Consider the following 54,502-nt stretch of genomic DNA (forward strand, 5'->3'; position numbering starts at 1 on the left):
GTACACGAGCGACAGGTACACCGAGTAGATCGCCGTCGCCGTGGCCGCGCTCATGTGCAGGCCGCCGGGAGCGACCAGGTACAGCGGGAGCAGGGCCTTCATGCCGTAGTAGGAGAACCGCTCCCACATCTCGGTCATGAAGAGGGTGGCCAGTCCGCGGGGGTGGCCGAAGAAGGTCTTCTCGGAACCGGGGGTGCCCGGTCGGACCGAGTCCTTCGTCAGGCTGGACGCCATGGTCGTTCCTTGCTGGTCGGAGCGCGCGGTGGGGCTCTGCGCACCCGTGGGGGGATCGGCCGGCACCGGCGGGTCTGCCCGTCCACCCCACGCCCAGGGGGAGTCCGCTCCGGGTCGCGGGGCGGCGGACGGCGACCACCGGGATCCACGCCCCGCGACGCCGTGTCGCGTCCGGGGCCCGGCCAGAGGTCATTCCTTTCGAGGCTGACGGAGGTCAGCCCGCACACAAAAGAGACCTTCAGGGCGAGATGCCCACCAAAGGTCCCCGGGTGTACTACAGGCGTTCACGTCACTGTACGTCAGGACACTGCCGGATATGGAAGGACTTGAGACACGGATCACAGGTGTCGAGGGAACCTCAGGACCGGTTTCGAAGGCCCCTTCTACGATCGCACCCCTCGCCCACAGGTTCGTACCACTGTGCCCCAAGGTAAGAATCCCTCGTGCCGATCACACTCCTGTACTGCGCGTGAGCGGACTACCATCACCTCATGACCCGTGTACTGCTCGCCGAGGACGACGCGTCCATCTCGGAGCCGCTGGCCCGCGCCCTGCGCCGGGAAGGTTACGAGGTCGAGGTGCGCGAGGACGGACCGACCGCACTCGACGCCGGAATGCAGGGCGGCATCGACCTGGTCGTGCTGGACCTCGGGCTGCCCGGCATGGACGGCCTGGAGGTCGCGCGCCGGCTGCGGGCCGAGGGCCACGCCGTGCCGATCCTCATCCTGACCGCGCGGGCCGACGAGGTGGACACCGTCGTCGGTCTCGACGCGGGTGCCGACGACTACGTCACCAAGCCGTTCCGGCTCGCCGAACTGCTCGCCCGGGTACGGGCGCTGCTGCGGCGCGGGGCCGCGGAGCCCGCGCAGCCGCCGGCCACGCACGGGGTGCGGATCGACGTCGAGTCGCACCGGGCGTGGATGGGTGACGAGGAACTCCAGCTCACGGCGAAGGAGTTCGACCTGCTGCGGGTGCTGGTGCGGGACGCCGGACGGGTGGTCACGCGGGACCAGTTGATGCGGGAGGTCTGGGACACGACCTGGTGGTCGTCGACCAAGACGCTCGACATGCACATCTCCTGGCTGCGGAAGAAGCTCGGCGACGACGCGGCGAACCCGCGGTACATCGCCACCGTGCGGGGTGTCGGGTTCCGTTTCGAAAAGAGCTAGGTCGGCTACGCGCGTCGCGCCGTGGGTGGCTGATGCGGTGTGCGCGGCCGGGCGTCGTCGTCGGCCGGTCGCGCAGTTCCTCCCCCGGCCTTCGGCCGGGGGTACCCCCAGCGCCCCTTTTCGGGGCGCTGATGTGGCCGTTTCCCGGAGAGTGCCGTGCGTCGTCGTCTGATCCAGTCCACCCTCGCCGTCGTGCTCGTCGTCATCGCCGTGTTCGGTGTCTCCCTCGTGATCGTCGAGTCGCGGACCATCAGCAACAGCGCCCAGGAACGCGTCGACTCCGAGGCGCTGCGGCTCGCCAGCATCGTGGACAGCCGGATCCTTGAGGACGAGGACGTCACCGCGGAGATACTGCGCAGTCAGGTCTCCAAGGAGCAGTACGCCGTCATCAGGATCCCGAAAAAGCCGCCGATCGAGATCGGGTCGAAGCCCGAGGGCGACGTCATCCACTACACCGCGGACGGTGAGGAGGGCGAGACGGTCACCGTCCAGGAGCCGCGCTCCACGGTGACCCGGGAGGTCGGCCGTACGCTGCTCATCATCGGGGCGGTGGCGCTGCTCGCCGTGATCGCCGCCGTGCTGCTCGCCATCCGGCAGGCCAACCGGCTCGCCTCCCCGCTCACCGACCTCGCGGAGACCGCCGAGCGGCTGGGCTCGGGCGACCCTCGGCCCCGGCACAAGCGGTACGGCGTCCCCGAGCTGGACCGGGTCGCCGACGTCCTGGACTCGTCCGCCGAGCGGATCGGGCGGATGCTCACCGCTGAGCGACGGCTCGCCGCCGACGCCTCCCACCAGCTGCGCACCCCGCTGACCGCGCTGTCCATGCGCCTGGAGGAGATCACCCTCACGGACGACCCGGACATCGTGAAGGAGGAGGCGAACGTGGCGCTCACGCAGGTGGAGCGGCTGACGGACGTCGTCGAGCGGCTGCTCACGAACTCCCGCGACCCGCGCACCGGCTCCGCCGTCTCCTTCGACCTGGACGAGGTCATCCAGCAGCAGCTCGCCGAGTGGCGGCCCGCCTACCGCGGTGTGGGCCGGGCCATCGTCAGCTCCGGCAAGCGGCACCTGCGGGCCGTGGGCACCCCGGGCGCGGTGGCACAGGTGCTGGCCGCGCTGATCGAGAACTCGTTGATGCACGGTGGCGGCACGGTCGCGCTGCGCACCCGGGTCACCGGCAACCAGGCCGTGGTCGAGGTGACCGACGAGGGCGGCGGGGTGCCCGCCGACCTCGGCAACCGGATCTTCGAGCGGACCATCAGCGGCCGCAACTCCACCGGGATCGGGCTGGCCGTCGCCCGCGACCTCGCGGAGGCCGACGGCGGCCGGCTGGAGCTGCTCCAGGCCCAGCCCCCGGTCTTCGGCCTGTTCCTGTCCCGGACCCCGCCGCAGCACAAGCCGGCGGGCGAGGACCACCCCACGGTCCGCTAGGACGCCGCTCAGCGGACCCGCTGCCTCGGCTTCGCCGAGTCGGCGGCCCGCTCCAGGATGGCCTCCGCGTCCGCGACCGTCTCCCGGGCCGGCAGTGCCTTGAACACCCAGGTGCGGTACGACCAGAAGCGGAACAGCGTCGCGACACCGATGCCGACGAACTTGAAGACGTTGCTCTGTAGCGGGCTGTCCCAGCCGAAGCCGTAGGTCGCCAGGTACAGCAGACCGTTCTCGATCACCAGGCCGACCGCGCTGAACAGCAGGAACAAGGTGAGTTCCTTGGTGCGGCCACCCTTGTCACGGTCCCGGTACGTCCAGTAGCGGAACCCCAGGTAGTTGAAGACGATGGCGACGACGGTGGCTATCACGCTCGCGCGCACCACCGGCAGGTCGGTGACGTGCCGGACCAGGTTGAAGACACCGAGATTGACGAGAATCCCGGCCCCGCCGACGGCGCCGAACTTGGCGACCTCTCGTACGAGCCGTTGCAGCCCCGAGGAACCACGTTCCATGGTTGTGCGGGCTCCCGTCCGTAGGTATTGGCGACCCAGCCATGCTAACGACCCCGGGTGTTCCCTGCCTGTGGATGGCGACACAGGTCGGGAACGGCTTGGAAAGAAGACCGGAAAACCGGGGCAAGAGGCAACGAAGCGGCAGGTAAGAGCGCTGGTGGAGGGTGTGGAATCCGGCCACCCCGGCGCGGCCGATACCCTGGGGGCGTGACGTTCCCGGTAGTCGGCATGGTCGGCGGGGGTCAGCTCGCGCGTATGACGCACGAGGCGGGCATCCCGCTGGGCATCAGGTTCAAGCTCCTCAGTGACACTCCTCAGGACTCGGCAGCCCAGGTGGTGAGCGATGTCGTCGTCGGCGACTACCGCGACCTGGACACGCTCCGCGAGTTCGCGCGCGGCTGCGATGTGATCACCTTCGATCACGAGCACGTCCCCACCGAGCATCTGCGGGCCCTGGAGGCGGACGGCATCCCCGTGCGCCCCGGCCCCGACGCGCTGGTGCACGCCCAGGACAAGGGCGTGATGCGGGCGAAGCTCACCGAGATCGGTGTGCCGTGCCCGCGGCACCGCATCGTGACCGACGCGGAGGACGTGGTCCGGTTCGCGGCCGAGGGCGACGGCTTCCCCGTCGTCCTGAAGACCGTGCGCGGCGGCTACGACGGCAAGGGCGTGTGGGTCGTCGAGACCGCCGAGGAGGCCACCGACCCCTTCCGGGCCGGCGTGCCGGTCCTCGCCGAGGAGAAGGTCGACTACGTCCGCGAGCTCGCCGCCAACGTCGTACGCTCCCCGCACGGCCAGGCCGTCGCCTACCCGGTGGTCGAGTCGCAGCAGGTCAACGGCGTCTGTGACACCGTGATCGCGCCCGCGCCCGACCTGGACGAGGACCTCGCCCTGCGGGCCGAGGAGATGGCCCTGCGGATCGCCAAGGAACTCGGCGTCGTCGGTCACCTGGCCGTCGAGCTGTTCCAGACCCGGGACGGCCGCATCCTCGTCAACGAACTGGCGATGCGCCCCCACAACTCCGGCCACTGGACCCAGGACGGCGCGATCACCTCGCAGTTCGCCAACCACGTCCGCGCGGTCCTGGACCTGCCCCTGGGCGACCCGCGCCCGCGCGCGAAGTGGACGGTCATGGTCAACGTCCTGGGCGGCGACTACCCCGACATGTACTCCGCGTACCTGCACTGCATGGCCCGCGACCCCAAACTGAAGATCCACATGTACGGCAAGGACGTGAAGCCCGGACGCAAGGTCGGCCACGTCAACACCTACGGCGACGACCTGGACGACGTTCTCGACCGCGCACGTCACGCTGCCGGCTACCTGAGAGGCACGATCACCGATTGACCTCGGCCTCTCCCCTTGGGGAGGGGCCTGCCGTGGTTCGCACCACGACGCTTCCTGCTTCATCGCCGACTGCCCGCCCGGAGGAACTCCGTTGGGGTCTTACACCGGCTCCACAGGCCGACACCGCCAGCCCGGCGGCCAGAATTGTCTTCGCGGCGTTGTGGTCCCGGTCGTGCTGGGTGCCGCAGCCCGCGCACGTCCATCGTCGGACGCTCAGGGGCAGCTCATCGTGGATCAGGCCGCACGTGGAGCAGGTCCTGCTCGATGGGAAGAAGCGGTCGATCGCGATCAGTTCGCGCCCGTACCAGGCGCATTTGTACTCCAGGAGGGAACGCAACTCCGTCCACGAGGCATCGGAAATCGCACGCGCAAGGGTGCGGTTGCCCGGCAGGCTCCGGACGGTCAGATCCTCGATCACGATCGTTTGGTTCTCACGAACGAGTCGAGTGGTCAGCTTGTGGAGGAAGTCCCGGCGCCGGTCGGTGATGCGCGCATGGATGCGTGTCACTTTGAGGCGAGCCTTCTCCCGGTTCCTCGAGTTCTGGGCCTTACGAGAGAGTTCTCGCTGGGCTTGTCCGAGGCGGGCTCGGTCTTTCCGCTCGAACTTGGGGTTGGTGATCTTCTCACCGGTGGACAGGGTGAGCAGGCTTGTGAGGCCCGCGTCGAGTCCCACCGTCGCGTCGGTGGCCGGCCCGGGGCTGACGGCGCTTTCTACGAGCAGGGAAACGAACCAACGGCCTGCCCTGTCCCGGGAGACCGTGACCGTAGACGGTTCGGTGTCTTCCGGAAGTGGCCGCGACCACACGACGGCCAGCGGTTCACGCATCTTGGCCAACGTGAGCTCACCGTTGTGGAAGCGGAACGCGGACCGTGTGTACTCGGCAGAGTCTCTCGACCTCTTCTTCGACTTGAAGCGAGGGTGTCGAGCCCGCTTGTCGAAAAAGGCCGTGTAGGCGGTCTGAAGATGACGCAGCGACTGCTGCAACGGCACGGAAGAGACTTGTGCCAGAAAGTCCAGCTCTTCGGTCCTCTTCCACTCAGTGAGCATCGCCGACGTTTCCACGTAGGAGACCCGGCGGTGCTCCAGCGTCCACGCCCGGGACCGTGCGTCGAGCGCCATGTTGAAGACCTTGCGCACGCAGCCGAAAGTGCGAGCCAGCTCGGCTGCTTGCTCCGGAGTCGGATAGAAGCGGAACTTGAACCCCCGCTTCACACTCGTGCTCCCCATGTTTCACACGGTAGCTCCTTTGATGTAAGCATGTCTGGCAGTCGGGGAATCCCGTCGTGCGGATCCGGATGAACCGTTACCCGCTCGCGAGCGAGGTGCCTACTCACACCCCTCGGCCCGAGGCCGAGAAGGTACGCAAGGAGATTGAGATGAGCCCCGTTGTTGGCATCGTCATGGGTTCGGACTCCGACTGGCCCGTCATGGAGGCCGCCGCCAAGGCCCTGGACGAGTTCGAGATCGAGTACGAGGTGGACGTCGTCTCGGCGCACCGGATGCCGCGCGAGATGATCACGTACGGTGAGCAGGCCGCCGACCGCGGACTGAAGGCGATCATCGCCGGCGCCGGGGGAGCGGCCCACCTCCCTGGCATGCTCGCCTCGGTCACGCCCCTCCCGGTCATCGGCGTCCCGGTCCCGCTGAAGTACCTCGACGGCATGGACTCCCTGCTCTCCATCGTGCAGATGCCGGCCGGTGTCCCGGTCGCCACGGTCTCCGTCGCCGGCGCCCGCAACGCGGGCCTGCTGGCCGCCCGGATCCTCGCCACGCACGACGAGGACCTCCTCCAGCGGTTGCGCGAGTTCCAGCAGGACCTCAACGACCAGGCCACCGAGAAGGGCAAGCGCCTGCGGTCCAAGGTCGAGGGCCCGACCGGCTTCGGCTTCGGCAAGTAGGACTCCGGGAAGCAATACGCAATGACCTCATCCGACGAAGCCCGGTCCCTGCTGCGCGAGTTCCCGGTCGTCGACGGCCACAACGACCTGCCGTACGCACTGCGCGAGCAGGTCCGCTACGACCTCGACGCCCGCGACATCGCCACCCACCAGAACGCGCACCTGCACACCGACATCCCGCGGCTGCGCGAGGGCGGGGTCGGCGCGCAGTACTGGTCGGTGTACGTCCGCTCGGACCTGCCGGGCGCGGTCCCGGCGACCCTCGAACAGATCGACTGCGTACGACAGTTGATCGCCCGCTACCCGTCCGACCTGCGGGCCGCGCTGACCGCCGCGGACATGGAGGCGGCGCGCGCGGAAGGCCGTATCGCCTCCCTCATGGGCGCGGAGGGCGGCCACTCCATCGACAACTCGCTGGGCACCCTGCGCGGTCTGTACGAACTGGGCGTGCGCTACATGACGCTCACCCACAACGACAACAACGACTGGGCGGACTCGGCGACGGACGAGCCGAACGTCGGCGGTCTGTCCGCCTTCGGCCGCGAGGTCGTCCGGGAGATGAACCGCCTGGGCATGCTGGTGGACCTGTCCCACGTCGCGGCCACGACCATGCGCGCGGCCCTGGACACCACCACCGCCCCGGTGATCTTCTCCCACTCCTCCTCCCGGGCCGTCTGCGACCACCCCCGCAACATCCCGGACGACGTCCTCGAACGCCTGCCCGCCAACGGCGGCATGGCGATGGTGACGTTCGTGCCGAAGTTCGTGCTCCAGGCGGCGGTCGACTGGACGGCGGCGGCCGACGACAACATGCGCGCCCACGGCTTCCACCACCTCGACACCACCGAGGAGGCGATGAAGGTCCACCGGGCCTTCGAGGAGAGCCACCCCCGCCCGGTCGCCACCACCGCCACGGTCGCCGACCACCTCGACCACATGCGCGAGGTCGCCGGCATCGACCACCTCGGCATCGGCGGCGACTACGACGGCACGGCCTTCACCCCCGACGGCCTGAACGACGTCTCCGGCTACCCCAACCTCCTCGCGGAACTCCTCGACCGGGGCTGGTCCAAGCCCGACCTGGCCAAGCTGACCTGGCAGAACGCGGTACGAGTACTCGGCGCGGCGGAAGACGTGTCCCGGGACCTCCGGACCACGAGGGCGGCGTCGAACGCCACGATCCAGGACCTCGACGGCTGACCCCGTCCCGGCGCGGCCTCGGCCGAGCCGGTCAGACGGCCCCGGGCAGGCCCGCGGGATCCGAAGCGGCTCGGTGGGGCCGCGGGGCCGGCAGGGTCGGGTAGTCCGTGTAGCCGAGCGGGCCGCCCACGTACATGAAGTAGCGGTCCCGGACCGGGTTGAGGGGTGCGGCCAGCCGTAGCCGGGTGACCAGGTCGGGGTTGGCGAGGAACGGGCGGCCCAGGGCGACCAGTTCCGCCCCGGCGGTCCGGAGCCGGCGGGCGGCCTCGGTGACCTCCTCCGTGGTGAGGTCGCGCAGGACCGGGTTGGCGATCAGCGTGCCGGTCCAGACGGCGCGCAGGCGGTGGAACAGCGGGGCGTCCGGGTCGGCGTGCACGAGATGGAGGTACGCCGGCCCGACGCCGTCCAGCCGCTCGGCGAGCGCCGGGTACAGGGCATCGGTGTCGGTCTCCGCGATGCCGTTGACCGTGTTGCCGGGGGAGATCCGCACGCCCACCCGGTCCGCTCCGACCTCGGCGGCCACCGCCTCCACCACCTCCGCCGTGAAGCGGACGCGCCCGGCGACCGAGCCGCCGTACCCGTCCGTGCGCCGGTTGGTGTTGCCGGCGAGGAACTGGTGCAGCAGATGGCCGTTGGCCGAGTGCACCTCGACGCCCTCGAAACCGGCGTCGAGCGCCCGGCGGGCGGCGGCCGCGAAGTCGGCGATCGTCGACTCGATCCCCGCCCGGCTCAGCTCCCGCGGCACCACGGCCGGGCGGTGTCCCCCCGGAGTGAAGACCGTCTCCGGCAGCGGGACCGGCGAGGGCGCCACCGGGGTCAGTCCGGTGGTCGCCGGATGGCTCACCCGGCCGCCGTGCTGGAGCTGGAGGAACATCCGTCCGCCGGCCGCCCGGACGGCGTCCGTGACCCGCCGCCAGCCCGCCACGTGCCGGTCGCTGTGGATGGCGGTGATGTTGGGGTACGTCTGCCCGACGGCGTTGGGCGTGGCCGCCTCCGCGATGATCAGACCGGCCGCGGCACGCTGGGCGTAGTAGGTGACCATGAGGTCGGTCGGGGTCCCGTCGGCCTCCGCGCGGTTGCGCGTGAGCGGGGCCATCACGAGACGGTTGGGGAGTTCGAGCCGGCCGAGCCGGGCCGGTGCCAGGAGGTCCGTTGTCCGCGTCATGGCCGTAACGTAGAACCTGACATCAGTGTCAGAATCAAGTCCTTCCGGAGGGCCGGCATGCGGATCGGGGAACTGGCCGGACGCACCGCGGTGAGCGAGCGGTCGCTGCGCTACTACGAGGAGCAGGGGCTGCTGACCGCCGAGCGGACGCCCGGCGGGCACCGGGACTATCCGGAGACGGCCGTCGACCGGGTCGTACGCATCCAGGAGCTGTACGCGGCCGGGCTGCACAGCACCCGGATCAAGGAGCTGCTGCCCTGCATGCGGGACCAGGACGGCGGGCCGTCGGCCGTCGCCACCCCCAGGCTGGTCGACGACCTCACCGCCGAACGCGACCGGATCGACCGTCTCATCGCCGACCTGGTGCGGTCCCGGGACACCCTGGACGAGGTCATCCGGGCCGCCGGGGAGAGCTGACCCGGGATACCCCCGAACGCCCCGTCCACCAGGAACCCTCCCGGCCGGGCGTGCGACCGTGGACTACAGCCCCTTCACGACGTAGCTCACGACGACGTACGGAGCCCCCATGGCCGACCTCCAGAACGACGTCCCCACCACGACCGAGGTCGGTCAGGACGACTGGCTCCCGGACGATCCCTTCCCCGCGGAGCGCGACTTCCCCGCCGAGTCCGGCTTCCCCGCGGACTCCGGCGGCGGGCTTTTGGAGCGGGCCCACGCCCTGCTGGCCGAACACCCGGTGGCGGACGGCTACAGCGGGCTGCCGCGGGCGCTCGGGCCGCTGCCCTGGTACGACCTGGAACTGGGCGAGACCGCCGTGGACACCGACGTCCCCCGGCTGCGCGAAGGGCACGTCGGCGCACTGTTCTGGTCGTTGCAGGTGCCGGCGGGCGACCGGGCCGTCGGCGCCACGCTGGAGCAGCTGGACCTGGCACGCCGGGTGGTCGAGGCACATCCGGAGGGGCTGCGTATGGTGCGCACCGCCGGCCAGATCATCGACGCCCGGCACTGCGGCCGGGTCGCCGTGGTGCTGGGTCCGGCCTCCGCCGCCGCCGTCGACGACTCACTCGGCATCCTGCGCGTCCTGCACTCCCTCGGCCTGCGGGTGCTCTCGCTCGCCGGTGCCGCCTGGGCGGGCGAGGACGGACTGACGAGGTTCGGCGAGGAGGTGGTGCGGGAGATGAACCGGCTCGGCGTGCTCGCCGACCTGTCCGGCGCCCCGGAGGCCACCCTCGCCCGGGTGCTCGCCCTCTCCAAGACACCCGTCCTGTGCACCCGCTCCGCCGCCGCGGCGGTACGCCCGCACCCCGCCAACCTCTCCGACGAGACGCTCGTGCTGCTGGGGGAGCACCGGGGGCTGTGCATGGTGCCGCTGACCGCCGACCAGACCGGGCCGACCGTCCCGGACGTCGCCGACCACCTCGACCACGTCCGCGTGGTCGCCGGCCCCGAGTGCGTCGCCCTGTCCGGCACCTACGACTCCGGCGCCGCCCACCCCCGCGACCTCGCCGACACCTCCTGCTACCCGCGTCTGATCGCCGAACTCCTGCGACGTGGCTGGTCCGAGACCGAGCTGTCCCTGCTGACCTGGGGAAACGTCCAGCGGGCGCTGCGCAGCGCCGACTTCACCGCCCGCGCCACCCAGCACCGCCGCGAACCGAACCAGCCCCGCCCGACCGAGACGGAGTGACCGTCCAGCGGAAAGGCGCCCCGTGGGGCGCCTTTCCAGGAGTCCTGAACGCCCGTGCCGTTACGGCAGGTTGCGCGCCATGACGATGCGCTGGACCTGGTTGGTGCCCTCGTAGATCTGGGTGATCTTCGCGTCCCGCATCATGCGCTCGACCGGGTAGTCGCGGGTGTAGCCGTAGCCGCCGAGGAGCTGGACGGCGTCCGTGGTGACCTCCATGGCGACGTCCGAGGCGAAGCACTTGGCCGCCGCGCCCTGGAAGGTGAGGTCGGCGTCGCCGCGCTCGGAGGCGGCCGCGGCCTGGTAGGTGAGGGCGCGGGCGGCGGCGATCTTCATGGCCATGTCGGCGAGCATGAACTGGATGCCCTGGAAGTCGGCGATCGGCTTGCCGAACTGCTTGCGCTCCTGGACGTAGCCCTTGGCGTAGTCGAGGGCGCCCTGGGCGACACCGAGCGCCTGGGCGGCGATGGTGATCCGGGTGTGGTCCAGGGTCTTCATCGCGGTGGCGAAGCCGGTGCCCTCGTCGCCGATCATGCGGTCGGCGGGGATGCGGACGTTGTCGAAGTAGACCTCGCGGGTCGGCGAGCCCTTGATGCCGAGCTTCTTCTCCGGGGCGCCGAAGGAGACGCCCTCGTCCGCCTTCTCCACGACGAAGGCGGAGATGCCCTTCGAGCGCTTCGAGGGGTCCGTCACGGCCATCACCGTGTAGTAGTCGGAGACGCCCGCGTTGGTGATCCAGCGCTTCACGCCGTTGAGGACGTAGTGGTCGCCGTCGCGGACCGCCTTCGTCTTCATGCCGGCCGCGTCGGAGCCCGCGTCCGGCTCGGAGAGGCAGTAGGAGAACATCCCGTCGCCCTTGGCGAGCGGGGTGAGGTACTTCTTCTTCAGGTCCTCGCCGCCGGACAGGATCACCGGGAGCGAGCCCAGCTTGTTCACGGCGGGGATGAGGGAGGAGGACACGCAGGCGCGGGCCACCTCCTCGATCACGATGACCGTGGCGAGCGCGTCGGCGCCGGAGCCGCCGTACTCCTCGGGGACGTGCACGGCGTGCAGGTCGTTGGCGACCAGGGCGTCCAGTGCCTCCTGCGGGAAGCGTGCCTCCTCGTCCACCGCGGCGGCGTACGGGGCGATCTTCGCCTCGACCAGCGCACGGACGACGTCACGGAGCATGTCGTGCTCCTCGGACGGGCGGTACAGGTCGAAGTCAGCCGATCCGGCCAAGGTCTCTCACTCCAGACGCAGTGGTGCTGACGCTAATTACTGTTAAGTAACTCAAAGTTTAGAACGCGGCCCACGGATAGGTCACGTGAGCTTGGCGACAGCGGGAAAGTTGCCCGGAACACGGCCCGGTTATGCTCGGGCCGCAGCCCGCACCCCCGTCCCCGAGCTGGAGCATTCATGAGCCTCAAGATCACTGTGATCGGCACCGGCTATCTCGGCGCCACCCATGCCGCGGCCATGGCCGAGCTGGGCTTCGAGGTGCTCGGGCTGGACGTGGTGCCCGAGAAGATCGCGATGCTGGAGCGCGGCGAGACCCCGATGTACGAGCCGGGCCTCGACGAGCTGCTGCGCCGGCACGTGGCCGGCTTCGAGGGGTCCAGCGGGCGGCTGCGCTTCACCACCGACTGGGCCGAGGTCGGCGCCTTCGGCGACGTCCACTTCGTCTGCGTGAACACCCCGCAGAAGCACGGCGAGTACGCCTGCGACATGTCGTACGTCGACTCCGCGATCGCGTCGCTGGCCCCGCACCTCACCGGGCCCGCGCTGGTCGTCGGCAAGTCCACGGTGCCGGTCGGTTCGGCGGACCGGCTGGCCGCGTACCTGGCCGAGAACGCGCCCGCGGGCGCCGATGCCGAGCTTGCCTGGAACCCGGAGTTCCTGCGTGAGGGCTTCGCCGTCCAGGACACCCTGCACCCGGACCGGATCGTGGTCGGGACCCGGAGCGAGCGGGCCGAGAAGCTGCTGCGCGAGGTGTACGCGACGCCGGTGGGCGAGGGCACGCCGTTCGTGGTGACCGACTTCCCCACGGCCGAGCTGGTGAAGACCTCGGCCAACTCCTTCCTCGCCACGAAGATCTCCTTCATCAACGCGATGGCGGAGGTCTGCGAGGCCGCGGGCGGTGACGTGGCCAAGCTGGCCGAGGCGATCGGGCACGACGACCGGATCGGCAGGAAGTTCCTGCGCGCCGGGATCGGGTTCGGCGGCGGCTGCCTGCCGAAGGACATCAGGGCGTTCATGGCGCGGGCCGGTGAGCTCGGTGCCGACCAGGCGCTCACCTTCCTGCGCGAGATCGACTCCATCAACATGCGGCGCCGCGGGCAGATGGTCGAGATGGCCCGGGAGGCGCTGGGCGGCGGGTCGTTCCTCGGGAAGCGGGTCGCGGTGCTCGGCGCGACGTTCAAGCCGGACTCGGACGACGTACGGGACTCGCCCGCGCTGAACGTGGCCGGGCAGATCCACCTCCAGGGCGGACAGGTCACGGTGTACGACCCGAAGGGGATGGAGAACGCGCGGAAGCTGTTCCCGACCCTGGGCTACGCCGTCAGCGCCGAGGAGTGCGTGCGGGGGGCCGACGTGGTGCTGCATCTCACCGAGTGGCGGGAGTTCCGGGAGCTGGATCCGGCGGTGCTGGGAGAGGTGGCCGCGGAGCAGGTGATCCTCGACGGGCGTAACGCGCTGGATCCCGAGGTCTGGCGGCGGGCGGGGTGGACGTACCGCGCCATGGGGCGTCCGACCGCCTGAGGCCACGGGCGCTGCACGGATCCGGACGCGTTTCCGGAACCAGGTGACACCGGTTCGGCCGAGGCTCAGTCGGCCGAACCGGTGTCTTGTTGCATTCTGCACCACGCGACTCAGGCGTGAGCGGTGAACGGCCTGTGCGTTACCGGTCCTTGGCACGGTAACGGCGCATCTTCGCGCGTGCCCCGCACACCTGCATCGAGCACCAGCGGCCGCGTCCGGCCGGGCTGCGGTCGTAGTACGCCCAGTGGCAGGTGTCGTCCTCGCAGGCCTTGAGGCGCGTCCAGGTGCCCTCGACCAGGGAGGTGGCGACGGCCGCGGCCACCCGGGAGACAAGGGGGGCCGCGTCCACGGGGGCCAGGGTCGCCGAGCCGTCGGCGGGATCCACGGCGACCTGGAGGGGAGCGTCGGCGAGCAGGTCGCCCAGCGGGGTGACCTCGCGGTGCGGCGGGTGGCCGGCGTGCGCGAGGAGGGTGGCGCGCAGGGACTCGCGCAGGGTGCGGGCGGACGGGAGGCCGGCCTCCGTGACGCCGAGGCGCGTCCGGCCCTCCGGCGTGTCCAGCGCGTCGGCGCCCGACTCCAGGTCCAGCGTGTTCACCAGGGCCTCCACCAGGGCCAGGGCGCCCGGCGCGGGCGATCTCCCGCTCATAGCTGCAAGCCACCTCCGCAATCCGCTTGCGACGTTACCTCCACTGGGGGAGCATGCGGTAACCGTTACTGGTTACCCGGCCTGTACAGGTAACTCGGACCACGAGGAGGAAGTCATGGCACTCGCCAAGCTCGGTGTCGTCGTCCTGGACTGTCCCGACCCGTCCGCGCTCGCCGGTTTCTACGCGGGGGTGCTGGGCGGCACCGTCGAAGGGGACGAGGGCGGCGACTGGGTGGACCTGAAGGTGCCCGGCGGGCAGGCACTGGCGTTCCAGAGGGCGCCCGGGTTCGTACCGCCGAAGTGGCCCACCCCCGACGACTCCCAGCAGTTCCACCTGGACCTGGTGGTCGACGACCTGGACACGGCCGAGAAGGGGATCCTGGAGCTGGGCGCCAGGCCGCTGGACGCCACGGACCGGACCCGCACCTTCCGGGTGTACGCCGATCCGGCGGGGCACCCGTTCTGTCTCTGCGCCTGCTGAGGGAAGACCGCCGAGAGAGGGAGGACCCATGGCGTCCGTCGCCCGTCTGCGCAACGTAGTGATCGACTGTCCCGACCCGAGCGCGCTGGCCGGCTTCTACGCGGCCGTGGCCGGCGGCACCCTGGTCGCCGAGGAGGACGACTGGGTCGTCCTGAGGCTGCCGGACGGACTGCGGCTCGGCTTCCAGCTGGCGGAGGGGTACACACCGCCCCAGTGGCCGCGGGCCGACCGCGACTCCCAGCAGTTCCACCTCGACTTCGACGCGGGGCCGACGTGGGAGGACGTCGACGCGGCCGAGAAGCAGGTGCTGGCGCTGGGGGCCCGGCTGCTGAGGCGGGAGGAGGACCCCGTCGCCGAGGACTTCCGGGTGTACGCCGACCCGGCGGGGCATCCGTTCTGCCTCTGCCGGATCGACTGACAGGCCCCAATGGCACGGTCGGATGGCACTACCGCCCGGTCGGGCTTAGGACGGGAATCACACGGGGACCGCCCCGGACCCCTCTCCCTTCCCTGGAGGAGCCATGACCCAGACCGGACCCATGACGGCCATGTCCAAGCAGATGCAGGACTGCGTCAACATGTGCATGGCCACCCATACGATGTGCGAGGAGACCCTGAGCTCCTGCATGTCGATGGAGGGCGGCCAGGCCCACATGCGGATCATGCGCGCGCTGATGGACTGCTCCGAGATGACCCGGATGTGCGCCGACATGATGATGCGGCGCTCACCCCTGTCGGCGGAGATGTGCATGATGTGCGCCAAGGCGTGCGACATGTGCGCCGAGGCGTGTATGACCATGCCGGACGACCCGCAGATGAAGCGCTGCGCGGAGCAGTGTCGCCGCTGCGCCGAGATGTGCCGCTCGATGTCCGGTGTCGCGATGTGACACCCGGCTGAGGGCTGAACGGCGTCAGGGGCACCCCGCGGGGTGCCCCTGAACCGCGTACGGCCGCGCCTAGTTGCCGGAGACGGTGACCGTCTGGTCGTTGTTGAGTTCGTTGACCAGGGTCTTCACCTTCGCCTTGTCCCAGACGAGGTTGCCGCCCGTGGAGCCGGAGATCGGCATGTTCATCGAGACGCCGTTGCCGCCGTTGACGTCCTTCATCGCGAAGAACATCGAGCCCAGGTCCCACAGGCTCATGTCCTTGTCGACGGTGAGGGAGTCCAGGCCCGCGCCGAGGGTGGGGTAGAGCTTGAAGGGGTTCAGGATCGTCCCCGGGGTGGCGACCTGGTGGGCCAGCGCTGCCAGGAACTTCTGCTGGTTCTTGGTGCGCTGGAGGTCGGACGCGGCGAAGGCGTGCCGGGTGCGGACGAAGGCGAGGGCCTCCTCACCGTTCAGGGTCTGCTTGCCGGCCTTGAAGTCCGCGCCCGAGTACTTGTCCTTGAAGCCCTTGTCGATGTCGATGGTGACCCCGCCGACCGCGTCCACGATGTTCGCGAAGCCGGCGAAGCCGATCTCCACGTAGTGGTCGATGTGCAGGCCGGTGTTGTACTCGACCGTGCGGACCAGCAGGGTCGGGCCGTCCTCGGCGTACGCCGCGTTCAGCTTCGTGGTCCGGCCGGTGCCCTTGTAGACCTTGCCGGACGTCGACCCCTGGTACGACGGGATCTCCACGTTCGAGTCACGCGGCAGCGAGATCAGGGTGTCGCCGCTGTCGCCGACGTGCAGGATCATCATCGAGTCCGTGCGCTTGCCCTCGGCGGAGCCGGTGTGCAGCTCCTTCTTCTGCGCGGCGGACAGGCCCTGCCGGCTGTCGGAGCCGACGATCAGGTAGTTGGTGCCGTCGCCGGCCGCGGGACGGTCGATCACCTTCGACAGGTCGACGTCGCGGTGCAGCTTGGAGTCGGCCCAGAAGTAGGTCGCGACGGACGTGACGATCACCACGCTGAGGACGACGATCGCCGTCCACTTGATCCGCTTGCGCCAGTTCGGCGCCGGCCGCGAGGCACGGTCGTACTGGCCGCCGGGTCCCCCGCCCCCGGGGCCGCCGCCGTACACCTGGCCGGTGTTGTAGTCGCTGTCGTACCCGCCGCCGTCGCCGTACCCGTCGCCGCCGTACGAGGGCTGCTGCGGGACCTGGCCGTAGCCGCCGCCCTGCTGCGGGTTGCCGTACGGCGGTGCCGACGGCTCCTGGCGCCGTACCTGGCGCATCACGCGGGCGCCCTCAGGCTGCGCGCCGGCGCTGCCGCGGCCGTACCGGTTTCCGCGGCTGTCGTTCGACCATCCCTCGGGCCATTCGTTCATGGGCCCCAGTGTGCAGGCAGCGCCAGTACCACTGACAAGAGTCGTCGGAAAATCAGGTCATCGCTGTTGCGAACCCGACACAAATTCCGCGAATGTCTCTTCGGCATAGGGTGGGGCCATGACAGACCAGGCCCCCGAGGCGGAGCTCGACCTACCCGGCAAGCCGACATCCGCTTCCCGGACCACGCTGAGCCACATCATGACCCACAGCGACACCAACCTCCTGGGCACGGTGCACGGCGGTGTGATCATGAAGCTCGTCGACGACGCGGCGGGCGCGGTCGCCGGCCGGCACTCGGGCGGTCCCGCCGTCACCGCGTCCATGGACGAGATGGCCTTCCTGGAGCCGGTCCGTGTCGGTGACCTGGTGCATGTAAAGGCGCAGGTCAACTGGACCGGCCGGACGTCCATGGAGGTGGGGGTACGGGTCCTCGCCGAGCGCTGGAACGAGTCGGCGCCCGCCACCCAGGTCGGCTCCGCGTACCTGGTCTTCGCGGCGGTGGACGCCGACGGCAAGCCGCGCCGGGTGCCGCCGGTGGTACCGGAGACCGAGAAGGACCGCCGGCGCTACCAGGAGGCCCAGATCAGACGGACGCACCGGCTGGCCCGGCGACGGGAGATCCGGGAACTGCGCGAACGCCGGGTCGCGGAGGGCTTCGAGGACTGAGCCGCGGAGGCTTCGACGGCTGAGCCGCGGAGGCTTCGACGGCTGAGCGGCGGAGGCTTCGACGGCTGAGCCGCGGCGGCTTCGACGGCTGAGTCCCGTCCCGCCCGGCCGCTCCGGTCAGCGGCCGGCGCTGGTGTCCCCCCGGAACGCCCCGGCCACCACGGGGACCAGCTGCCGTTCGATCTGTTCGACGGAGAGGGCGGCCAGCTCGGTGCCGATCGGCGCCAGCGCGAGCCAGTTCAGCAGACCGGCCGCGCACCGCGTACGGAAGATCAGTTCCTGCTCGTCGACGCCGGGCATGCCGGCCGTCAGCACCCGCACGGCGATCCGGCGGCAGTGGTCGAACTTGCCGGCCAGCCGCTCCCATCCCGCGGGCGGCTCGATGCCGACGCGGGCCACCGTCCGCATCACCGCCAGGTCCTGTCCGCCGGCCGCCAGGGCGCGCATCATCGGCCGGGCGAACGCCGCCGCCACCTCCTGGAGCGTCGAGGTGGTGTCCAGGGAGTCGAGTTCGAGGATCTGCGCGTCCAGATACTGCTCCAGCGCGTGTTCTATCGCCACGTCGCACAGCGCCTTGAGCGAGCCGAAGTGGTAACTGACGGCGGCTACGTTGGCTCCGGCCCGCTCCGTGATCTCACGGAGGGTCACCCCCTCCGTGCCGTGCCGCGCGAGCATCTCCAGGGCGGCCGACAGGAGGCCGTCCCGCGTGCGCCGGCCGGCCTCTCGGCGCAGATCCCTCTTGTCCACCCTGGTCACGGTATGTAGTTAAGCGGCCGTTTGAGTACATCGTCAAGCCGGCGTCGTCGGGTAACACCTAATTCAAATGATCGCTTGACATGTTCTCCCGGTCGTTCGTAAGGTCAAGCGAACGTTTGATTTAACGTTTGAACGAACGCATCGAGCCGAAGGAAGACGTCATGACCTCGCTCAAGTGGAAGACGATCATCGCCACGGCCGCGGTCGCAAGCCTGGGCAGCCTCGCCATCGCCGCCGCCCCGACCCAGGCGGCGAGCCCCGTCCACAGCGCCGCCGCCACCCGCGGCACGCCGGCTCCGGACCTCACCCCGCGGCAGCTGGCGGAGCTCCCGCTGACGGACCGCCACCTGACCGGGCACGAGCGGCGCAACCTCGCGGTCGTCCTGCGTGCCTACCACGCGGCGGAGGGCGCTCACATCGACGTCCCGACGTTCGTCAACAGCTTCGCCGAGGACGGCGTCTTCAACGACATGGTCGCCGGCCAGGCCTACCGGGGCGAGGCGCTGGGCGCCGTGCTGCCCTACATGAAGAGCCTCTTCTCCGACGTCCACCGGGACCTCAAGCGCATCACCGTGAACGGCGACGTGATCAGCATCGAGCTGTCGATCGACGGCACGTTCGACGGTCAGCTCCAGACACCGGCCGGCGTCGTCAAGGGCAACGGCAACAAGGTCGCCACGCCGACCGCCGACTTCTGGTACCTGCACGACGGCAAGATCGAGCAGTTCAACTGCTTCCCCGGGTACTCGAAGATGTACTCCGACATGGGCGTGAAGTGGGACTGGGCGGGGGCGGTCGCCAAGGGCTGAACCGTCCGCACCCGGCACCCGCACCGCCTCAGCACACGGTGTCGGCACCTGCCCCGCCTCAGCACACGGTGTCGTCGCCCCGCATCACCGACGCCGCTCCCTGCGGTGCCGGGTCGTCGAACCGGACCTTGCGTACGGCTCCCTTGAAGTCCGTCCCGACCGTCACCCGCATCGTCGGCCCCTGTCCCGGCACGGCCCGCAGTTCGCTTCCCGGCAGCGCCGCCGCCAGCGACCGGGCCGACCGGTCCCACCGCGGGTCGAACGAGATCACCGTGCGCTTCAGGTCGTGCCGTGCCGCGGTCACCGGCCGGTGGTTCGCCGCGAACCCGGTCGCCGTCAGTGCCGCGTCCATCCGCCGGGCCAGCCCCGCCGTGCCGGTGCCGTTCTCCACCTGCACCCGGATCCGCTCCGGTGCCACCTCCACGCCCACCGGGGCCGGCCCCGGCGGCCGCTTCGGCGCCGCCCGCGGGGTCAGCTGCCGGTCGTCGCGCAGGGACTGGAACAACTGGTCCGACTTGGCCTGGTCCCACTTCAGCGTCGAGCCGATGCCCTTCACGGGGTAGGCCAGCTGCCCGATGGGGACGGTGGTGAACTCGGAGGAGGAGGGCGAGAAGTTCCGCATCGCGCGCCCGAGGTCCAGCAGTTCGTCCGTGCCGAAGCCGGTGTCGGCGCGGACCGAGCCGAGCACCGCCCGGGTCACGTCCCGGAACCTGATCGGGTTGAGCAGCACCCCCGACGACGCGGCCCGCTCGATCAGCGAGGCCAGGAACCGCTGCTGCCGCTTCATCCGGCCCAGGTCGCTCGCCCCGTCGACGTGCCGGGAGCGGACGTACTGGAGGGCGCGGCCGCCGTCGAGGGTGTGGGTGCCGGGGGCGAGGTTCAGGCCGGTGTACGAGTCCTTCAGCGGCTGGGCGTTGCAGACCCGGACCCCGCCGAGCACGTCGACGGTCCGCATGAAGGTGATGAAGTCGACCTCCAGATAGTGGTCGATCTTCAGATGGGTCATGTTCTCGACGGTGCGCACGGTCAGCTGCGGGCCGCCCTCCGCGTAGGCCGCGTTCAGCTTGATCGGGTGGGCGGCGTGCTGCTGCCCCGTCGTCTCGTCGAGGTGCGCGGGGACCTCGGCGTACGAGTCGCGCGGCAGGCTGACCACGGTGGCCCGCTCCCGGTCCGCCGAGATGTGCACGATCATGATCGTGTCGGTGCAGTGGCAGGGCGAGCCGCCGAGGCGGTACTTCCGCCGCTCCCGCTCGGTGATCTTGTCGCGGCCGTCGGTGCCGACCAGCAGGACGTTCATGCCGTGCCCCGCGCGGGGCCGGTTCTTCATGTCCTTGAAGGGGTCGACCCGCGCGATGTCCGCGTCCAGGCTGGCCATCACCGAGTGCCCGATCCCGGCCGACGCCAGCACCACCACCGAGAGTGTGGTCACGGCCCGCATGGCCCAGCGCGGCCGCCGGGGCCTTGCGGGTCGTACCGGCGGCCGCGGGGCCTGACGGGTGGGCTGCGGTCGACGCCGCGGCCGGGCGGGCCGGGCGGGGGACCGGGGCGGGCTGGCGGCCAAAGGACACCTCCGGACGAGGCCGTACGTGGGATCCATGAGCACGGTAGGCCGATACGACCTTCAGCCCGCGGCTTCGCCCCGGCGGCGCGCACCGGTGTCCCCCGTTCGCGGTAACGTGAGCGTCCTATGAACGCCAAGCCCGACGTGCGGCACCCCGCAGTTTCTGTGATCATGCCCGTCCTCGACGAGGAGCGGCATCTGCGCGGGGCCGTCCAAGCGATCCTCGCGCAGGAGTACGCCGGCGAGCTGGAGGTCGTCATCGCCCTCGGTCCGTCCAAGGACCGCACGGACGAGATCGCGGCCCGGCTCGTGGCGGAAGACGCGCGCGTGCACACCGTCCCGAATCCGACCGGCCGCACGCCGGCCGCCCTGAACGCCGCGATCAAGGCCTCCCGGCACCCGATCGTGGTCCGGGTCGACGGCCACGGCATGCTCTCCCCGAACTACATCGCCACCGCCGTCCGCCTCCTGGAGGAGACCGGCGCGCAGAACGTCGGCGGCATCATGCACGCCGAGGGCGAGAACGCCTGGGAGCAGGCGGTCGCGGCGGCCATGACCTCGAAGATCGGCGTCGGCAACGCCGCCTTCCACACCGGCGGTGCGGCGGCGCCCGCCGAGACCGTCTACCTGGGTGTCTTCCGCCGCGAGGCGCTGGAACAACAGGGCGGCTACAACGAGGAGTTCATCCGCGCCCAGGACTGGGAGCTGAACTTCCGCATCCGCGAGGCCGGCGGGCTGATCTGGTTCTCACCGGACCTGAAGGTGTCGTACCGCCCGCGGCCGAGCGTGCAGGCCCTCGCCAAGCAGTACAAGGACTACGGCCGTTGGCGGCACGTCGTCGCCCGCTACCACGAGGGCTCCATCAACCTGCGCTACCTCGCCCCGCCCACCGCGGTGTGCGCGATAGCGGCCGGGATCCTGGTGGGCGCGCTGGTCACCCCGTTCGGTTTCGTCGTCCCCGGCGGTTACCTCGCCGCGATCGCCGCCGGGTCCCTCCCGGCCGGCAAGGGACTGCCGCTCAAGGCGCGGCTCCAGATCCCCCTCGCCCTCGCCACCATGCACATGTCGTGGGGATACGGCTTCCTGACCAGCCCGAAGTCGCTGGCGAAGCGGGTCATCGCGTCCCGCCGCCCGGCGGTGCTCAGCCCCGCGGCCGACTGAGCACCGCCGGTCGTACGACCCGGACTACCAGGTGTAGTCCGGGTCGACGTGCATGCAGGCCTTGGTGTCCGAGGCGTTGAGGGCGCTCGCCGAGGCCGGGGTGGTGTCATCGTCGTCGGCGGTGTACTTCGAGCCCGAGCGCCAGTCGGCGCCGACGACGAGGGTGACGGCGGAGACGTCGGCCGACTTCTTCACCTGGCTCATGGGGATGCCCAGCGCCTTCGCGACCCGCTGGGCGTCGCCCGCGAGGCCGGCGCCCGGATAGCGGACCACGGTCTGGTCCGCGCTCAGCGGTGCCGAGGTGTCGGCCGTGGCCTTGGTGAAGCCCTTGCCGGTCAGCAGTGTGGTGATGGCGGCGGCCCGGCCGGTGACGGCGGCCTCGGTGCCGCTCTTCGTGCCGTTCCGCACCCGTACCGCGATCTCGTCGTCGGCCGCGGCCTTGTCGGTGACCTTCGTCGCGGTCGTCGTCGTCTTCTTCTTCTTGTCCTTGCCGTCCAGGGCGATGTCCTCGCGGACCAGCCGCCACAGCTTCGCCGCGTCCGTCGGCCTGGGCAGGACCCGGTTGCCGTCCGAGGAGTACACCCACGGCATGGTCGTCATGGTGATGCGGTTCGTGGGGACCTTCTTCAGTTCCCTGCTCAGGTCGTAGAGCTCGGTGACCGAGCCGAGGCCGGTGTCGACGGTGAGCGCCTCGGTGGCCGTCTCGGCGAGCCTGAGGAGCTTGTCGGGTTTGGCGAGGGTGGCGTTCGCGCGCAGTTGGCGGACCATCGAGTTCATGTACATGTGCTGCGCCTTGGTGCGGGCGATGTCACTGCCGTCCTCGAAGCCGTAGCGGGTGCGCAGCCATTGCAGGGCCTGCTTGCCCTTGACGGAGGTGGTGCCCTTCGTCAGCTTCAGGCCGGAGCCGTGACCGGTGGAGGTGTGCGAGTAGATGTTCGCGTCCACGCACACCGGCACTCCGCCGATCGCGTCCGCCATGGACACCACGCCCGAGAAGTCGACCATCATGAAGTGGTCGATGTGGATGCCGGTGAGCTTCTCCCAGGTGGCCACCGTGCAGCCGGGCCCGCCGCGGCCGAGCGAGTCGTTGGTCATCGTCGAGGTGGTCGCCGCGTACACCTTGCCGGTGTCGGGGTCGGTGCACCTGGGGATGGAGACCAGGGTGTCGCGGGGCATGGACACCACGGACATGTTGGTGCGGTCGGCCGACACGTGCAGCAGCATCTGGACGTCGGCGCGGGGCGCGGTGTTGTACGTGCTCTTGGCGCCGCCCAGCTTCTGGTTCTCGGCGGTGTCGCGGGCGTCGGAGCCGATCAGCAGGATGTTGAGGGGGGTCTGGCCTGCCGCGTTCGCCTTGGCGGCGGTGGCCCGGTCCTTGGAGTCCCCGATGTTCAGGGACTCCTTCCTGATGTTGCGGTTGAGGTGCTCGTAGTACAGGTATCCGGCGGTGGCGGTGCCGGCCAGGGCGAGGGTCAGGACCGAGGCCGTCCAGCGGACGACCCGGCGTCTGCGGCGTCCGCGACCGCCGTCCCCCACCTGTCTGCCGCCCTGTCGCCCGCTGCTGTCGGTCTGGGGTGTGAGGGACATCGTGTCCTCGACCGCGGACACCACGTCCGACACCTCCCCCCGCACATTGCTGCGCACCACTGCCCGCCCTCCCGCTCGCACCTGCCACCGCGCCCGGGGCTCCGGGCTCCTGAGCACGGCGGCAGTGTCATGCAGGGGTTTAGGAGTCACCTGTGCGTACCTGTGCGGACCTGTGTGAACCGCCCGGCCGTGCCCGTCACCAGCGATAGGGGCCGTACACGTCCATGCACTGCTTGGTGTCGGAGCCGTTGATCGCGTCGGCGTTGTCGGGCAGGTCACCGGCCTTGGGCGCGGACTGCTTCGGGTACGCAGTGCCGTCCCGCCAGTCGGCGCCGACGACGAGCGTGACGCCCGACACATCGGTGGTCTGCTTGATCTGGCTCGTCGGGATCCCCAGCGCCTTGGCCACCGCCTGGGCGTCGCCCTGGAGGTCCGCGCTCGGGTACCGCACGACCGTCTTCTCCACCGACTCCCCGGTGTTCGAGGTGTCCGCCGCCGCCCGGGTGTAGCCCTTCGCGGTCAGTTCCCGGGCGAGTGTCCGGGCCCGGCCGCCGACCGGTGCCTTGGTGCTGGTGCCGGTGGCGTTCTGCACCAGCAGGCCGAGGCTCGCGGCGGCGACGGAGGGCTCCTTCGAGGGCTCGGCGCTCGCCGTGGTCTTCTTCTTGGCGGAGGCGTCCGAGGCCTTGCCGTTCTTGTCGAACGACACGTCGTCGCGGAGCATCCGCCACATCTTGTCGGCGTTGGAGCCGTCCGGTACGACGTGGTCCGAGTTCTGCGGGTCCTGGACGTTCGGCATCGTCACGCTGGTGATGCGGTCGGTCGGCACGGACTTCAGCTGCATGGCCAGGTCGTACAGCTTCTTGACGGTGCCTATCTCCTCGGACACCGACAGCGACTTGGTGGCCGCCTCCGCCAGGTCCATCAGCCGCGGGGTGTCCGTGAAGACGTTCTGCCCCTTCAGCGTCCGGATCATCGAGTTGAGGTACATGTGCTGGGCGCGGGCCCGCATCAGGTCGCTGCCCCAGGCGTGCCGGGTGCGCAGCCACTGAAGCGCCTGCCGGCCCTCGACCTTGGTGGTGCCGGCCTTCAGCTTCAGCCCGGAGCCGCCGGGCACCGCCGCCGTCGGGTGGTCCCACACGTTCTGCTTGACGCACACGTCGACCCCGCCGATCGCGTCCGCCATCTTCACCACACCGGAGAAGTCGATCGTCATCCAGTGGTCGATGTAGACGCCGGTCAGGTTCTCCCAGGTGGCCAGGGTGCAGCCGGCACCGCCGCGGGCCAGCGACTCGTTGATGATGGCGTTGGTCGCCGGGTACACCTTGCCGGTGTCCGGGTCGGTGCACTTGGGGATGTCGACGCGGGTGTCCCGGGGGATGCTCACCATCGCGGCGCTCTTGCGGTCCGCCGACAGGTGGATGAGCATCTGGACGTCGCCGAGCGGCGGGTTGCCGACGTTGTCCTTGCTGCCGCCGAGCTTCACGTTCTCGGCCGAGTTACGGCTGTCGGAGCCGATCAGCAGGATGTTCACCGGCGTCTGCCCGGCCGCGTTCGGCGCGGTCCGGCTCGCCTTGGAGTCACCGCTGTTGCGCTGGCCCTTGTGGATGTTGCCGTTCAGGTGCTGGTAGTAGAGGTACCCGGCACCGGCCGTACCGAGGATCACCACCGAGAGCGTGGTCGCCGACCAGCGCAGCACGCGCCGGCCGCCGTGCCCGCCCTTCGAGGCCTTCGGATCCTTCGAGCCCCCCTTGCCGCCGCGCCCGCCGCCTCTGGACGTGGCCGGTGCCTTCGGTGCGAGGGACATCGTGTCCTCGACCGCAGGCACCTCCCCCCGCACATCGCTCCGCGTCAACTTCCCGCCCTCCCCACCCTGCGCCTCGCGCGCACAGGCCCGCCGCCACGCCCCCCTTCGGACGTCCCACGGACCACACGGGTCCGCCCCGCGCCCGGTTAGACGCGCGACGGACCCATAGGGTTACCTACTTATTCGGTATGACTTGGTGTCACTCGTGAACAACTCCGAGCGACCGGGCGCCGTTTGTGTGCGACTTCGCACCTTCGGGCGCCGTACGCGGTGCGGCCCCTCCGGGTACGGGGCGCCGCTACTTGGCGCAGGTCACCTTGTCCGCGGTGGTCTTGCTGTCCACTTCCGGCGCCTTCGTCGGAGTGGTGAGGGAGACTCCCGCCCCCTGGAAGTCCTTGCCCAGGGTGAGCGTGATCGCGGGCAGCCCCTGGGAGTTGGTCACGCTCTTGCCCGGCTTCATCGCCGAGCCGGACAGACCCATCAGGCTCGCCAGTTCACGTGCCTGGTCGGCCTGGTCGGGCGCGTACTCCAGGGTGGTCCTGGCGAGTTCGGCGGGCGCGTTGCCGGCGTTCTCCGACTTGAGGACGCCCTCGTCGTTCTGGAGCCAGCTGAGGGTCTCCTGGGCGCTGCCGGCCGGGGCCCCGCCGTTGAGGATCCGTACCCGCACCTCGGAGGCCGCGGACTTGCTGCCCTCGAGCCGGGCGGCCGCCGCGTCCTTGCTGGCCTTCGCCTGCTTCTTCTTGACCGCGGTGAAGGAGACGTCGTCCTTGATGGCCTGGAAGACCGCGGGCGCCTTCGACTCGTTGAGCACGACGGTCGCCTTCACCTTCTCCGCCGGGTTGTCCAGCACCGGGATGGTGGTGAAGGTCAGGTTCTTCGGGTTCAGCTTGCCGAGCTCCAGACCCAGGTCCTTCAGCTTGCCGATGCTGTCCAGCTGGGAGTCGACGGTCAGCGACTTGGTGCCGACCTCGGCCAGCTTCAGCAGCTTCGTCGGGCTGGTGAGCGTCGAGTTGGAGCTGAGCTTGCGCATCAGGGCGCTCAGGAACTGCTGCTGGAGCTGGATCCGGCTCAGGTCACCGCCGAAGCCCACCGAGTGCCGGGTGCGCACGAACGCCAGCGCGGTCTCGCCGGAGATCTTGTGCGTGCCCTTGGACAGCTTCAGGTGCGACTGCTTGTCGTCGATGTCCTTGCCGAGGCAGACCTCGACGCCGTCGACCGCGTCGGTCAGCGTCTTGACCGCGTTGAAGTCGGCCACCATGAAGTTGTCCGGCTTGATCCCGGTCAGCTCCGTCACCGTGCGCACGGTGCAGCTGGGCGTCCGGTCGTCCTGGCCGAGGCTGGTGTTGAAGCGGACGTTCTGGGTGCCCGCGATGACCTTCGTGGTGCCGTCGGACTGCTCGGTCGGGCAGTCCGGGACGTCCACGATCAGGTCGCGCGGGATGCTCAGCGCGGTGGCGTTGGAGCGGTCCTTGGAGATGTGCAGCAGGATGTTGGTGTCGGCGTGCCCGACGCTGCCGGTGTCGCCGTAGCCCTCGTTGCCCTTGCCGGTCCGCTTGTCGGTACCGATGATCAGCAGGTTGATCGCCTTGTCCTTGCTGAAACCACCGGTGCTCGCGCCGTCGTCGGAGACGGACGTGATGTTGTCGTTGAGGTGCTTGATGTACAGGTAGCCGGCCGCCGAGACGGCGACCAGCACGAAGGCCATCGAACCGCCGGTCCACAGCAGTACCTTCTTGGCCTTCGACTTCTTCTTCACCGGCTGCCGCCGCGAGCGACGGCCGGGCGGTGGCTCCGGCTCCGCGCGCCGCCTGCGCTGCCCCGGCACCTCCGGCGTTCCGCTCGGGGCGGTCCGCGACGGGGTCGACTGGGTCGACGGGGCCGACGGTCTGCGCGGTCCGGGCACCGCCGACTGCGGAGCGGAAGGCGTCAGTCGCAGTTCGTATTCACCGGTGTTCGGATTGAGCACCCACTGGTCTGCGGGATCGATGTTGTCCGCCCGCCCACGGCCTTGCGCGTCCACGGTTGTCCGAATCCTCCGTCGGGGCCACGCGGCGCCTTCCCCCCACCAAGGCGCTCGGTCACGTTTCGCAGTGCACGACCCCAGGACGGACCTCGTGGCCGGGTGCACCGGAACGCTCACACTATCCGCCCGGTTCAGCGTCGAGTGACGCCAGTGACAAATTCGTCCTCCCTACAACCGGGCAATACATCTCATTTAACTGACAACGAACGGCGCGCAAGTACGCCGCCTTGGCGAGTGCTTTACGCGCAACTGTCCTCGGCGGCGGTGTTCCCGCGAAACGTGGACGACGACGGGCTGCCGGGTTTCTCGCCCGAGAACTCGCCGTCCTTGGTGACGTTCACGGCCCGGTCGGCCCGCAGCAGCCCGAAAAGGGCGTCCGCCCGGCCCGCCACGAGCTGGTCGCGGTTGGAGTCGTACACGTACGGCTCCCTCGGGACGGTGAGGAACTGCACGTGGTCCGTGGGGATGTTCCGGACCCCGCGGACCAGCTGGTACAGACCCCGCAGGCTGGCCAGTTCGGGGTCGGTGGTCAGCGCGGAGGTCGCCGCGTCCAGCAGCGGATAGAGCTTCGCCGGGTTCAGCAGTACGTCCCCGCTCTGCACCTTGTTGACGAGCGCCCCCAGGAACTGCTGCTGCCGGTCCATCCGCGCGGTGTCGCTGCCGTCCCCGAGCGACTTGCGCGCCCGTACGTACCCGAGCGCCTGCTCCCCGTCGAGGGTGACCCGCCCGGCGGGCAGCCGCAGCTTGGCCGCCTTGTCGTCGATCGGCTCCTTCAGGCACACCTGCACCCCGTCGACCGCGTCCACCACGTCCTTGAACCCGCTGAAGTCGACGACCATGTAGTGGTCGACCCGGATGTCCGTCAGCTTCTCGACGGTACGCACGGTGCAGGCCGAACCGCCCATGGCGAAGGCCGAGTTGAACAGGGTGAAGGCGGGTTCGCCGCGCCGTCCGTCGTTCCGCAGGCATCCGGGTACGTGCACCATGAGGTCCCGGGGCAGCGACACCGCGGTGGCACTGCGCCGGTCGGCGGCCAGGTGCAGCAGGATCGTGGTGTCGGACCGCTCGGTGCCCGAGTCCCTGCCGTAGCGGCCGTTCCCGGCGCCCGCCCGCGTGTCCGACCCGATCAGCAGGATGTTCTGCGCGCCGCGCACCAGCGCGGTGGGCCGCTCCCGCTCGTACCGGGCGAGCTCGGCGGCGGCCGCCTCGTCGGCGGTGATGTTGTGGCTGAGCTTGGCGTAGAGCGCCCAGCCACCCCCGACGGCACCGAGCGTGACCAGCGCGGCCGCCACCGCCGTGCCCCGTATCCAGAGCCGACGCCGCCGCCGGGCGAGCCCGGACCCGGTGGCGGATGCCCCTACGACGTCGGTCACTGTTCAACAGTGCCCCGGGGAGGCGGCCTCAGGTGACGGCAACTACTCCGTACGGGTGACCGGACCCGCCGTCTCGGGGGCGTGGCGCCGTGTCCGGGGTGCGGCTGCCACCGCACGCCGTGTCCGGTGTGCGGTGGCAGCCGCGCGGGCGCGACCGGTCCCCACGCGGCCGCGGACGCTCGACGGCCTCACCGTGCCGAGGCAGTGACCCGCTCACTCTCGATCCGCTTCGCGATCCCCTCCGCGTCCAGTGCGTCCAGGCGCCGGCACAGCACCACGGACCCTCCGACCGCGAGCGGCGCGTACAGCCCCGCGCTCAGGCCCTCCCACGTGTCGAACCCCAGCCCCGACAGCATCCGGGACCCGGGCCCGGTGAGATCCAGCCCGGGCGCGTCCCCGAGGGCCCGCTCCACCAGCTCGGCCCCGCTCAGCTCCGCCCCCGCGACGATCAGCGCGGGCTCGTCCGGGTCCACCGGCGAGAACGGTACGAACCGGTCGCCCTGGCTCGGCACCTCCACGGCGTAGTCCGCGAACCCCTCCGGCGGCTGCGGGAACCGCCCGCCCAGCGGCCGCAGGGCGAGCGCGACCCGCTCCCCGCGGCACGCCCGCGCCGCCTCCAGCGTGTCCGGCCCGCTCACCACCACGTCGGCCGCCGCCGGGTCGCCGGCCACGTCGGCGATCGCGCCCACCGACGAACAGGCCAGCAGCCACACGGCCGTCTGCCAGTGGGCGGGGAGCAGCAGCGCCACCCGGTCGCCGGGGCCGGCCGCGAGATCGGTCTGCAACAGGTTCGCCGTCTTGGCCACCCAATTGGCGAAGGTGGCCACGGACAATTCGACGCGTTCGCCCGTCGCGTCGTCGTAGAAGGTCACCAGAGGGCGTCCGGGGTCCGCGGCGAGCGCGGAACGCAGCAGGTCGGCAGGGGTGCGATCGGTGGCGTTCACCCGCGCAAGCGTACGCCGCGGCCGCCGCCCGCACCGACCGCCGGCGCCACCGGTTCGGCGCAACCGCACCCGACGGACCGTCAAGTCCGCAATAGACATATTTGTCTTACTCTGTTCAACATCAGGGGCATGCGTGGATTCCTGACTTCCTCGATCGGCGTCACCTGTGCCGCGGCCCTCGCCCTGCCGTCGGCGCTCCTCGACGTGCCCTCCGCGGCCGCCGCGTCGGCCGCCGCGTCGGCCTCCGCGCCGGTGCGCGGGCAGTCGCGCGGACTGCCGGCCGGCGGCACCCAGTCGCTGCCGCTCGCCCCGCGCACCCGCGAGCGCGTCCTCGGCCAGGCCCCCGAACAGGGCGTGTACAGAGCGGACGTACGGCACTTCTCGATGGTCGGCGTCGTCTGGGACAACCCCGGGACCGAACTGCACGGCACGGTGCGGGTCCGTACCCGGTCCGCGGAGACCGGCGTCTGGTCGGGCTGGCAGGACGTCGGGACGCACAACGCCGACCACGGTGCCGACCCGGACACCGCGGAGGCCGCGTCGGGCCGGGTGCGCGGGGCCACCGCGCCCCTGTGGGTGGGTGACTCGGACGGCGTGGACGTGAGCGTCCGCGCCGATGCCGATGCTGGTGCCGATGCCGGCACCGGTACCGGCGCGGGTGGCAGCGTCGGCCGCGATCTGCTCCCCGCCGGGCTCCGCCTCGAACTGGTCGACCCGGGGGCCGACTCGCCGCCCGACGACTCGCTGTCCCAGGGCTCCCCGGCCGACGCCGCGGCCGACGCCTCCCACGCCGAGGCCGACGCGAGCGCCGCCGCCGACGCCGACCTGGCGCCGTTCGGCGCCACCGAGATCCCCGCCCTGAGCCGCGAGGACACCGAACGCGAACTGCTGGAGCTGGAGGGCGTCGACGCCCCGCGCGGGAAGCCGTACATCGGTCCGCGTCCGAGGATCGTCACGCGCCGCGGCTGGCGCGCCGACGAGTCACTGCGCGAGAAGGGGTTCGTGTACACGGGAAAGGTCAAGGCGGCCTTCGTCCACCACACCGACTCCGGCAACGGCTACAAGTGCTCCCAGGCCTCGTCCGTCATCCGCAGTATCTACCGCTACCACGTGGTGAGCATGGGCTGGCGGGACATCGGCTACAACTTCCTCGTCGACAAGTGCGGAACCATCTACGAGGGCCGCGCGGGGGGAGTGGCGAAAGCCGTCAAGGGCGCCCACACCCTGGGGTTCAACAGCAACAGCATGGGAATCGCGGTGATCGGCTCGTTCGACTCGCACAAGCCGCCCGCCGCCGCCGTCACCGCCGTCGCCAGGCTCACCGCGTGGAAACTCGGGCTCTTCGGGGCCAATCCGAAGGGCAAGACATATCTGAGGTCCGGGGGTGGCAATCTCTACCCAAAGGGGAAGAACGTACGACTGAACGTGATCTCCGGTCACCGGGACGGGTACGCCACCGACTGTCCGGGCGCCAGGCTCTACGCCAAGCTCGGTTCGGCCCGGACCAGTTCCGCGCACCTCCAGGGGCGCTGAGCACGGGACCCGCGTTCACGCCGTCGGGGGCAGTCGGGGGAAACCGCACACCCATGCCGCGTGGCACCGCGCGGCCGTCGAGGGCGCCGTCGCACGGTCTGCATACACTGGCCGGCCGACACAGAGTTCGGCCGGTCCCGGCAGGAAGCAGAGACGACAGGTGACAGAAGCGATCCTCCTGGTCGGCGGCAAAGGCACCCGGCTGCGCCCGCTCACGGTCCACACGCCCAAGCCGATGGTCCCGGCCGCCGGCGTGCCGTTCCTGACCCACCAGCTGGCCCGAGCCAGAGCGGCGGGCGTCGACCACATCGTCCTCGCCACGAGCTACCTCGCCGAGGTCTTCGAACCGTACTTCGGCGACGGCGCGGCACTCGGCCTGCACATCGAGTACGTCACCGAGGAGGAACCGCTCGGCACGGGCGGCGCCATCCGCAACGTCGCCTCCCGGCTGCACTCGGGCCCCGACGAGCCGGTCCTGATCTTCAACGGCGACATCCTCACCGGCCTGGACATCCGCGCCCTGGTGGCCACGCACGAGTCGACGGGCGCGGACGTCTCCCTGCACCTGACGAAGGTGACGGATCCGCGTGCCTACGGCCTCGTCCCCACCGACGCGTCGGGGCGGGTCCTGGCCTTCCTGGAGAAGCCGCAGACGCCGGAGGAGATCGTCACCGACCAGATCAACGCGGGGGCGTACGTCTTCCGCCGCTCCGTCGTCGACACGATCCCGGCCGGCCGCCCGGTGTCGGTCGAGCGGGAGACCTTCCCGGACCTGCTGGCGGCCGGCGCCCACCTCCAAGGCATGGTCGACTCCACCTACTGGCTGGACCTCGGCACCCCCGCCGCCTTCGTGCGCGGCTCGGCCGACCTGGTCCTGGGCCGCGCGCCCTCACCGGCGGTCCCCGGCCGCTGCGGCGACCGTCTGATCCTGCCCACGGCACGGGTGGCGGCGGACGCGAAGCTCACCGGCGGCACGGTGGTGGGCGAGGGGGCGTTCGTGGCCGAGGGCGCGCGGGTCTTCGGCTCGGCCATCCTCCCCGGCGCCGTCATCGAACCCGGCGCCGTCATCACCGACTCCCTCATCGGCAGCCGCGCCCGCGTCGGCGAACGCTCCGTCCTCACCGGCACGGTCATCGGCGACGGCGCGGTCGTCGGACCCGACAACGAACTCGCCGAGGGCGCCCGGGTGTGGTGCGACGCGCGCATTCCGGCGGGCGCGGTGCGGTTCTCCTCGGACCAGTAGCCGCCTCGTCCTCCAGCGGGCGTGCGTGGACCGCTCGCGCGGTTCCGCGCGCCCTCAGGGACGCCGTGCGGTTCCCGGTTCCGTGCGCCCTCAGGGACGCCGTGCGGTTCCCGGTTCCGTGCGCGCCCTCAGGGACGCCGTGCGGTTCCGCGCGCCCTCAGGTACGCCTCACAACCGGCCGATGTCGACGCGGCGCATCTTCGGCGCCCTCCTGGCCGGTGTGTTCCCACTCAGCAGGATCAGCCGGGCCGCCCGGTGCCGCTGGCCCGCGTACGGCTCCAGCAGCCGCAGCATCACCTCGTCGTCGGCGTGCCGGTCCCCGGCCAGCGCCCATCCCACGATCCCCGGCAGATGCAGGTCCCCGACCGTCACCGCGTCCGGGGCCCCGTGGCTGCGCTGCACGGTCTCCGCCGACGTCCAGGGCCCGATCCCCGGCACCACCTCCAGCCGCGCCCGTGCGGCCTCCGGCGCCATCCCCACCGCCTCCTCGAGCCGCGCGGCGACCCGTACCGCCCGCAGGATCGTGGCGGCCCGCTTGTCGTCGACGCCGGCCTTGTGCCACTCCCAGGACGGGATCAGCGCCCACGTCCGAGGCGCGGGCATCACCCACATCGGCCGCTCGCTCACCCCCGCGGGCCCCGGCGCACGCTCCCCGAACCTCCGTACCAGCAGCCGCCAGGCCCGGTACGCCTCGTCCGTCGTGACCTTCTGCTCCAGGACCGACGGGATCAACGACTCCAGCACCAGCCCGGTCCGCGTCAGCCGCAGTCCCGGCCGCCGGTGCCGGGCGGCGGCGACGACCCGGTGCCGGGGCACGAAGACGGCGGGGTCGTCGGCGGAACCCAGCAGCTCGGGCAGCCGCTCCAGCAGCCACTCCCCGCCCGGCCCCCAGGCCTCCCCGCGCACCTCGGCACCGTACGCCCGCACCCGCAGCGTCCCGGGCCCGGCCGGTGTGAGACTGGCCCGCCACACGGACCCGTCGGGCGTGGCCCGGAAGGTGGGATCCCCGGGCCCGCGCCGCAGCGGCCCGAGCACGAGCCCCAGGTCAAGGGCCCCCTCGGGCTTCCAGACCCGCACCATCCCGGGCGCGACGGCCTGCCGGGGAAACCCTCCGGCGGGCACGCCGACCTGCCCGCCCCGCACCGTCGTACGAGTGGGTCTCGGAGAGAAACGTTCAGCCACTCACAGCATCCTAGGCATCGAGCGCACCGAAAGGGGCGCGGGCTGTGTCCGATATGCGGCTGCCGCCGCGGGGGCGCGAGCAACCCCACGAACCCGCACCCGCCGACGAACCGGCCCCCCTGAACGGACGGCGGTACTCGACTCACCGCACCTCGATGAAGTCCCCCGCCTCCCTCTCGGCCCTCTCCCGCGGCGCCTCCGCCGCCTTCCCCACCGCGACCGCCCCCATCGGATCCCACCCCTCCGGCAGCTCCAGCACCTCCCGCACCACGTCCCGGCAGAACATCGTCGACGACACCCACGCCGACCCCAGCTGCTCCCCGGCCAGCGCGACCAGGAAGTTCTGCACGCCCGCCCCCGCGGCGACCACGAACATCTCGCGCTCGGCGGCGTCCCGCCGCGGATCCCCGTACGTGTGGGACCCCTCCGTCACCAGACAGGGCACGACCAGATACGGCGCGTCGCGCAGCACGTCCCCCCGGCGCACCCGCTTCGCGATCGACTCCTCGGACTTGCCGTCCCTGCGCAGGTCGGCGATCCAGGCGTCCCGCATCGCGTCCAGCAGGCGCCCGCGCGCCCCGGCCGACTCCAGCAGCACGAACCGCCACGGTGTCGTGTGGTGCGGCGCCGGCGCGGTCACGGCCGCGGCGACCGCCCGTCGTACCGCCCCGGGGTCGACGGGATCGTCGGTGAACGCCCGCACGGTCCGCCGTAGCGTGACCGCTTCCCGGACCGCCTCGGAGGTGCCGAGCCGGAACATGTCACTGGCCGCGTCCCGCACCAGCGCCCGCGCGCCGCCCCCGTTCTCGTCGGCCCCGGTCACGACATGGGCGAGGCCGCGCACCACGGCGACCGGCATCCCCGTCGCCTTGCCCTTGACCAGGTCTCCGGCGGCGGCCAGTTCGTCGGCCGTGGCGACGACCGTGGCGACCAGCGGATTGCCGTACGCGTCCACGCCCCCGCGCAGATCGTCCAGCACCCGCACTCCGGCGGCGCCGATGGCGATGTCCGTGAGGCCCGCGCGCCAGGGCCGCCCGGAGGTGTCCGTGACGACCACCCCCACGTCGACGCCCAGCGCGTCCCGGAGCCCCGCGCGGACGGCACGGGCCGAGGCGTCGGGGTCCTCGGGCAGCAACAGCACGGTCCCGGAAGGGGTGTTGGAGGCGTCCACCCCCGCCGCCGCCATCACCAGGCCCTGCCGGTTCTCCACGATCCGCAGGGTGCCGCGGCGGGCCACCACCCGCACGGTCTCGGCGTCGATCGCCGCCTCCCGGTCGGCGGCCTCGACGATCCGCCCCTCGGCCTTGGACACGATCTTGGACGTGACCACCACCACGTCACCGTCGGCCAGCTCCGGGCCGGTCGCCGCGATCAGCTTGGCCAGGTCGTCGCCCGGCTGGACCTCGGGGATTCCGGCCAGCGCCCACACCCGGTACCCGGGCACCGCGTCGCTCATGCCCCGCGCACCTCCTCGGCGAGCGCCAGCGCCTCCCGTGCCATCTGCGCGGCCGCGTCCTGATCGGTCATCATCAGCGGTACGGCCCGGCAGCGGATGCCGGCCGCCTCGACCCGCCCGACGCCGCCGGCGTCCACGGTGTCGACGAGCCAGCCGTCCAGCAGGCCCGAGCCGTAGTGCTCGGCGACCGCCGCCGCCGTCGACTCCACTCCCACGGCGGCCAGCACCTTGTCGGCCATCCCGCGCACCGGCGCGTCCCCGACGATGGGGGAGAGGCCCACCACCGGTACCCCGGCGTTCGCGATCGCCTCCCTGATGCCGGGCACCGCGAGGATGGTGCCGACGGAGACCACGGGGTTGGACGGCGGGAAGAGGATCACGTCCGCCGCGGCGAGGGCCTCCAGCACGCCGGGCGCCGGCTTGGACTGCTCGGCACCGACCGGGACGACCGCGTGGGCGGGCACGGCCGCCCGCAGCCGGACCCAGTACTCCTGGAAGTGCACCGCCTTGCGCTCACCGTCGACCTCGACGGCCACGTGGGTCTCGACCCGGTCGTCGGTCATCGGGATCAGCTTCACGCCCGGCTTCCAGCGGTCGCACAGCGCCTCGGTCACCGCGCTCAGCGGATAGCCGGCGCCCAGCATCTGCGTGCGCACGATGTGCGTCGCGAAGTCCCGGTCGCCGAGCCCGAACCAGTCGGGCCCCACTCCGTAGGCGGCCAGCTCCTCCTTGAGGTGGAAGGTCTCGTCGGCGCGCCCCCAGCCCTGTTCCTCGTTGATGCCGTCGCCGAGCGTGTACATCACCGTGTCGAGGTCCGGGCACACCTTCAGCCCGAAGAGGTGGATGTCGTCGCCGGTGTTGCCGATGACGGTCACGTCGGCGTCCGGCACGGCCTGCTTGAGACCGCGCAGGAACCGGGCACCGCCGATACCGCCTGCCAGAACCACAATGCGCATGCGACAAGTCTTGCAGGCGCCTCCGACAACGCGTCACGCGTCCGGCGTCACGCGTCACGCGTCGGGCATCCGGCGTCACGCGGTGACGGGACGGCCCTCGCAGGCGGCGCCGGCCGCGGTGTGCATCGGCATCTCGGTCAGGCCCGGGTAGTAGACGTGCAGGCTCACCGCGGGCTCCAGCGCGTCGTTCACCACCTCGTGCGCGTACCCCGGCGCGAACACCCTTTGCGCGCCGGCGGACAGCGCGCGCGTGCCGCGTCCGGTGCGTTCGGTGAGGGCGCCCTCCAGGACGGTCAGCACACCGGCGGAGCGGCCGTGGTCGTGCGGTCCGCTGCCCTGTCCGGGCACCCAGGACAGCAGCCACACCTCGTAGCCGGGACCGGTGCGCAGCCGGTGGTACCAGCGGCTGGTCGCGTCGTACTCGACGAGGTGCGCCCACTGGGCGCGGTCGGCGGCGATCGCGCGGGCCAGTCCGACGAACTCGGCCACGGTGACCGGGTGCTCGCGCGGCGGCTGGAGCAGGTGCGGCACCTCGAGGAGGTCGCCGGCGATCTGGAGGTCGTTGTCGCTGTTCATGGGGCGCGGTGGTTCCTCAGTGAAGAAGGTCAGAGGGGAACGAGAGGCGAGCACCGAGCCCTGGGGACTCGGTTCGCGGCTGGAGCGGCCGGGATACGGCTACGGCTCAACAGCTGGAACAGCAACAGCTACAGCGAGCACGGGCAGCACCGTGGGACCCGGCGGTGCGGGTCGAGGTGAGTGCCAAGTTCGCGAGCATGCCCACTAGGACATCGGTTCACACCTTCCGTGTCAACTCGACGCCCGGTATGTGGGACACGCTTCACCTCATCCGGTTCATCTCGCTGCCGAAAGGTTTGTTCAGCGGGCACCCGGGACACATGGCGCACAACCGGCCGCGCGAGCCACTTCGGAACGCGATCGAACATCTGGGCGTCCTTCTCCGTACAACCTCTGTATGGGGTCGGAGGCCCGTTGGCGGGCCTCTTCTGCATGTCAAGGTTTATGACGATTTGAACACTTTCCGCACGGCCTTGGTTCCGCAGAGTGAATAACGGGCCCAATAGCAGATCTCGGCTTGACTCGCCCGGAGCAGCACACTTGTAATTTCACTCGTGTCGTTCAGCCGAAATCGGTAACGGCCAGGCACGGGGACGCGAGACAGACGAGGGGCGCACATGACCGAGCTGGTGCAGCAACTGCTGGTCGACGACGCGGACGAGGAACTCGGCTGGCAGGAGCGCGCGCTGTGCGCCCAGACCGACCCCGAGTCCTTCTTCCCCGAGAAGGGCGGCTCCACCAGAGAGGCCAAGAAGGTCTGCCTCGCCTGCGAGGTGCGCTCCGAATGCCTCGAGTACGCCCTCGCCAACGACGAACGCTTCGGCATCTGGGGCGGCCTCTCCGAACGGGAGCGCCGCCGCCTCAAGAAGGCCGCCGTCTGACCGGACGTGCCCCGGACGCACCTCTGAGCTGCGCGAACGGCCCGTCACCAGTGGGTTATCCACAGGCGGCGGGCCGTCGGCATGACCAGCCGATAGTGTGGGCGCTCGTCCGAGACGCCTCGCCGCCACCCGCGGGCGCAGGAGTCCACCGCAGTCCATCGAACCGGGGCCCGTACCTCGATGTCCGTGCACAGCCACACGGCAGCACAAGGCACAGCTGCCACAGCCGCGTTTGACCCGACCCGGCCACCCGAGTTCCCGCGTCACGTGGTGACCGCGGTCCTCGTCGCCCACGACGGTGCCCGCTGGCTGCCCGACGCGCTCGCCGGTCTGCTCGGCCAGGAGCGCCCCGTCCAGTACGCGGTCGCGGCCGACACCGGCAGCGCGGACGACTCCGCCCGGCTGCTCACCGAGTCCCTCGGCGACGCCAACGTCGTGCACCTGGCCCGGCGCACCGGCTTCGGCCAGGCCGTCGAGGAGGCCGGCCGCACCGCGCCCGTGCTCACCCCGGAGGAGCTGCCGTACCTGAAGCGGCCCAGCGGCTGGGACCCGGTCACCCGGCAGTGGCGCGACGACGCCTACGACATGCCCGAACTGCCCTACGGCGAACCGGTCCAGTGGCTGTGGCTGCTCCACGACGACTGCGCCCCCGAACCCGACGCCCTCGCCCAGCTGCTGCGGGTCGTGGACAACGAGCTGGAACTGGGCCGCGACGACGTGGCGGTCGTCGGCCCCAAGCTGCGCGGCTGGTACGACCGCCGGCAGCTCCTCGAGGTCGGCGTCACCATCGCCAACTCCGGCCGCCGCTGGACCGGCCTGGACCGCCGTGAACAGGACCAGGGCCAGCACGACCACGTCCGGCCCGTGCTGTCCGTCTCCACCGCAGGCATGCTGATCCGCCGGGACGTCTTCGAGGAACTCGGCGGCTTCGACCGCCGGCTGCCCCTCATGCGCGACGACGTCGACCTGTGCTGGCGCGCGCACAACGCCGGCCACCGCGTCCTGGTCGCCCCGGAAGCCGTCGTACGGCACGCCGAGGCCGCCTCCCGCGAGCGCCGCACCGTCGACTGCGCGGGCCGCACCACCGCCTCCCCGCACAAGGTCGACAAGGCCGGTGCCGTCTACACCCTGCTCGTCAACGCCCGTACCGCGGCGCTGCCCTGGCTGCTGGTCCGGCTGGTCCTCGGCACCCTGCTGCGCACGGTCGCCTACCTCGTCGGCAAGGTCCCCGGACAGGCCCTCGACGAGATCCGCGGCCTGCTGGGCACCCTGCTGCGACCCGAGCGGATCATCGCCGGGCGCGGCCGGCGCGGCCGCTCCCAGCTCGACAAGGGCGAACTGCGCGCGCTGTTCCCGCCGCCCGGCGCCACCGTCCGGGCCACCGTCGAACAGGTCGCGGGCAACCTCTTCGGCGCCGACGACGAGATCTCCGCGGCCGGCCGGCACGGCGGCGCGGTCGAGTCCGGACCCGGCGGCGACGACGCCGACTTCCTGGAGATCGAGCAGTTCGCCCGCCTCAAGCGCATCGCCCGCAAACCGGGCCCGGTGCTCTTCCTGGTGCTCCTCCTGGTCTCGCTCGCCGCCTGCCGCTCCCTGCTCGGCACCGGCGCGCTCGCGGGCGGCGCCCTGCTGCCCGCCCCCGGCAGCGCGGGCGCCCTCTGGTCCAGCTACCTCGACGCCTGGCACGCGGTCGGCGCCGGCGGCACCCCCGCCGCGCCGCCCTACCTCGCGATCGTCGCCTCCCTGGCCACGGTGCTGTTCGGCTCGACCGGCCTCGCCGTCACGGTGCTGCTGGTCGCCTCGGTTCCCCTGGCCGGTTTCACCGCCTACTTCGCCTCCCGGCCGCTGGTCACCTCGCGGCTGCTGCGCGCCTGGGCGGCCGTCGCCTACGCCTTCCTCCCGGCCGCCACCGGCGCCCTCGCGGGCGGCCGCATCGGCACCGCCGTCCTCGCGATCCTGCTGCCGCTCGTCGCCCGCGCCGGCATCGCCGCCGGCGGACTCGCGAACTCCTCGGGCGCACGCGGAAGTTGGCGCGCCACCTGGGCGTACGCGCTGCTGCTGACCATCACCACCGCGTTCACGCCGATCGTCTGGCCGATCGCCCTGGTCCTCGGCATCGCCGTGCTCGCCGTCCGCCGCACCGACCTGGTCGCCTCCGGCCTGCGCCTGCTGACCCAGCTCGGCACCCCGCTGCTGATCCTCGCGCCCTGGTCGCTGACCCTGCTGCCGGCCGGCTTCTTCAAGGAGGCCGGGCTGGAGTACGGCGCCTCGGCCGCCTCCGCCCTCGACCTGCTCGGCGCCAGCCCGGGCGGCCCCGGCACGCTCGACGGCCTGATGCTCATCGGGGTCGTCCTGGCCGCGCTCGCCGCGCTGCTGCGCTCCGAGCGGCAGTCGGCGATCCGTACCGCCTGGGCGGTCGCCCTGGTCGGCCTGGTCTTCGCGGTCCTCTCCAACAGCTCCACCTGGGCGGGCCCGGCCACCCTCGTCTACGGCATCGCGATCCTGTCCGCCGCCGCGCTCGGCGCCGACGGGGCGCGTTCGCGGGTCGCCGAGCAGAGCTTCGGCTGGCGCCAGCCGGTCGCCGCCCTGATCGCCTTCGCGTCCGCCGCCGGTCCGCTGCTGGTGGCCGCCGGCTGGATGATCGCGGGCGCCGACGGCCCCGTCGAGCGCCGGGACCCCACCCAGGTGCCCGCGTTCGTCGCCGAGGACAGCACCACCAGCGACCAGGTCCGCACCCTCGTCCTGGACAGCGACAGCACCGCGCACGTGGACTACATGCTGGTACGCGGCTCCGGCGCCCGCATGGGAGACGCCGAGACGGTCGCCGCCGACGGCGAGAACGCCAGGCTCGACAAGGTCGTCGCCAACCTGGTGGCCGGCTCCGGCGCCGACCAGGCCGACCAGCTCGGCGGGTTCGCGGTGCGCTACGTCCTCGTCCACAAGGGCGCCCCGCGCGACGTCACACGCGTCCTGGACGCCACGCCCGGTCTGACCCGGCTCAGCCAGCAGGACGGCAGCGCCCTGTGGCGGGTCGACCAGCAGGTCTCCCGCGCGATGATCGTCTCGGCGAACGGCTCCGGCACGCCCGCCTCGGTCCCCGCAGGCGCCGTCGACATCCACACCACGGTCCCGAGCGGCGCCGACGGCCGGATCCTGCGCCTGGCCGACACGGCCGCACCCGGCTGGACGGCCACCCTGGACGGCAAGCCGCTCACCGGCACCACCGTCGACGGCTGGGCCCAGGGCTTCGAACTGCCCGCCTCCGGCGGCCGGCTGGACGTCACCTACGACACCCCCTTCACGCACACCGCCTGGCTGTGGGCGCAGGGCGCGCTCGCCGTCGTCCTGGTCGTCCTCGCCCTGCCCGGCCGCCGCCGCGACATCGACGACGACCTCCCCGAGGAGGAGCCGGTCCCCGCGCAGGCCGTCGAGGGTGAGGGCCGCCGCGCCCGCCGGCTGCGCGCCCAGGCGGAGGCCGAGGCCGAGGCCGGGACCGAGGAGGAGCCGGCCTCGCAGGAGGACGGCGGCTTCCCGGCGGCCGAGGAGGAGCAGCCCCGGGCCGACATCCCGCAGCAGCAGTCGTACGACGAGTGGGACCCCGCCTCCTACCCGCAGGCCGACGGCTACGACACCGGCTACACCGACCAGTACCAGAACGCCGGCCAGTACCAGCAGGGCTACGACCAGCAGACCTACGACCCGTACCAGACCGGCCAGTACGACCCGTACGCCTACGGCGGGCAGCAGGGCCAGGGCACGTACGACCCGACGTACCAGCAGGGCTACGACCCCGCGTACGACCCCGCCTACGACCCGGCCGCCCAGCAGCAGCCCCACGGCACCGGCGGCGAGCACCACGACGGGAGCCAGCAGTGAACCGCACGACCCTCTCCCTGTTCGCCGGTACGGCCGCGCTCGCGGCGGTCACCGGGTTCGCCGCGCTCAACCAGCCGGCCGCGTCCTCCGAGCACACCGCCGAGGCGGCCGCCCAGCTGCCCGTGGAGCGCACCAGCCTGCTGTGCCCGGCACCCAGCCTGTCCGACATCGCCGACACCTCGTACACGTCGTTCACGCCCGTCACCAAGGGCACCACGAGCGACGGCAAGGCCGAACTCCAGGCGGCCACCGAGCAGTCGGCGGACGGGACGGGCAGCAGCAGCGGCGCAGGCGGCAAGAAGAAGGCCGCCAAACCGGTGCTGACGCCGAAGGCACCCGGCACCCCGGTCACCGGGGACACCTCCGGTGCCGACGGGCCCGCCTATGTCGGCACCGCCGAGGGCAAGTACGCCCCCGGCTGGACGGTCCAGGAGACCACGGAGGTGGCGGCCGGCACCGGGCGCGGCCTCCAGGGGGTCAACTGCACCGCCGCCGACACCGACTTCTGGTTCCCGGGCGCCAGCACCGCCGCCGGCCGCACCGACTACGTGCACCTCACCAACCCGGACGACAGCGCCGCCGTCGTCGACATCGAGCTGTACGGCAAGGACGGCCAGCTCAAGTCCACGGTGGGGGAGGGCATCACGGTCCAGCCGCACGCCAGCGAGCCGGTCCTGCTCTCCACGCTCGCCGACGAGCGGCAGACCGACCTCACCGTGCACGTGAACGTGCGCAGCGGCCGGGTCGGCGCGAGCGTGCAGGCCCTGGACGACAAGACCGGCGGTGACTGGCTGGCGGCCTCCGCCGACCCGGCCGCCGCCCTGGTCCTGCCTGGCATCCCCAAGGACGCCACCGACGTCCGGCTGATCGCCTTCACCCCCGGCGACTCCGACGCCGACCTGAAGGTGCGACTGGCCTCCCCGGACGGCACCATCACCCCCGCCGGCAACGAGACGCTGCACGTGAAGGCCGGTATGACCACCGCGACCGACCTCGGCGACGTCACCCGCGGCGAGGCCGGCTCGCTGCTCCTGACGCCGTCCGACCAGTCGGTGCCGGTGGTCGCCGCGCTGCGCGTCACCCGGGGCAAGGGCGACAAGCAGGAGACCGCGTACATCCCGGCGGCCGCGCCGGTCGGCACGCGCGCGACGTCCGCCGACAACAGCGGCAAGGGGACCACGCTCTCCCTGACCGCCCCCAGCGGCACCGCGCAGGTCAAGGTCACGGCGTCGGCGGGCAGCGAGGGCGGTACGGCGGTGTCCAAGACGTTCACCATCAAGTCGGGCACCACCCAGGACGTCGACGCGCCCGTCCCGTCCGGTCTGAAGGGCACCTACGCGCTGACCGTGGAGCCGGTCTCCGGCGGCCCCGTCTACGGCGCCCGCACCCTGGCGGCCACCGAGGACGGCATCCCCGGTTTCACCATCCAGACCCTCCCGGACGACCGCGGCACGGTCGCCGTACCGGAGGCGGACCAGAACGTGGCGGTGCTCCAGAAGTAGCGGCGGGCGGGGTCGCCGGGGATCACAGCACCAGCTCGGCCACCTTCGTCACGTCCTCAGGGGTCATGTGCGACCAGGTCGGCAACCACATGGCGGTGCTGGAGATCTCAATGGCGACGGGACAGGGCCGCGGGGCGTATCGGCGGTACAGCGGCAGATCGGACAGGGCGGGCCAGACAGCTCGGGCGTCGACGCCGTTGCGTCGGGCCCGTGCCACGGTGGCGTCGCGCTCGTCGGAGGTGACGCAGTACAGCCAGCAGGACGGTGACGCCCATGACGCCTTCGGGCGTGGCAGGAAGCCGCGGCCGGTGAGGTGAGCGTCGTAGAGCCGTGCGGCCCTGAGCCGGCCGGCCACCAGTTCGTCCCAGCGGTCCGCCTGGGCCGCCCCGACGGCAGCGGTCAGATTGGTCATCCTGCCGTTGCGGCCTACCACTTGGTGGCGGTATCCGTCCCCCGCCCTCATACCGTGATGCGCGATGAGGCGGACCCGGTCGGCAAGTTCCGGATCGTCGGTGAGGACGGCTCCGCCTTCGCCGGAGGTGATGACCTTGTTGGCGTGGAAGCTGAGGACCGACGCCGTTCCGAAGGCGCCCGCGGTCCCGTCGGCGGTCCGCGCTCCGTGAGCCTGGGCCGCGTCTTCGACGATCGGCAGACCGAGTTCGGCGAGGCGGCCGTAGTCGCACGGATGGCCCATGAGGTCCACGGCGATCACGGCCTTGGTCCGGGGCGTCAGCAACGCGGGAACCGCTTCGGGGGCGATGGTCCAGCTCTCGGCGTCGACGTCACAGAGAACCGGGGTGGCTCCCACGCTCAGCACCGCGGCCGCGGGAGCCGCGAAGGTGAACGCGGGAACGACTACTTCGTCCCCGGGGCCGACGCCGAGTGCTGACAGGAGTATTTCCAGCGCTGTGGTGCCGCTGGACAGGGCCGTTGCGGACAGTCTGCCGGTGCGATGTTCCAGCGCCCGCTCGAAGACGTCGACGAAGGGGCCCGTTCCGGATATCCACCCCGACGCCATCGCCGCACTGACGTTCTCGGCCTCCTGACGGCCCAGTGTCGGCTGGGACAACGGGAACCTCATGCCGGGGTCCACCTCACACGGTCGTCAGTCGAATGATCGCTGCGGCGTTGCGCCGCCCGTGGCCGAAGCGGTGACCACCCGTGCCTCGGAAGTGATCACACCCGCGGCGCCGAGGATGTCGGCCAGGCTCGTGGCGAGCGGTGTGGAGGCTCGCCACCCTGTCCGTAACCAGGTCTTCCTGGTGTCACCGATCAGACTCGGCGCGTCGGCGCCGCGGTTCAGGCCGGGGTCCTGTCGGTACTGCAACCGAGGGTCCACGAGAGAGATCATCGTCTGGACGATGGTGCGGACCGGGACGCCGATCCCGGAGCACAGGTTGTAGACCTCGCCCGGGCTACCGTGTTCCATCAGCATGCGGAGGCCGCGAACCGCGTCCCGGACGTCCAGGTAGTCCCGTCGGGCGTCCAGGTTTCCCACGCTGATGTGGGTACCGCCGGACCGCTTGGCGGACGCCAGGCGGCGGGCCAGGGCGGGGACCAGGTAGTCCGCTCCCTGAGCGGGCCCGATCACGTTGAAGGGCCGTATGACGATCGCCGGCAGTCCGTACCTGGTCAGGTAGTGGCGTGCCATCGTTTCGACCGCCAGTTTGCTCGCTCCGTACGGCGAGAGCGGGGCGGGTACTCGCTCTTCGCCGATCGGCGAGTCCAGGCGGGCCCCGTCGAACACGCTTGCACTGCTCATGACGATGGTTCTGGCGCTGGGACAGACGGACCGTACGGCCCTGAGGAGCGAGAGGGTGCCCCAGGCATTGGTGAGCCATGTCCGTGCGGGGTCCTCCCAGGACCTTCGGACGCTGGCCTGGGCCGCCAGGTGGTAGACCCGAACGGGCCTGACCTCGTCCAACACCCGAGTCAGCCGCGCGGTGTTGTTGATGTCACAGTGCGGCAGGTCGATCTCTGTCACCTCCTCGTTCATGGAACGGAGGAGAGCGGACAACTGGGAGCCGATGAAGCCCGAGGCCCCGGTGACGACAACTCTCATCGCAAGGTACTCGGCAAGATCATGTCTCTCCAGACGCTGCCCGTCGAGTGGGCTGGAATCATAGAGGGCCGCTACCGCGCCTGGTCAACAGGACGTTGACCGAAGTGGGTTGAGGGGCCGTCAAGGTTCAGGCGGTCGGGTGCCCCGGGCGGAGTCGTCTCGCAGAGGATGCGCCCGATCTGCTTGCCGAGCCGATACCTTCGAGGCGGATCGTTGCTCGCCGCCGCCACAGCTGCCGGAGGAGTCTGTAGTGGACCATCAGTTGGCTGTGCTCACCGACATCGGCGATGTGCCCGAGCCGCCCGCTGCCGACCGGCTTCGCATCAGCGGGTGCTCGGTCGTCGTCCATTTCGCGCACCGGCTGACCGAGGGGTCGGACTTCTCGGAGGCGTTCACGGGCGGGGGCCTGCGCGAGATCGAGGACGACCGCTCCTACCAGAGCAAGGTGCGGCCTGGCTCCGGGCTGATGTACTCAGCCCTCTTCGACGCCGGGCCGCTGCCGGCGGCACTCGCGCGGATCGTCGGCAGCGGCCACTCCGCCGGGCTGAGGCAGGCCGCGATGACCCTCGGCGGAGAGTACGTGGTGACGGCCCTGCCACTTCTGCTTTCCGTTCCTGGACCGATCACGCAGGAAGCGGCTGTGATCGAACTGTCCTCCCCTCTGACCATCGACACGCTCCTTCGTTTCGTCTCCCTGCTCGGCGACCCGGAGATCTCCCGGATCCTCGCCGAGCAGTCCGCCGAGGAGCTGGCGCGAGCCGCCGGTCTGGCACGTGACGACATCGACAGGACGTGGCTCGTCGAGGGCTCCGTCGCCGTCCAGGTGTGGAACCTCGACGGGACCCAGAACCGGGCCACGGCGAATCTGTACAGGGGTGTGGAGGAATCCGCCGCGTACGCCTGGGAGATATCCGCGCTTCTCTCCTACGCGACGGACCATCTGCTGGAGGACGGCCTGTGGCTCCGTCGCAGTCCGCAGAGTGTGTTCGGGCACGTCCGGACCGGCATGGCCTTCTTCGACGACCACATGGTGTTCGTCAACGCCGACTGCTGCCTGGAGATGGCACATCTGCCGGCGTGGCTCCGCGGAAGGTCGCAGTTCCGTTTGTCGCGGTACGGGTACGACTCCTCGTCCATCTTCGTGTGGGCGGTGGGAATCCTGCGCAGGGTCGTCTGTGACGATCTCAGCGCCCGCTACCGGTCGATCCTCGGGGATCTCGCGATGAGGAGCGCCATAGGTCCTGCCGAGCAGTCGCTGCTGACCCGGCGGAGAGTCCGGCATGCCGCGCTCATCGACCGGTGCACCGGTTTCCGGGAGAAGTTGATCGAGGGCCGGAACCGGAGCCTGGACGAATGGGCGGTCCAGGAGCGGCCCTCCGGCCAGGTGCTGGCCGGGCTCTACAGAGACATGGAGAAGTGCGAGACGGTCTCGATGAGTCTTCTCCGGGTGCGCGAGGAACAGGAGAAGAACCGGCGCGACTCTTTGATCGGTGTCATGGGGGTCGTACTCGCCGTCGTGCAGATCCCTGACTTCGTCAACCAGGTGGCCGACTGGTTGGACGCCCGGAGGTGGGGGCTGCTGGGGGCGTCGGCAGCCCTGATCATCGTGCCGCTCGCCGTACTCCTCAGGGAGCGGCGACGCAGGTCACGGTGAAGGTCGGCATTCGCCGTCGGCGCCCTGGCGCCCGGTCCGTCGGTGCCAGGGGTAACCGGAGAGGGAATATGAACGAGGTTCTCAGCACAGCTGTCCGCGCATGTGACGATCGCGTGGTCGATGTCGCCGTCCACTGGTCGGGCCAGGACGGCAGGTATGCCGCCGTGTCCGGTGGCCCGGGCGTCGGGACACCGGACACGGCGGAGCAGCAGGAGGACGCCTACCTGGTCGCCGCAATGGCCTCGGCCGCCCTGGGCGCCGCGGAGGCCCGAAACGGCTTCGCCGACGGCATGTCGTTGAACGACCGGAAAGTCGCAGTGGACGGGGCGGCCACCGAGGCGGCCGAGAAGATCCTTCGTCAGGCCCCCTTCCGTATCCGTGTCGCGGCGGGCGAAGGGGAACGCGACGACAGCCCGGGTGCCCACAGCGGTCAGTGGCTGGGTCTTCAGAACGAGACGCTGCCGAGGGTCGACGCGGTCTTCGACTACGTGGACGGAACCGAACTGGTGGCGGAGAATCTCCCGGGAGCGTTGACCCTGGGCGGTTTCGGCGGCGGCGTGAGGGCGGTTCCGGACCTCCAGGCGTACGCCGTCCTCGCCCCCGTCGATCTGCTGGAGGACCTCGACCTCAGGCCCCGTCCCGAGGTCTCCGTCGTACCGGTGCTTGACCGCATCGCGAAGGCCGTCGGGAAGAGGCCGGACTCGCTGACAGTGTCGACTCATTCCGTCGCTTCCAAGCCGATGCACAGCGCCCTCGTCGAACTCATGCGGGAACAGGGGAGCGAGGTGCTCGTCCCCGAGCGCGTCACCGTCGAACCGCCGTACCTTCTGTCACTCATCGGGCTGAGTCAGCCACGGATCGACACCATGATCGGTGCCATCGGCCTGTCCGAGCTGGCATTCGCCGCCGGCCTGATCGATCTGATCGCGCCTGATCTCGGCTTCACCTTCCGTCTGGCCTCGATCGCGGGGCCACGGGCGGAGCCGCAGTCGACGAATCTTGACGCATTGTTCAAATTTTCCGAAGATGAGGAGATTGCTCTCCGGGAGAGCGGCTGGGACAAGGACCGCCCCTACACGAGCAAAGATCTGGTGCGGCCGGGAAGCAGCCGGGCGGCCGCGATGTTCGCTGTCACGGACAATCCCGCTCTGGGCGTCAGTGGGCCACGACCCGACGAGGAGGGCGTGGTCCATGTGGAGGGGTTCCTGGTAAAGCCGGCCGCACGGGTCGGCAGAATCAGGCTCGGCTACCGGCGATGAGTTCCCGGCCGGCGACGAGCACGAAGAGAAGGATTGCGCATTGGAACCGTCGACTCGCATCGTGGTGTTCGACCTGGACGACACCCTCGCCCTCTCCAAGGCGAAGATCACTCCCAGGATGGCCGAGTGCTTGATGCGTCTCCTGTCCCAGCGGCATGTCTGCATCATCTCGGGTGGCCGGTACGAACAGTTCCAGACTCAGGTGCTGGAGGAACTGCCGCTCACGGCCGACCTCGCGAAGCGACTCCACCTCATGCCGACGTGCGGTACGCGCTACCTCAGATGGGAGTCGGACGGCTGGCAGGACATCTACTGCGAGAACCTCACCGAGGAGGAGAAGTCCCTCATCGTCGGCGTGCTCACCGAAGGGGCGAAGGTGCTGGGGCTCTGGGCGGAGGACACCTGGGGTGAGGTGATCGAGGACCGGGGCAGTCAGGTCACCTTCTCGGCGCTGGGGCAGCAGGCCCCCCATCAGGCGAAGGCCGCCTGGGACCCCGACGGGTCGCGCCGCAGGGCGCTGCGGGAGTACGCCGCCGAGCGACTGCCCGACCTGGAGGTCCGTAGTGGTGGCTCCACCTCCATCGACGTGACCAAGAAGGGCATCGACAAGGCCTACGGCATGCAGCGGCTTCTGGAGTACCTGGACCTCCGGGTGGAAGAGGTCCTCTTCATCGGGGACCGGCTCGACGAGGGCGGGAACGACTACCCCGTGCGGGAGATGGGCGTGCCGTGTGTCGCCGTCACCGGCTGGGAGCAGACGGCCGACTACATCGACACGCTCCTCGGGGTGGACGTTGCTCGCCCTGTCCCCCCGCTCCTGGCTCCGCTGGACCTGCGGTGACCGAACCCTGGTCAGGCCGGCGCCCGCCCGGTGGGCAAGAGGGCTGGGAACAGCTCTCCCGGACCACGGTGTACGAGGCGCACGGCCGATCCATGGTGGAAGCGAGATATCGCCTGCCCTCCGGTGAGCAGGCCACGTTCGCTCTTCGTGAGGACCGGCCGAGCGTCGCGGTCCTCGCCCTCACCGCGACGGACGAGGTCCTCGTCACCCGACAGTTCCGGCCTGGACCCGGGCGATTCCTGTTCGAATTGCCCGGCGGTTACGTGGATGCGGGTGAGACGCCACTGGACGCCGCGGAGCGTGAACTGCTGGAGGAGACCGGGTATGGCGGCGACATCGAGGTGGTGGGGCACTGTTTCGCCGATTCGTACAGTTCGTCCATGAAATTCTGCGCTGTCGGCCGGACCTGCGCCCCGCGGAGTCGTCCGGACCCGGAAGCCACGGAGTTCATCGAGGTGCTGAGCGTCCGGCCGCAGCGACTGCGTGAGCTGCTGCGCGCCGGGGACGTCACCGACGTCGACCTGGCATATATGGGCTTGGATGCGCTCGGTCTGTTGTGACCTGCGGCGCGGCGACGCCGATGGGCAACCTGGAGATCGGAACGCTCAGTCCTCGCCGTACCGGGGATCCACCGTCTCCGGGGTGAGACCGAGCAGCTCGGCGACCTGCTCGACGACGACCTCGTGCACCAGCGCCGCCCGTTCGTCGCGTCCCTTGGTGCGGATCTCGACCGGCCGCCGGTAGACGACCACGCGCGCCCGGCGTCCCTCGCGCGCGGGGATGACACCGCCCAGCGGCACCGCCTCGTCGCTCCAGCCCTCGTCGTGCCGGTCCCGGAGCCGGGGCACCTCCAGCACCAGGAAGTCGATGTCGGCCAGCTGCGGCCAGCGCCGTTCCAGACGCTCCACGGAGTCCTGCACCAGATCCGCGAACGCGTCGGCGCGGCTCGCGGCCAGTGGCACCTGGGGCGGTGCGATCGGTCCGCGCATCCCCCGACCGTGGCGGTCGCGTCGACGAGGCCCGGAGTCGGCGGCACGGGGCGGTACACGGTTGTCCATCACCGCTGAAGCGTAGTCCTCGCGGGCTCCGGCCGCGCCGCTCCACGCCCCGGTGCCCCTTCGGCGGCGCTCGGGGCGAGATGTCGCAGGATGACCAATCCAGCCAAGGTCGGGCTCGTTTCCGTATCTCTACAAGTCCGGCGAGCTCAAGGCGATTGACGGTGTTTGTACCGGATCATGACCGGGCACGGTGTCGGCCGAGTGGCCGAACGGCGCCGTCCGTGCAGGTCAGCAGGGCGTGTCCGGAGCGGTGTGTGGGGCGTTTCACAGTACGACACGGTGGGGTGACCTGGGGCAGAGTCGTCGCGGCCCGCTCAAGAGTGCGGTACCGTCCAACGTCGTGAGCCCTGTACGTCGCTGTTCGCGAACTGCCTGCGGCCGACCCGCCGTCGCGACGCTGACGTACGTCTACGCCGACTCGACCGCGGTCCTCGGCCCGCTCGCCACCTACGCCGAACCCCACTGCTACGACCTGTGCGCCGAGCACTCCGAGCGCCTCACCGCGCCGCGCGGCTGGGAGGTCGTCCGTCTCCTCGACGCCTCCGCGCCCGCGCGGCCGAGCGGTGACGACCTGGAGGCGCTCGCCAACGCGGTGCGCGAGGCGGCCCGTCCCCAGGAGCGCGCGGCCGAGGCCGGTGGCGGTGGACGTGGTGCGGACCCCCGTGAGGTCGCGCGACGCGGTCATCTCCGGGTGCTGCGTTCGCCGGACAACTGACGTCCTGGGTAATCCCCCTGTCGCTCGGCGTGGTTGATCTGCGCTCGGGTCCTGTTCGTCCCGCCGGTGCCGAGGGGAACGCCGCCGTGCGGCGGCAGCGCTCGCGACGGACTCGCCGAAGGGGGGCGACGCCGGAAGGGTGGCGAGGCAAGGGCCTGACGCCGGGGCACTGGCCCCGAGTCACCGCCGACTCTGACACTCCACTGTCACCGGCGGTACGCTGACCAGGCATGTCCGCTGACGTCCACCTCCGTCAGAAACTCCCCCGAAGGGAAACCCCATGCCGCTCGAAGCCGGCCTTCTGGAGATCCTCGCCTGCCCGGCCTGCCACGCCGGCCTCAAGGAGCAGGACACCGAGCTGATCTGCACCGGCCAGGACTGCGGCCTGGCGTACCCCGTCCGCGACGGCATCCCCGTCCTCCTCGTCGACGAGGCCCGCCGCCCGGCGTAGCAGCACCCCACAACCGCACACGCACCAGGACCCCGGCGACCGGAGGCCGCTTTCATGCTCGACGAATCGCTGCTCGACACCCCGGAGGCCCTCGCCGAGGCGGACCGCCGAGGCCTGCTGCGCGGCGCAGCCGAGGCCGGCGCCCGCGTCCGTACCGCCGCCCGGCACGCCACCGAGGCCGGTGTCCAGGAGCTGAAGCCGGACGGCCGTCCGCGAGCCGTCCTGATCGCGGGCCCCGGCGTCGCCGCCACCCACGCCGCCGACCTCCTCGGCACCCTCGCCGGCCCCGGCAGCCCCGTCATCCGCCTCGCCCCCACCGGCGTCGCCCCGGCCGCGGGCGCCCTGCGCTGGGAGCTTCCCGGCTGGGCCGGCTCGGTGGACCTGCTGCTGATCGCCACCCCGGACGGCGCCGAACCCAGCCTCTCCCTCCTCGCCGACCAGGCGTACCGACGCGGCTGCTCGGTGGCCGCGGTGGCCCCGGCCGGCACCCCCCTCGCGGAGGCCGTGGCCGGTGCCCACGGCCTGTTCGTACCGATGGCGACCGCCCCGTACGACCACGGCGAACCGCTCGCCGGTTCCTCCCCGGGCGTCCTGTGGGCGCTGCTCACCCCGCTGCTAGCGCTCCTCGACCGCATCGGCCTGGTCACCGCCCCGGCGGACGACCTGGAGAAGGTCGCCGACCGGCTGGACCACGTCGCCGAACGCTGCGGCCCGGCCATCGCGACCTACAGCAACCCCGCCAAGACCCTCGCCGCGGAACTCGCCGACGCGCTCCCCGTGGTCTGGACGGAGGGCGTGTCGGCCGGTCCCGCGGGCCGCCGTTTCGCCGCCGCCCTCGCCGAACTGGCCGGCCGTCCCGCCCTGGTCGCGGAACTCCCCGAGGCCCTGGCGGCGCACAACGCCCTGCTCGCCGGGCCGCTCGCCGCCAGTGCCGACCCCGACGACTTCTTCCGGGACCGGGTGGACGAGCCGCCCGCGCTGCACGCGCGCGTGGTGCTGCTCCGCGACCGCCCCCTCGGCGGTCTCACCGCCGCACCCGCCGCCCGCGACCTCGCCCTCGGCCACGACACCCCGATCAGCGAACTCGAACCGGAGGCCGGCGACGAGCTGGAGACCCTGGCGGAGCTGATCGCCGTCACGGATTTCGCCGCCGTTTACCTCGCGCTCGCTTCGGGGGCCTGAGGTGGACACCGGCCCCGGCCCCGCCGTACCGAGCACCCCCTGAGGCTCGTACGGCGGTCGGACCGGTGGCCGAACACAGGGTGAACACGACCGTCGCACGACCGTCGTCCGCAGACCGCACCGGCAGAGCGCAGAGAGAAGTCATGGACCGCCTCGACAACACCGTCCGTCCCTACGCCTGGGGTTCCCCGACCGCCATCCCGAAGCTGCTCGGGGTGGAGCCGAGCGGCGAGCCGCAGGCGGAGATGTGGATGGGCGCACACCCGGGCGCCCCCTCGCGCACCGCGCGCGGCACGCTCGTCGAGATCATCGACGCCGACCCGAAGGCCGAACTGGGCGAGGCCGCCGTCGCCAGGTTCGGCCCGCGGCTGCCCTTCCTGCTCAAGATCCTCGCCGCCGGCGCCCCGCTCTCCCTCCAGGTGCACCCCAACCTGGAACAGGCCAGGGAGGGTTACGAGGACGAGGAGCGCCGCGGCGTCCCCGTCGACGCCCCGGACCGCAACTACAAGGACGCCAACCACAAGCCGGAACTGATCTGCGCGCTGACCGAGTTCGACGGTCTGTGCGGCTTCCGCGCCCCCGAGCAGGCCGCCGGACTCCTCGACGCCCTCGGTGTCGACTCCCTCAAGCCGTACGTCGACCTGCTGCGCGCCCACCCCGAGGAGGCGGCGCTGCGCGAGGTCCTCACCGCGATCCTCACCGCCGACCGCGAGGAGATGGCCCACACGGTCGCCGAGGCCACCGCCGCCTGCACCCGCCTCGGCGGCGACCACGCGCCCTACGCCGACATCGCCCACCACTACCCGGGCGACCCCGGCGTGATCGCCGCGATGCTCCTCAACCACGTCCGCCTCCAGCCCGGCGAAGCCCTCTTCCTCGGCGCCGGCATCCCGCACGCCTACCTCGACGGCCTGGGCGTCGAGATCATGGCCAACTCCGACAACGTGCTGCGCTGCGGCCTGACCCCCAAGCACGTCGACGTCCCCGAACTGCTGCGTGTCGTCCGTTTCGAGGCGAGCGATCCGGGCGTGCTGCGCCCCGAGGCCGCCCCGGACGGCGAGGAGGTCTACGAGACGCCGATCGACGAGTTCCGGCTCTCCCGGTACGTCCTGCCCGAGGGTGCCGCCGCCCGCGACCTGACCCTGCCGACCCCGCAGATCCTGCTCTGCACGGCCGGCACGGTCCGCGCGGGTGAGTACGACCTGGCCCCGGGGCAGTCGGTGTTCGTGCCGGCGGCCGAGAAGGCCGAAGTGTCCGGCGCGGGCACGGTGTTCCGCGCCACGGTGATCATCTGAGCCGGAATGTACGGCCGGTTGGATTGTCGTACCGGGGGTGTGGATACCTGACGAGCCGCCCCCGGACAGGGCTGCAAGAATGACCCACCGGCAAAGCACGGGCAAAGACGAGTACCGAAGGGACCACGCGGACACATGAGCGCGTCAGGCGGCACCAGGGCGATCGTGGCGGCACTCGGCGCCAACCTCGCGATCGCGGTATCGAAGTTCGTGGCGTTCGCCTTCAGCGGCTCCTCGTCGATGCTCGCCGAGGGCGTCCACTCGCTCGCCGACTCCGGCAACCAGTTCCTGCTGCTCATCGGCGGCAAGAAGGCCCAGCGCGAGGCGACCCCCCAACACCCCTTCGGCTACGGCCGCGAGCGGTACATCTACGCCTTCCTGGTCTCCATCGTCCTCTTCTCGGTCGGCGGCATGTTCGCCATCTACGAGGGCTACGAGAAGATCAGCCACCCGCACGAGGTGGAGCACTGGTACTGGCCGGTCGGCGTGCTCGTGTTCGCGATCATCGCCGAGGGCTTCTCCTTCAAGACGGCCATCAAGGAGTCCAACGAACTGCGCGGCAAGCTGTCCTGGTCGCAGTTCATCCGCCGCGCCAAGGCCCCCGAGCTGCCGGTGGTGCTCCTGGAGGACTTCGGCGCCCTCATCGGTCTGGTCCTCGCCCTCGGCGGCGTCGGCCTCGCCCTGCTCACCGGCGACGGCACCTGGGACGGCATCGGCACGGTCTGCATCGGTGTCCTGCTCGTCTCGATCGCCCTCGTCCTGGCCGCCGAGACCAAGTCCCTCCTGCTCGGCGAGGCCGCGGGCGTCGAGGAGGTCAGGAAGATCGAGGCCGCGATCGTCGACGGCGACACCGTCACCGGCATCATCCACATGCGCACGCTCCACCTCGGCCCGGAGGAACTCCTCGTCGCCGCCAAGATCGCCGTCCGGCACGACGACACGGCCGGCCAGGTCGCGAGCGCCATCAACGCGGCCGAGTCCCGCATCCGCGCCGCGGTTCCCATCGCCCGCGTGATCTACCTGGAACCCGACATCTACAGCGAGGCCGAGGCCGCCAAGGGCCCCGACCCGGAAGCCACCCCGGGCGGCCCGAACCCCCACCCGGCCGGCCACTGACCCCCGCCCCCACACCCCGCCGGCCACGCCCGCCCCTCCTCGAACGGCGTGATCTGTTCGAAGGTGGACTGGGGGTGGCCCGCTCGACCGGTGTAGCTTGGGACGGAGCCAGACGTCGCTGCTGATGGCGGTCGGGCGGTCCGCACGCGGGCCGGCCGAGGGAGAGAGGGCCTCCGACGGACTGCGCTGCGCGTACGCGGGCATGCCTGTGTCCTCCTTTCGGGCACCCCTGTGTCCGCCGCCGCGCAGAACAGCCGTACCC

General features: G+C 71.1%; 48 protein-coding genes and 1 pseudogene (1 of these 49 running past the window's edge). 28 read left to right on the forward strand and 21 right to left on the reverse strand.

All coding sequences use genetic code 11. From position 1 onward, the window contains the following. Positions 1-234: the 5' portion of an oligopeptide:H+ symporter gene (locus tag AAW13_RS04470; RefSeq protein WP_046730316.1), read on the reverse strand. Its footprint begins 1,263 nt before the window's first position; only the first 234 of its 1,497 coding nucleotides appear in the window; it begins with the start codon at positions 232-234; its stop codon lies off the left edge, out of view. A 491-nt stretch (positions 235-725) separates the two neighbouring features. Between AAW13_RS04470 and AAW13_RS04475 the strand changes: the two genes are divergently transcribed. Further along, positions 726-1,403: a response regulator transcription factor gene (locus tag AAW13_RS04475; protein WP_007382513.1), complete on the forward strand. Its 678-nt coding sequence runs from the start codon at positions 726-728 to the stop codon at positions 1,401-1,403. Between the two features lie 156 nt (positions 1,404-1,559). After that, entirely contained in the window at positions 1,560-2,834 is a 1,275-nt protein-coding gene (locus AAW13_RS04480) for an ATP-binding protein (RefSeq protein WP_046730315.1), read from the forward strand. An 8-nt stretch (positions 2,835-2,842) separates the two neighbouring features. On the opposite strand, the gene AAW13_RS04485 is transcribed toward AAW13_RS04480, so the two are convergent. Next, positions 2,843-3,346: a GtrA family protein gene (locus AAW13_RS04485; RefSeq protein ID WP_046730314.1), complete on the reverse strand. Its 504-nt coding sequence runs from the start codon at positions 3,344-3,346 to the stop codon at positions 2,843-2,845. Positions 3,347-3,553: 207 nt separating this feature from the next. Here AAW13_RS04485 and AAW13_RS04490 point away from each other — a divergent pair, with 207 nt between their 5' ends. Beyond that, a complete protein-coding gene (locus tag AAW13_RS04490) occupies positions 3,554-4,693 on the forward strand; it encodes a 5-(carboxyamino)imidazole ribonucleotide synthase (protein ID WP_046730313.1) in 1,140 nt (379 codons plus the stop codon). Positions 4,694-4,744: 51 nt separating this feature from the next. On the opposite strand, the pseudogene AAW13_RS04495 reads toward AAW13_RS04490, so the two are convergent. Then, positions 4,745-5,921, reverse strand: a pseudogene (locus tag AAW13_RS04495) (RNA-guided endonuclease InsQ/TnpB family protein); the annotation flags it as partial. 149 nt (positions 5,922-6,070) lie between these two features. Between AAW13_RS04495 and purE the strand changes: the two are divergent. Together purE and AAW13_RS04505 are read left to right on the forward strand one after the other, a co-directional pair. After that, positions 6,071-6,592 (forward strand): 5-(carboxyamino)imidazole ribonucleotide mutase, encoded by a 522-nt coding sequence (gene purE / locus AAW13_RS04500; RefSeq protein ID WP_071659425.1) that lies wholly within the window; start codon positions 6,071-6,073, stop codon positions 6,590-6,592. A 21-nt stretch (positions 6,593-6,613) separates the two neighbouring features. Beyond that, a complete protein-coding gene (locus AAW13_RS04505; RefSeq protein WP_046730310.1) occupies positions 6,614-7,792 on the forward strand; it encodes a dipeptidase in 1,179 nt (392 codons plus the stop codon). A gap of 31 nt (positions 7,793-7,823) precedes the next feature. On the opposite strand, the gene AAW13_RS04510 is transcribed toward AAW13_RS04505, so the two are convergent. Next, positions 7,824-8,957 carry an alkene reductase gene (locus AAW13_RS04510; RefSeq protein ID WP_046730309.1) on the reverse strand — a complete coding sequence of 378 codons (1,134 nt, stop codon included), beginning with the start codon at positions 8,955-8,957 and terminating at the stop codon, positions 7,824-7,826. A 57-nt stretch (positions 8,958-9,014) separates the two neighbouring features. Here AAW13_RS04510 and AAW13_RS04515 point away from each other — a divergent pair, with 57 nt between their 5' ends. Both AAW13_RS04515 and AAW13_RS04520 read left to right on the forward strand, forming a co-directional pair. Beyond that, positions 9,015-9,374, forward strand: coding sequence for a MerR family transcriptional regulator (locus tag AAW13_RS04515; protein ID WP_046730308.1), 360 nt, complete (start codon positions 9,015-9,017; stop codon positions 9,372-9,374). 109 nt (positions 9,375-9,483) lie between these two features. Then, complete coding sequence (locus tag AAW13_RS04520; protein WP_046730307.1) at positions 9,484-10,605, forward strand: dipeptidase; 1,122 nt, start codon at positions 9,484-9,486, stop codon at positions 10,603-10,605. A gap of 60 nt (positions 10,606-10,665) precedes the next feature. Here AAW13_RS04520 and AAW13_RS04525 read toward each other — a convergent pair whose 3' ends face one another. Further along, positions 10,666-11,823, reverse strand: coding sequence for an acyl-CoA dehydrogenase (locus AAW13_RS04525; RefSeq protein WP_046730306.1), 1,158 nt, complete (start codon positions 11,821-11,823; stop codon positions 10,666-10,668). 177 nt (positions 11,824-12,000) lie between these two features. On the opposite strand from AAW13_RS04525, the gene AAW13_RS04530 reads away from it, so the two are divergent. Beyond that, positions 12,001-13,344, forward strand: coding sequence for a UDP-glucose dehydrogenase family protein (locus tag AAW13_RS04530; RefSeq protein ID WP_046730305.1), 1,344 nt, complete (start codon positions 12,001-12,003; stop codon positions 13,342-13,344). 139 nt (positions 13,345-13,483) lie between these two features. Here the strand turns inward: AAW13_RS04530 and AAW13_RS04535 are convergent, their stop codons facing one another. Then, positions 13,484-13,990 (reverse strand): CGNR zinc finger domain-containing protein, encoded by a 507-nt coding sequence (locus tag AAW13_RS04535; protein ID WP_046730304.1) that lies wholly within the window; start codon positions 13,988-13,990, stop codon positions 13,484-13,486. A gap of 115 nt (positions 13,991-14,105) precedes the next feature. Between AAW13_RS04535 and AAW13_RS04540 the strand changes: the two genes are divergently transcribed. The 3 genes from AAW13_RS04540 (at position 14,106) to AAW13_RS04550 (ending at position 15,358) form a co-directional block, all read left to right on the forward strand. Beyond that, positions 14,106-14,471 carry a VOC family protein gene (locus AAW13_RS04540; protein ID WP_046730303.1) on the forward strand — a complete coding sequence of 122 codons (366 nt, stop codon included), beginning with the start codon at positions 14,106-14,108 and terminating at the stop codon, positions 14,469-14,471. Positions 14,472-14,499: 28 nt separating this feature from the next. Next, positions 14,500-14,889: a VOC family protein gene (locus tag AAW13_RS04545; RefSeq protein WP_046730302.1), complete on the forward strand. Its 390-nt coding sequence runs from the start codon at positions 14,500-14,502 to the stop codon at positions 14,887-14,889. 103 nt (positions 14,890-14,992) lie between these two features. Then, a complete protein-coding gene (locus tag AAW13_RS04550) occupies positions 14,993-15,358 on the forward strand; it encodes a four-helix bundle copper-binding protein (protein ID WP_046730301.1) in 366 nt (121 codons plus the stop codon). 69 nt (positions 15,359-15,427) lie between these two features. On the opposite strand, the gene AAW13_RS04555 is transcribed toward AAW13_RS04550, so the two are convergent. Continuing rightward, positions 15,428-16,717: an LCP family protein gene (locus AAW13_RS04555; protein ID WP_046730300.1), complete on the reverse strand. Its 1,290-nt coding sequence runs from the start codon at positions 16,715-16,717 to the stop codon at positions 15,428-15,430. Between the two features lie 118 nt (positions 16,718-16,835). Here AAW13_RS04555 and AAW13_RS04560 point away from each other — a divergent pair, with 118 nt between their 5' ends. Then, positions 16,836-17,384 (forward strand): acyl-CoA thioesterase, encoded by a 549-nt coding sequence (locus AAW13_RS04560; protein WP_046730299.1) that lies wholly within the window; start codon positions 16,836-16,838, stop codon positions 17,382-17,384. Positions 17,385-17,501: 117 nt separating this feature from the next. Here the strand turns inward: AAW13_RS04560 and AAW13_RS04565 are convergent, their stop codons facing one another. Further along, positions 17,502-18,131 carry a TetR/AcrR family transcriptional regulator gene (locus tag AAW13_RS04565; protein WP_240528532.1) on the reverse strand — a complete coding sequence of 210 codons (630 nt, stop codon included), beginning with the start codon at positions 18,129-18,131 and terminating at the stop codon, positions 17,502-17,504. Between the two features lie 170 nt (positions 18,132-18,301). On the opposite strand from AAW13_RS04565, the gene AAW13_RS04570 reads away from it, so the two are divergent. Continuing rightward, positions 18,302-18,949 (forward strand): nuclear transport factor 2 family protein, encoded by a 648-nt coding sequence (locus AAW13_RS04570; RefSeq protein ID WP_046730298.1) that lies wholly within the window; start codon positions 18,302-18,304, stop codon positions 18,947-18,949. Positions 18,950-19,007: 58 nt separating this feature from the next. On the opposite strand, the gene AAW13_RS04575 is transcribed toward AAW13_RS04570, so the two are convergent. Continuing rightward, positions 19,008-20,546: an LCP family protein gene (locus tag AAW13_RS04575; protein ID WP_206306148.1), complete on the reverse strand. Its 1,539-nt coding sequence runs from the start codon at positions 20,544-20,546 to the stop codon at positions 19,008-19,010. 90 nt (positions 20,547-20,636) lie between these two features. On the opposite strand from AAW13_RS04575, the gene AAW13_RS04580 reads away from it, so the two are divergent. Beyond that, on the forward strand, positions 20,637-21,671 hold the full coding sequence (locus tag AAW13_RS04580) for a glycosyltransferase family 2 protein (RefSeq protein WP_046730296.1): 1,035 nt from the start codon (positions 20,637-20,639) through the stop codon (positions 21,669-21,671). A 24-nt stretch (positions 21,672-21,695) separates the two neighbouring features. On the opposite strand, the gene AAW13_RS04585 is transcribed toward AAW13_RS04580, so the two are convergent. The 5 genes from AAW13_RS04585 to AAW13_RS04605 form a co-directional block, all read right to left on the reverse strand. Then, complete coding sequence (locus AAW13_RS04585; RefSeq protein WP_107483236.1) at positions 21,696-23,258, reverse strand: LCP family protein; 1,563 nt, start codon at positions 23,256-23,258, stop codon at positions 21,696-21,698. A 196-nt stretch (positions 23,259-23,454) separates the two neighbouring features. Next, the gene (locus AAW13_RS04590) at positions 23,455-25,062 is read right to left on the reverse strand and encodes an LCP family protein (protein WP_046730326.1); all 1,608 of its coding nucleotides are present in this window, start codon (positions 25,060-25,062) and stop codon (positions 23,455-23,457) included. A gap of 298 nt (positions 25,063-25,360) precedes the next feature. Next, positions 25,361-27,082 (reverse strand): LCP family protein, encoded by a 1,722-nt coding sequence (locus AAW13_RS04595; RefSeq protein WP_071659427.1) that lies wholly within the window; start codon positions 27,080-27,082, stop codon positions 25,361-25,363. A 242-nt stretch (positions 27,083-27,324) separates the two neighbouring features. After that, positions 27,325-28,458 carry an LCP family protein gene (locus tag AAW13_RS04600; protein WP_046730293.1) on the reverse strand — a complete coding sequence of 378 codons (1,134 nt, stop codon included), beginning with the start codon at positions 28,456-28,458 and terminating at the stop codon, positions 27,325-27,327. 188 nt (positions 28,459-28,646) lie between these two features. Then, complete coding sequence (locus tag AAW13_RS04605; protein ID WP_046730292.1) at positions 28,647-29,402, reverse strand: TIGR03089 family protein; 756 nt, start codon at positions 29,400-29,402, stop codon at positions 28,647-28,649. A gap of 129 nt (positions 29,403-29,531) precedes the next feature. Between AAW13_RS04605 and AAW13_RS04610 the strand changes: the two genes are divergently transcribed. Both AAW13_RS04610 and manB read left to right on the forward strand, forming a co-directional pair. Next, entirely contained in the window at positions 29,532-30,935 is a 1,404-nt protein-coding gene (locus tag AAW13_RS04610; protein ID WP_046730291.1) for a peptidoglycan recognition protein family protein, read from the forward strand. Between the two features lie 160 nt (positions 30,936-31,095). Continuing rightward, entirely contained in the window at positions 31,096-32,178 is a 1,083-nt protein-coding gene (gene manB / locus AAW13_RS04615) for a mannose-1-phosphate guanylyltransferase (RefSeq protein ID WP_046730290.1), read from the forward strand. 168 nt (positions 32,179-32,346) lie between these two features. Here manB and AAW13_RS04620 read toward each other — a convergent pair whose 3' ends face one another. The 4 genes from AAW13_RS04620 to AAW13_RS04635 all read right to left on the reverse strand — a co-directional run bounded on the left by AAW13_RS04620 (position 32,347) and on the right by AAW13_RS04635 (position 36,348). Further along, positions 32,347-33,360 (reverse strand): DNA-3-methyladenine glycosylase family protein, encoded by a 1,014-nt coding sequence (locus AAW13_RS04620; protein ID WP_206306149.1) that lies wholly within the window; start codon positions 33,358-33,360, stop codon positions 32,347-32,349. A 142-nt stretch (positions 33,361-33,502) separates the two neighbouring features. Then, positions 33,503-34,816 (reverse strand): coenzyme F420-0:L-glutamate ligase, encoded by a 1,314-nt coding sequence (locus tag AAW13_RS04625; RefSeq protein ID WP_046730288.1) that lies wholly within the window; start codon positions 34,814-34,816, stop codon positions 33,503-33,505. Continuing rightward, entirely contained in the window at positions 34,813-35,772 is a 960-nt protein-coding gene (gene cofD, locus AAW13_RS04630; protein ID WP_046730287.1) for a 2-phospho-L-lactate transferase, read from the reverse strand. The genes AAW13_RS04625 and cofD overlap by 4 nt, the downstream gene beginning before the upstream one ends. 75 nt (positions 35,773-35,847) lie before the next feature. Continuing rightward, positions 35,848-36,348 (reverse strand): cysteine dioxygenase, encoded by a 501-nt coding sequence (locus AAW13_RS04635; RefSeq protein WP_046730286.1) that lies wholly within the window; start codon positions 36,346-36,348, stop codon positions 35,848-35,850. A gap of 617 nt (positions 36,349-36,965) precedes the next feature. On the opposite strand from AAW13_RS04635, the gene AAW13_RS04645 reads away from it, so the two are divergent. From AAW13_RS04645 to AAW13_RS04655, 3 genes are all read left to right on the forward strand, one after another. Continuing rightward, the gene (locus tag AAW13_RS04645) at positions 36,966-37,229 is read left to right on the forward strand and encodes a WhiB family transcriptional regulator (RefSeq protein ID WP_003975777.1); all 264 of its coding nucleotides are present in this window, start codon (positions 36,966-36,968) and stop codon (positions 37,227-37,229) included. Positions 37,230-37,409: 180 nt separating this feature from the next. After that, positions 37,410-41,105 (forward strand): glycosyltransferase family 2 protein, encoded by a 3,696-nt coding sequence (locus AAW13_RS04650; protein ID WP_107483235.1) that lies wholly within the window; start codon positions 37,410-37,412, stop codon positions 41,103-41,105. Beyond that, positions 41,102-42,607 (forward strand): DUF5719 family protein, encoded by a 1,506-nt coding sequence (locus AAW13_RS04655; RefSeq protein ID WP_046730284.1) that lies wholly within the window; start codon positions 41,102-41,104, stop codon positions 42,605-42,607. Before AAW13_RS04650 ends, AAW13_RS04655 begins: the two co-directional genes overlap by 4 nt. Before the next feature lie 22 nt (positions 42,608-42,629). On the opposite strand, the gene AAW13_RS04660 is transcribed toward AAW13_RS04655, so the two are convergent. Continuing rightward, the gene (locus AAW13_RS04660; protein WP_046730283.1) at positions 42,630-43,688 is read right to left on the reverse strand and encodes a DegT/DnrJ/EryC1/StrS family aminotransferase; all 1,059 of its coding nucleotides are present in this window, start codon (positions 43,686-43,688) and stop codon (positions 42,630-42,632) included. A gap of 24 nt (positions 43,689-43,712) precedes the next feature. Continuing rightward, the gene (locus AAW13_RS04665; protein ID WP_046730282.1) at positions 43,713-44,669 is read right to left on the reverse strand and encodes a GDP-mannose 4,6-dehydratase; all 957 of its coding nucleotides are present in this window, start codon (positions 44,667-44,669) and stop codon (positions 43,713-43,715) included. 250 nt (positions 44,670-44,919) lie between these two features. Between AAW13_RS04665 and AAW13_RS04670 the strand changes: the two genes are divergently transcribed. The 4 genes from AAW13_RS04670 (at position 44,920) to AAW13_RS04685 (ending at position 48,983) form a co-directional block, all read left to right on the forward strand. Then, a complete protein-coding gene (locus AAW13_RS04670) occupies positions 44,920-46,323 on the forward strand; it encodes a hypothetical protein (RefSeq protein ID WP_046730281.1) in 1,404 nt (467 codons plus the stop codon). 68 nt (positions 46,324-46,391) lie between these two features. After that, positions 46,392-47,582: a fructose-bisphosphatase class II gene (locus AAW13_RS04675; protein ID WP_046730280.1), complete on the forward strand. Its 1,191-nt coding sequence runs from the start codon at positions 46,392-46,394 to the stop codon at positions 47,580-47,582. Between the two features lie 40 nt (positions 47,583-47,622). Next, complete coding sequence (locus AAW13_RS04680; RefSeq protein WP_046730279.1) at positions 47,623-48,423, forward strand: HAD-IIB family hydrolase; 801 nt, start codon at positions 47,623-47,625, stop codon at positions 48,421-48,423. Next, complete coding sequence (locus AAW13_RS04685) at positions 48,420-48,983, forward strand: NUDIX hydrolase (protein ID WP_046730278.1); 564 nt, start codon at positions 48,420-48,422, stop codon at positions 48,981-48,983. Before AAW13_RS04680 ends, AAW13_RS04685 begins: the two co-directional genes overlap by 4 nt. A gap of 45 nt (positions 48,984-49,028) precedes the next feature. On the opposite strand, the gene AAW13_RS04690 is transcribed toward AAW13_RS04685, so the two are convergent. After that, positions 49,029-49,481 (reverse strand): metallopeptidase family protein, encoded by a 453-nt coding sequence (locus AAW13_RS04690; protein WP_071659428.1) that lies wholly within the window; start codon positions 49,479-49,481, stop codon positions 49,029-49,031. Positions 49,482-49,821: 340 nt separating this feature from the next. Here AAW13_RS04690 and AAW13_RS04695 point away from each other — a divergent pair, with 340 nt between their 5' ends. The 5 genes from AAW13_RS04695 (at position 49,822) to AAW13_RS04715 (ending at position 54,240) form a co-directional block, all read left to right on the forward strand. After that, positions 49,822-50,196 (forward strand): DUF3499 domain-containing protein, encoded by a 375-nt coding sequence (locus AAW13_RS04695; RefSeq protein WP_046730276.1) that lies wholly within the window; start codon positions 49,822-49,824, stop codon positions 50,194-50,196. Positions 50,197-50,476: 280 nt separating this feature from the next. Beyond that, on the forward strand, positions 50,477-50,647 hold the full coding sequence (locus tag AAW13_RS04700; RefSeq protein ID WP_071659429.1) for a Trm112 family protein: 171 nt from the start codon (positions 50,477-50,479) through the stop codon (positions 50,645-50,647). Positions 50,648-50,701: 54 nt separating this feature from the next. Next, positions 50,702-51,829, forward strand: coding sequence for an SIS domain-containing protein (locus AAW13_RS04705; protein WP_046730275.1), 1,128 nt, complete (start codon positions 50,702-50,704; stop codon positions 51,827-51,829). A 143-nt stretch (positions 51,830-51,972) separates the two neighbouring features. Further along, positions 51,973-53,124 (forward strand): mannose-6-phosphate isomerase, class I, encoded by a 1,152-nt coding sequence (gene manA / locus AAW13_RS04710; protein ID WP_046730274.1) that lies wholly within the window; start codon positions 51,973-51,975, stop codon positions 53,122-53,124. A 135-nt stretch (positions 53,125-53,259) separates the two neighbouring features. Then, a complete protein-coding gene (locus AAW13_RS04715; protein WP_046730273.1) occupies positions 53,260-54,240 on the forward strand; it encodes a cation diffusion facilitator family transporter in 981 nt (326 codons plus the stop codon). Positions 54,241-54,502: the final 262 nt, after the last annotated feature.

It is taken from the genome of Streptomyces humi (genome assembly GCF_001005085.2).
In the GTDB taxonomy this organism is placed as follows: Bacteria; Actinomycetota; Actinomycetes; order Streptomycetales; family Streptomycetaceae; genus Streptomyces; species Streptomyces humi.

Coding starts and splice junctions, on each gene's coding strand:
- AAW13_RS04475 (WP_007382513.1), top strand. CDS start 726: ATGACCCGTGTACTGCTCGCCGAGGACGACGCGTCCATCTCGGAGCCG.
- AAW13_RS04485 (WP_046730314.1), bottom strand. CDS start 3,346: ATGGAACGTGGTTCCTCGGGGCTGCAACGGCTCGTACGAGAGGTCGCC.
- purE (WP_071659425.1), top strand. CDS start 6,071: ATGAGCCCCGTTGTTGGCATCGTCATGGGTTCGGACTCCGACTGGCCC.
- AAW13_RS04505 (WP_046730310.1), top strand. CDS start 6,614: ATGACCTCATCCGACGAAGCCCGGTCCCTGCTGCGCGAGTTCCCGGTC.
- AAW13_RS04510 (WP_046730309.1), bottom strand. CDS start 8,957: ATGACGCGGACAACGGACCTCCTGGCACCGGCCCGGCTCGGCCGGCTC.
- AAW13_RS04515 (WP_046730308.1), top strand. CDS start 9,015: ATGCGGATCGGGGAACTGGCCGGACGCACCGCGGTGAGCGAGCGGTCG.
- AAW13_RS04520 (WP_046730307.1), top strand. CDS start 9,484: ATGGCCGACCTCCAGAACGACGTCCCCACCACGACCGAGGTCGGTCAG.
- AAW13_RS04530 (WP_046730305.1), top strand. CDS start 12,001: ATGAGCCTCAAGATCACTGTGATCGGCACCGGCTATCTCGGCGCCACC.
- AAW13_RS04535 (WP_046730304.1), bottom strand. CDS start 13,990: ATGAGCGGGAGATCGCCCGCGCCGGGCGCCCTGGCCCTGGTGGAGGCC.
- AAW13_RS04540 (WP_046730303.1), top strand. CDS start 14,106: ATGGCACTCGCCAAGCTCGGTGTCGTCGTCCTGGACTGTCCCGACCCG.
- AAW13_RS04545 (WP_046730302.1), top strand. CDS start 14,500: ATGGCGTCCGTCGCCCGTCTGCGCAACGTAGTGATCGACTGTCCCGAC.
- AAW13_RS04550 (WP_046730301.1), top strand. CDS start 14,993: ATGACCCAGACCGGACCCATGACGGCCATGTCCAAGCAGATGCAGGAC.
- AAW13_RS04555 (WP_046730300.1), bottom strand. CDS start 16,717: ATGAACGAATGGCCCGAGGGATGGTCGAACGACAGCCGCGGAAACCGG.
- AAW13_RS04560 (WP_046730299.1), top strand. CDS start 16,836: ATGACAGACCAGGCCCCCGAGGCGGAGCTCGACCTACCCGGCAAGCCG.
- AAW13_RS04570 (WP_046730298.1), top strand. CDS start 18,302: ATGACCTCGCTCAAGTGGAAGACGATCATCGCCACGGCCGCGGTCGCA.
- AAW13_RS04575 (WP_206306148.1), bottom strand. CDS start 20,546: ATGGATCCCACGTACGGCCTCGTCCGGAGGTGTCCTTTGGCCGCCAGC.
- AAW13_RS04580 (WP_046730296.1), top strand. CDS start 20,637: ATGAACGCCAAGCCCGACGTGCGGCACCCCGCAGTTTCTGTGATCATG.
- AAW13_RS04585 (WP_107483236.1), bottom strand. CDS start 23,258: ATGTCCCTCACACCCCAGACCGACAGCAGCGGGCGACAGGGCGGCAGA.
- AAW13_RS04590 (WP_046730326.1), bottom strand. CDS start 25,062: ATGTCCCTCGCACCGAAGGCACCGGCCACGTCCAGAGGCGGCGGGCGC.
- AAW13_RS04610 (WP_046730291.1), top strand. CDS start 29,532: ATGCGTGGATTCCTGACTTCCTCGATCGGCGTCACCTGTGCCGCGGCC.
- AAW13_RS04625 (WP_046730288.1), bottom strand. CDS start 34,816: ATGAGCGACGCGGTGCCCGGGTACCGGGTGTGGGCGCTGGCCGGAATC.
- cofD (WP_046730287.1), bottom strand. CDS start 35,772: ATGCGCATTGTGGTTCTGGCAGGCGGTATCGGCGGTGCCCGGTTCCTG.
- AAW13_RS04635 (WP_046730286.1), bottom strand. CDS start 36,348: ATGAACAGCGACAACGACCTCCAGATCGCCGGCGACCTCCTCGAGGTG.
- AAW13_RS04645 (WP_003975777.1), top strand. CDS start 36,966: ATGACCGAGCTGGTGCAGCAACTGCTGGTCGACGACGCGGACGAGGAA.
- AAW13_RS04650 (WP_107483235.1), top strand. CDS start 37,410: ATGTCCGTGCACAGCCACACGGCAGCACAAGGCACAGCTGCCACAGCC.
- AAW13_RS04660 (WP_046730283.1), bottom strand. CDS start 43,688: ATGAGGTTCCCGTTGTCCCAGCCGACACTGGGCCGTCAGGAGGCCGAG.
- AAW13_RS04665 (WP_046730282.1), bottom strand. CDS start 44,669: ATGAGAGTTGTCGTCACCGGGGCCTCGGGCTTCATCGGCTCCCAGTTG.
- AAW13_RS04675 (WP_046730280.1), top strand. CDS start 46,392: ATGAACGAGGTTCTCAGCACAGCTGTCCGCGCATGTGACGATCGCGTG.
- AAW13_RS04690 (WP_071659428.1), bottom strand. CDS start 49,481: ATGGACAACCGTGTACCGCCCCGTGCCGCCGACTCCGGGCCTCGTCGA.
- AAW13_RS04700 (WP_071659429.1), top strand. CDS start 50,477: ATGCCGCTCGAAGCCGGCCTTCTGGAGATCCTCGCCTGCCCGGCCTGC.
- AAW13_RS04705 (WP_046730275.1), top strand. CDS start 50,702: ATGCTCGACGAATCGCTGCTCGACACCCCGGAGGCCCTCGCCGAGGCG.
- manA (WP_046730274.1), top strand. CDS start 51,973: ATGGACCGCCTCGACAACACCGTCCGTCCCTACGCCTGGGGTTCCCCG.
- AAW13_RS04715 (WP_046730273.1), top strand. CDS start 53,260: ATGAGCGCGTCAGGCGGCACCAGGGCGATCGTGGCGGCACTCGGCGCC.